We start from the raw sequence: 57,671 nt of genomic DNA, 5'->3' as shown, positions 1-57,671 counted from the left end.
TTTCATAGTAAGCGTCGAGCGCGTCATCGAGTTTGTCGTACCATATGGCTTTGCCTTCATGCAGAAAAATGCCCGACTGACATAAGTCGCGTAAAATTTTCACCTGATGCGATACCATAATAAGGCTGGAACGGCCAACGCGATCCTGAAAGGCCTGGGTTGCCTTGTTTTTAAAAGTAACATCGCCTACGGCGGTCGCTTCGTCCGACAAGTACACGTCAAAGTCAAAGGCCAGAGACAACCCAAACGCCAGGCGTGCCTTCATACCGCTAGAGTACGTGGCTATGGGTTTATCAAAGGCTTTGCCTATTTCAGCAAAGGCTTGTACTTCTTCAATAATGTCGTCGACGTATTTATTACCACCCTGTATGCGGCTAACAAACTTGACGTTCTGACGGCCTGTCATAGATGGCTGAAAGCCGCCACTTAAGCCTATTGGCCAGGAAATACGGCAGCGTTCAATAATTTCCCCTTTGTCGGGCGCGTCCATGCCGCCTATCATTCGCAGTAGTGTAGACTTACCCGCGCCGTTTTTGCCGACAATACCCACCGATATGCCCCGGGGTATGGTAAAGTTAAGCCCTTTTAACACCCAGTCACCGCCAAAGGGGCCGTGGTAACGCTTCCACACGTTGCGGGCTTCTATTACTGGCTCTGTCGACATTAGCTTGAGACCATTCGCATTTTATAGCGAACCTGTAACGCCAGCCCAAGTAACAGTGTGCACACGCCCCACTCGTAGACGTAGCTGAGCTCTACGTCCCGCACCATGTGGTAAGTTGAGAAGAAGCTACCGCGAATAAGCTCTATGGCGTGTAACATGGGGTTATAAAGCAAGTATTCTTGTATGCCGTGCGGCATTAGCTGTATGGGGATCATAACACCGGACAGCAGGTACAGCGGTAATGACACTAGCGCGACAATTTTCGCCGCCTCCGGGAAAAAGGTGACCAATACAGAAAAGCTCATAGCCATACCCAGCCCCAACAATATAACGGCTAGCCAGACTTCTATTGCACCGAGTGGGTCGGCGGGCACCATGTCAAAGCCCAGCATCACAAATACGGTTATCATAATTAATGTGACAACGCTGTGCAGTTTGGCTTCCATGGCGCAGCGAATGATCACAGTATCGGTTGGATGCACTTGCCGGTAACAAAACAGCGCTTTATTGCCGTTAATGGCGGTCATGCCGCGGTTCCAAAGTGAACGGAATAAAAAATAAGTGAGTAGGCCAATAACCAGCCAGGGAATAAACTCTGCGCCTGGTACTATGCGGCCTCGGCCAATTAAGTCACGCACCGCAACAAGAAGGACCACATGCAGTATCGGCTCTAAAAACAGCCAAACCGGCGCAAAACGGTCCTGCGTTAACCGCGCTATGAACTCCCGCATAAACAATGCGGTGTAAACATGCCATGTGACAAGCCACGGCGAGCGCGGTTTTGCCTTGGGGATACTCACGTTATCTCTCGCTTACCGCTTATAAGTCCAGCGCCACTTTGGTCGCTACCGCAATTTGATACAGAATTTGTGTAATAGACTGCGCTAGCTGAACGTTTTTGCTGCTAACCGCTGGTAAAACCAGTATTTCATCGCCCGGGCGCAGTTGAGCGTTGTCAGCATTCACAACTTCGCCATTTTGACGAACAATGAGTATACGGTCATCGTCGGCTCGGTTAGTGAAACCGCCGGCGCCTTCTATGTACTGGTAAACGTCTTTGTTGTCGACATACACCGCTGACTGAGGCACATAGACTTCACCGCTGACTAATACCGAGTCGGTACGTGCTGGCAGTGTTATGACGTCGCCATGCTGTAAGCGGACGTCGACAAGTTGGTCGTTATTACTGACCACAAGGCGGCCTGAGGGTTTTACGTCGCGCGCTTTTTCCACAAACTGGCTTATGAGTTGCGCTTCCTGCGCTCGTATACTGGCCTCTTCCGCGGTTGACGACGGCGCACCTAAGTAGGTTTGCTCAAGACGATCTAAGCTTTCTTCCAGGGCTTTCTTTTGACGCTCGGCAACGCTTTGACGTCTTATGGATATGTTTTTGTAGTCGGTTTCTTTAGGGTCAATAGAAACCGTGTTTAAAAACTCCATTAAGCGAGCGTTTTTCGGTAAGACAAAATACGATTGTCCGAGGTACTTACCTTCCAGCTGCACCACAATTTGCTCGGGGCGTTTGTCAGCAAAAAAGGCAATTTCGTCGCCGTCTTTTACCGGTACATTTTCAAACTGAGACAAAGTGACATAATCTGCCACGGGGCCGTTGTTGCGAGTACCCACTAACAACGCGTGTGAAACGCCGGCTTTAAGTTGAGACAAGTTTTCAATGTCTTTACCGGTGGCTACTTTTTCTTCCAGTTCGTAATGATACGAGCGCCCGACGTCACCATAAACCGTTACTTTAGAACCTCGCTCATGAACTAATAGCGTGTCGCCCTCTTCAAGCTGCGGCTGCTTGAGGGTGCCTTTTGTCAAAAAGCTATAAAGGTCGAACTGTTTAATGACTTTGCCGTCTCTTATCAGGTCAATTTGGCGATAAGAACCCAGTTCGTTATCTATGCCCGCGGCCTGGTCCAGAAAATATAAAACTGAGTCGCTTGGAACCCCTGCGTAACGCCCTGGTTTATTGACATACCCCGTAACCATAACGGCAACCGGCTGTATGCCCTGCACGTTGGTGTACACTTTTACGTCACTGGAATACACCGAACGAATAGCGCCTTCAATAACGCTTTTTAATTGCCCGGCTGTGGTGCCTTGCACTTTGACTGGCCCCACTGACGGAATAAAAACATACCCTTGAGCGTCTACCGGCAGTACACTTTCCACTTCGGTGGCACCCCAGACTTTTAGGGTAATTTGATCACCCGGCATGATTTTGTAGCCTGGGTTTAGGCCGTCGCTGCGCAAACCTCTAAAGCCACCGGTAAATAACTCAGCACCAAAGGGTTGAATGGCCTGGCGATCTTCTTCTGACAACATTTCTTCCATAACCGGGCCGTAGGTGCCGGTGCGCCAATTGGTGCGGCTTTGTGTTGGAAGTTGTTGACCCGAGGCTAAGGGAGATTGGTTTGCCTGACTGAACACTTGAGGGTTAGCTGCAGACGTGTTGGCAGCCGAGCCTTGTTGACTCATGCGCTGCTCTAGCTGCTCGCGCTGTTGTGGAGAGAGGTCAGAAAGACTTTGTGCTGTTGTTGTGAAGCTGAATGTTAGTAACGCTACGGTAGCCAGTAACTGTTTCATTGTAGCGCTCCCTGGTTATCAAACTGGTTAAAGCTGCGGCTAATACCCCAGCGTTTTTTACCGTATTCGCAAATAATGAGAGCGTTCTGTGTTGTCTGTGCTTTTACGCAGTCCTTGCCGCTTGCAGAGAAGTAGCGCTCCTTTACCTGCAGTTCGTATTCGTGGCTGCTTGTATCGACAACATTAAGTACTTCACCCGTTTCGGCAAATTTTACTTTTTCTGTGCTTTGCGGAGTTAAATAGTTAATGTTTTCAGTGCTATGCCAGCCAGTGTTACTGCCAGGGTTTGTGCTACAAGCTGTCGCACCGAGTAGAACCAGTACACTCGCCACTGCGTATTTTAGTGTTTTTATTTTCATAACTTGTTTTGCCTGCCAGTAAGTTGTCAGCGTTTAGGCACGCTACCGCCCTTGAGATGCTGCTCCCAATAGGCAGATAAAGTCCTTTTATTTTTAGCCTGTCGTCATTCTACCTAGCAGACACAGTCTTATCTAGGAAAAGTCATAAAAAAGCCGCGCTAATTGCTTAGCGCGGCCAAAGTTTCAACAACCAAGTATTAATTAATGACTAAGGTCGTCAGGGCTTGTCTCATAGTTATGTCCTTTTCTATGGGTTTAAAGTTCCTATATAAAACCCGTTTTAGGCAACAAAAAGTCAATGAAAATTTTACATATTATTTACATAATAATGCGCTGTTTGGTGATACCTACATGGTAGGGCGCATCAGGCTACGGGTCGGTAGCCTGATGCGTTTTCGGTTACTAGGTACTACTGTTAGTGTTTGGGTGCCGGGTTATTATTGAGACGCGGCAAGAAGCCTATGCGTTCAATTTCGCCAGCGGCACGTGCCGAAGCAGCTTTACTAGCCGAGGCTTGACCCATATTGGGGTTGCTCAAGTCGCCCGGTAGATCGCGAAGCTCCATCATGTTAACGCGGGGCTTAACCCAGGTGCGTGACACATCGACCGTGCCATTACCCAGCTGGAGGTCCTCGAATTCAAACTCGAGAACATACACCCAGCCGTCTTCCGTTTCATGCAGCAGGTGCCAGCGACGTACCATACAGTCTTCAGACAGTTCCCAAGAAACACATCGCGCAGCTCTTTCAATGTCCAGAGTCTGGCCATTGTCAGAGAGGTACCAGTTGGTGTCGGTATAAGTTGCTGTCAATATAGCCGGGTCGTTGATACACCAGCCTTCGTCATCGACTTCGTTGCACCAAGTGCTCACGTTGTAACCGGTGGTTCCTTGCTCAAACTGCCATCCAAAGTAGTAGTCCAGTAAAGGCCTGCCCGACTCCTGATCCCAGGTTTCTTTTGGCCAACTATTAATATGACCAAACCACAGCTCATTTGCGTCGGTTAGAATATCGTCCGCAACCGCTGCTATTTCCGGATCTTGTTTAACGACACGATTATAGCTTGCGACAATGTTGCCATCAGAGGTCTCGGCCGCCATTAGCGCCCCATAAAGACCACCAATTTGGTTAAATACCTCGACGGTTTGTTCGACGTCACCATAGAACATTTCGACGGTGCCGTCAGAGAGCTCCCAGGTACCCTCAACACCGGTATACAGAGCACTGAAGGTTCCATCTTCGTTAAAAGCAACCATGTCGGAGGCGAACTGTAGGGAGCCGTCTTCGCTCGCAAACTCACCCAGCACGTTAACGGCCCATGTGCCCACTACGTCTTCCGGTGTTACCGGAATAAGCTCTAAACTATCGCCATTTAAATAAACGGTACTAGGAGTGTATGTATTTTCACCAGGAGGAATTTGGTAAGTTTCACCATCCCACTCAAGAGGCTCATACGTAACCGTTTGGGTGTACTCTTCGCGAATACTGTCTTGACGGTTACCCTTGGTAATAACTTTAAAGCGCTTACCGTTTTCAGTATAAGTGGCTTGAACCTGGTCTCTGTCCGCCGCTTCATAGGCTGCTCTAATATCCGGGTCGTCAGTGACATTATGGACAGACAAATAGCTCGTATATTGAACAGGGTTTTCGTACGTCAAGACATAGTACCCGCCCTCATCAATCTCCCAGGTAAATGCGGAGTTGCTTTGATCGGAATAAACGGGCGAAACCACCATGCCACTGCCGTCGCTCTCAAATACCAGCACTTCATAAGAACGACTGACAAAACCCGGCTGAGTTGGCGATGTTGCCATGTAAAATGACGGCGGCGTTGGGTTTTCTTCCTGCTCGACAAGCTCTGGGTCATTAATAATTTCGTCAACTACAGCGTCAAGTGCTTCGGGGTCTGTTGCTTCAACGTCTTCAACATAGGCGTTGTATGACTCTTTATTTTGCACCAGATCTAACACACTTTCTGTGCCCTCAGGCAACGAGAATTTTTCGTTGTCAACAATCAGCTTAATAACTGCCGATACTTCTAACAGTTCGTTCGGGTCGACCGCTTCTTGAGCAACACTGAGGCCTTCTTCGTCTGCTGGTGCTTCACCACCATTGGCTTCTCTCATGAGTGTGTAGCTCGCGGTTGTAACGTTAGTGACGTTAGTGCCTGACGCTTCTGAGCGCTCTAGAACACCATCGTCGCCCGCAGCCTGGGCAAGCGTTGCCATTGACTGAAGAGCACTGACAAGCTCGACATGATCCTGATTATTCTCTGCTGAGCCTTGTGCCATTATGGTCAACAGCTCAGCACCTTCTGAAAAGGTTACGTCTAATGAGTAAACGCCGTCTTCGTCGGCTTCGGCAGTGTATGTTTCTCCGCCTAAAGTGACTGTGACTGTTGCGTTAGCAATGGGTGAGTCAACAACCTTACCGGAGATGCTAACGGTTTGTTGAACCGTGATGCTGACTTCAGCCGTGGCTTCGTCTTCGCCGTCACTAATCGTGTAGGTAAATGAGTCTGAGCCTGTGTAGTCGTCATTTGAGGTGTAGAGTATTACGGAGCCGTCGGTTGTTGCGGTGCCGTTATCAGGGGTGGAAACATCGGTTATTTCCAATGTGTCACCATCGGCGTCGGTGTCGTTTTCGAGAACATCAATGCTTAGCTCTGTTGCAGTTTCTGCAGTTACTTCGTCGTTGACTGCTTCCGGAGCGGTGTTGCTGGTATCGCCGCCTCCGTCGCCACCACCAGAGCCTGTGTCATTATCGCTGTCACTACCGCACGCAGCGAGCGTAAGCGCTGCGCCGAATAATAATAAATACGAGTATTTCATGGCTTGTTCCTAGTTATTGTCCATTTTTATTACCCGCACCACCGCTAAAAGCAGTGGCCCGAATAATAGAAACTAGGAAAGAACGTAAAGAAGATCAACAAAACCTTTACAAAATATTTACAAAACTTTTACACCCGACGTCAATTGACGTGGAGGTTACACCGTCATCCGTTTTATAACCGCATCGGTACTTTGGTCAAATGATTCTTTACTGTCACCGTCTAATACTCGCAATACATCGACGGCAATTTTCTTACCTTTTTCGACGCCCGGTTGGTCAAAGCTATTTAAGCCCCAGATAATGCCTTGCGTAAACACCTTGTGCTCGTACGCAGCTAACAAGGCACCGAAACTTTCTGGTGTCAGCTCATCCATTATGAGCAAATTCGACGGGTGCCCACCTGGGTAGTGGTCGCGTGGTGATTCGGTATTTTCACTGCCTTCCCACAGTAGCCTGCGATGCGCCAGACAGTTCGCAACGGCTAAACGTTGTTGCTCTGCTAAGCCTTCCTGAACGGCTGGTTCAAAGCCTGGTGCTTCGCGCTTCAATACGGTAACAAAGTCGGCGGTAAATTGATCGTAGCCCTGGTGCAAATGTTGGAAAAACGCATGTTGTCCGTTAGGTCCAAAACCGCCCCAAATAATAGGGCCAGTTGGGTAATCTATCGCTTTATTGTCTGCCGTTGACTGTTTACCGTTACTTTCCATGTCCAGCTGTTGCAGGTAGTTGGGCAACATACGCAAGCGACCGTCGTACGGCAAAATCGCCAAGTTATTAATGCCCAGCTCTTCACGGTTATACACACCATAAAGCGCCAGCAACATAGGCAAGTTGTCTTCGGCCGGCGCTGTGAAAAAGTGCTCGTCCATAGCTTTGGCGCCTTCCAGCATTCGCTCAAATGGTCGCACACCAGTGGTCAGCGCTATGCTCAAGCCAATAGCCGACCACAACGAAAAGCGGCCGCCAACTCCTTCACCAAAAGTAAACTGCTGCGCAGGTGGAATACCGTAGTCGGTCATAGCCTGGGCGTTCGCCGACACACCTATTACGTGTTTGTCCAACCACTGCTCCTGGCTTAACGCAGGTTCTATCCAGCGTCGCACCGTATCGACATTGGCAAAGGTATCGATAGTGCTAAATGACTTAGAGGAAATAATGAATAAGGTGGTTTCCGGGTCGACAATGGGCAGTACCGCGTACAGCTGGCCACCATCCATGGATGAGACAAAATGCACTTGTAAGTCGTGCAAAGCTGCATCATCGGCAAACTCTTTTAATGCGAAAGAGCCCATTTGAGGGCCCAAGTCTGAACCACCAACGCCAATGTTGACTACGTCCGTAATGGGTTTACCGGTAGAGCCTAGCCAACGCCCCGAGCGTAGTTTTTGTACTACATCCACAAACCGCGTTTTTCGGTTAGACTGCTTTGCTACTGCATGAATAGAACGGCTTAGCACGTGAGTAACTGGACGATCTTCACTTACGTTTTTATATTCGCCGCGGCTAAGTTGCTGGCGGACGTCATAAAATGACTCAGGCAAGCGCTTGCTTGCCTGTTTTCTAAGTTCGTTGGCTGTTAACTTTTGGTAGCTGGTGTCCAGCGCTAAGTAAGGTCCGTTTTTAATCATTTATATTTCCGTTTTATATCAAATCAGGCTACGTCGGTGTCGTTATCTTCACAAGTGCGATGTTTGTTCCAAATGACATCGCAGATTCTATTGTCCGTTGGCTGGTAACCAGCGGGGGCACTCAATAGAACTTCGCGTAACTCATCGATTGCAAAGCGCTGGCAGCTGTCGTCCAGTTTAGTCAGCAACTTTTCCATTTCTTCCCATGCCAACGCATTTTCGTTAGCACGCAAAATACGTGGGTGGTCGCTGGCTTCAACATTGTCACCAATGAGCAGCTCTTCGTACAACTTTTCACCTGGGCGTAAACCGGTAAACTCAATGGCAATGTCGCCATGCGGATTCTTCTCAGTTTGTTCTTCAAGCCCTGACAGGCGAATCATCTTACGGGCTAGATCAACAATTCTTACCGATTCACCCATGTCTAATACAAATACCGAACCGGAATGCCCCATAGTACCGGCCTGAATAACCAGCTGGGCGGCTTCGGGAATGGTCATAAAGAACCGGGTAATATCCGGGTGAGTTACGGTTACCGGCCCACCATGCTCAATTTGTTCTTTAAACAACGGTACCACCGAGCCCGAAGAGCCCAGCACGTTACCAAAGCGCACCATAGAAAACCGCGTTGTATGCTGGCGTAACGCCAGTGCCTGCAGAACCAGCTCGGACAAACGCTTAGTGGCCCCCATAACATTCGTTGGGCGCACAGCTTTGTCTGTAGAAATAAGCACAAATTGTTTTACACCGGCCGCAATAGCTGCTTCCGCAGTATGCCAGGTGCCGAATACGTTGTTGCGCACGCCCTCAACCATATTGTATTCAACTAATGGAACGTGCTTATAGGCGGCGGCGTGGTAAACGGTATCGACCGAGAACGTCTTAAGTACTGTTTCAATACGGTTACGCCGCTGCACGGTACCAATAACAGGAATGATCTCGGCGCCAATGCCCTGATGCCGACAAATTTGCATGAGCTCGCGTTCAATAGCGTAGAGTGCAAACTCGGACAGTTCGTAAAGCACCAGAGCCTGAGGGCGCTGCTCAAGTATTTGCCGGCAAAGTTCTGAGCCAATAGAGCCTCCGGCGCCGGTCACCAAAACGGTTTGTCCAGTAATGTGTTTTTCCATTAACTGCGGTGCAGGGGTTACCGGGTCACGGCCTAGTAAGTCTTCGACACGTACGTCCTGCAACTGATCAATGGCCATTTCGCCATTCACCATATCCGACATACCCGGAACGGTTTGCACCTTTACAGGGAGTCTTTCTAAGCTGTCCAGAATTTGGCGACGACGAGAACGTGGCGTGCTTGGCAGCGCCAACAATATGCGTTGAATGTCACATTCACTAATTAAGTTCGCTATGTTATTCGGCCCAGTTACTTTTAAGCCCAATAAAGACGTATTATGTAAGCTAGCATCGTCATCAACAAACATGACCGGATGAAATTCATCGCCGTTTGTCAGTGCTTGCGCCAACTGCCTACCCGCCGAACCGGCGCCATAAATCATGACGCGATCTTTGCGGCGACTAATGGCTCGTTGATACCCTTCGCGCACAATTAAACGACTGCCCCCGGTCAACATAAAGGCAATAAGCACATAATTAACGATAGCTGCAACGGGCAGCGCAATGCCCATCCAAAGAGCACCAATAAAGAGCAACACACCACTTAGCAGCGCCGTAATAAAGACTAAACTGAGTATTTTAAACCCAACGTAGCGCACAACCGCCCGATAAAGCCCCAAGCGGATATAGGCCAGCAAAGTAACACACAGTACGATTCCCGCTAGCAAGATCCACTCTGATGCCTGCAGTGGAAGAATGGCGTCAAAACTCAGTAAATACGCAGACACCATGGCAATGGCAATCGAGAAAATATCGACTGTCAGGCCAATGCCGCGCTTCAAGTTACGCGGCAATTGCATAAGTACTTTAAACGGTTTCAACGATATATCCTTATATTCTTATTAGCGGTTATAAAACGGCGATCTTTCGTCCGTTATACCATACAACGTTGACTGCCTTCTTAGCTGCTGCCCACCGTTTCGCATTAACGGGGTCCATGAAATACCGACACGCTCACGTGACGGTCGCACGCTCATTAGGTCAAACGGAATATTCACGAAAAAGCCTTTCGTAAAGCTACCTTCACCATATTCTTCTGAAGAGACATCTGTAAAGGCTGCGAAGGCACCAACAGTAACACCGCTGTCAAAACGTTTTTGCATGGTCACATTAACACCTTTGTCACCTGCCAAAAACTGCCCTACGTCAAGCTGCAGCATTGTATCGGACAACCAAGGCATTTGATAATACACGCTAGCAAACCCAGTTGTAACTTCATAGTCTAAGAAGCCGCTGCCACCGGTAAAGTTTCTTTGGCGAACTCGGTTCACATTCATTCCAAAGGACCATGGGCTGTCTATTGGGCGATACAAGACTTCCGCACCGGCACCACCAAACATACGTTCCAGGTAACCCGCATAAGCCATAGAGAACCAGTCTTGTCCCAGGCGTTTGAAGTAAGTGAGCTGCGCTCTTTCCAGCCAAACATCATTACGTACATAACGGCGTATGTTGGTACGTACCTCCGGCAACTGCGCCGGACCACCGTCCAGGAAGTTAAACTCGTCGTAGTTGGTTGCCAGGTTAAAGCCGGCCTCGCCAAATAATTCCAGATTGTCCGTTAGCCAACGGCGGCCAAACGCATAAACGCCAAGCTGGTAGGTATAAAAGTTTTCAGGGCTACCGAAGTCCTGCTGTAAAAACGGTTTTAAACCATACCCAGTGTCAAAACTGTAGTCAGGGTTTAGCATCCATTTACCATCTGCGTCTGATGGCATATCGGGAGAGTCGAGTCGAGTAAACAGCTCTGCTGTTTCATCTACCGACTTACCCGGGTCAGCATTATTAATGCGCCGCTTAAAAGCGTCGGCATCGACCCGCGAATTAACGTTAGGGTCAAACAATGTCATATCGACCAAGTTATAGGTTTTAACTGACTCGGGTAGTTCAGCCGCCATAATACGTGCAGCTCTGTCATTGGCTTCGTCACTGTCGCGATAACGACGGTGATGTGCAAACAAGGTGACTTCTTCGTCACTGTTTTTATAGAAATGAGCCGCACTAAACGCTCCCTGCTGGCGCATTTTTGAGCTCATACTTTGCCAGTTAACGTCAGCAAAAGACTCATTAGCCGGTTTTTGAGGCGGTGTTTTTTCTTCTTTGACTTTTATCTGGTCCAGCGTATTAAAGTTAGTCCGCAAGTTGATACTAAACATAAGCGTGTTGCCGCGCTCATAACTCACTTGCATGTCAAACCAGTCCGTTACCTGATAGTTGGCACCAAAGTTCCAGCGGCTTTCTGGTGTGATAGTTACACCAGGCCGATCGGTACTATAGTCGTTGCCTTCGTACTCGACTTTTAAGCTCAGAGGCTCCCATGGTGTTTGGTACTCAACACCACCGAAAAACGCTGCTTCACCGGTGAACCAACGGTCGGCGTCAACGGTTCCACCTTCGCCACCATAACCGCCTTTACGTTCGCAAAACTCGTCAGAAACCTCACAGAAAGGGTTAGAGACATCATCATATGTTCCAAGCCGGCCAAAGCCCAAACCCAGGCTCACATCTAAAGGCCCAAAGCGTTTGTTTGCCACGACAAATTCGGAGTCAAAAAAACCGGTACCCGAAAAGTCCCTGAAACCGGCGCTAACTTCTGGCAACCAGTAACCTTCCTTCCACAAGCGGAACTTAATATCAAAGCCCTTATCGGTGTATATTGTATCTCCGCTAAAGTCTGGTACGTCGCTGTATTTTTTATTGGGCATGCGGTTGTAGAATGCGGTTGCCTCTAACCAGGGTAAAACCTGCATATTGACCGTGTAGCGGTAATACTCCTGCATGTCTGAGTAAGAAAGCGCCACTTCACCTTCTTTCGCCATACGTGCAGTGGGGTTTTGCATTAACCCAACAGAGCCAAAGTTATTATAACTTGGCGAAAGGTCTTGCCGTGACCAATGCCAGTCTGAAGTTGGCTCGGCCGACACTTCATACAACGGTGTATTGGTAGCAGTTTGAACAGACTCGTCTGAAACAAAGTTACTCAGTAATGACTGAATGTCGCGGTTCAAGTTTTCATATTTAGACGGCAACTGATTGTCTTCAAAACCAAGCCACAGTATGTCTCCCGCAACCAACTCTGTGTCGTCTTGCTTAAAGTATGCCCAGTCTGCTTTTACTCTTTCGTCAACGTTAATTCGAGTTGCCGTTGTTTTATCATAAGCGGTCAGTAACCCGCCTTCATCTTCTACGCTGTTTAGCCAGTTTGCGACTGTTTTCCCTGAGTGAAACTGGTACTTACCCGGCTTACTTACCAAGCCATAGATATACACAAAATTTGGACGCTCAGAAATGACCAGTTCGTATTCACCAGCCGGCAACAATGGGTTATTCGCTAACTTCTGTCTTGCCTGCTCTAGACTTAGCTCCCCCCAATATTGCTTACCGAGCTGCCAGGTTTTTATTTGGCTTTTTAGTTGTTGTGCGGCTTCGGCTTTGTCGTCTTTTCGGCGACTGCTCCAGTAGTTTGCTAGCTCATTCAGTTGCGCTATGACTTGACGTTTTTTCTGAAGCAATGCTTCTTGCTCGTCAACCTTCACCAGCCGCGCCGTTGGCCAGTAAGTGTTTTGCAGTAAGCCTTGATCTTCCATAGCTGACAAAGCTTGCTGTAAACGCACAGGGCCTTCAAATTTAATGTTTTTGTTTTCTTGGGCATTAGCTGGCAATGCAACTGCCGTGGCAACTGAAAGAAAAGCAGGCAATAACAACGTATTTTTCATAAACAGGCTCATTTAACGTTTTTTTCCGAAGCTTTGGCGCTGTAGTCACGACCAATCCACGTGACTTGCGTTAAAGTTAATTTAGGGGTTTGCGGAAGCACTTTCTGCTCACTTTTTAAAACATGACCGTCGTCTTCAATCCAGTACGTATTTATGAACGACTCATCAGTTAGTGAAAAGCGTCCTTCTTCGGTCACTACGGTTGCTTTTACTGCACCAAATGGCATTTCTACGGTTACACTTTTATCTTTAGAAAATGTTGACCGGACTTTTCGGCTAAATGTCTTGCCATTTACTTCGTAATCATAATAGCGCTGCCACACCCGATTACAGTTTTCTGGTGATGTTATGATGCATTGCAATGGGTCCTTACCCAGATTAGAAATACTGCGCAAGTTATCTTCCAACCCTTGAGTTCGAATAACACGACCGTTTCTTAGCACCAAGGTTTCTTTGTCGGCTGTAATGAAGTGCCAGTCATTGGGCTTATCAACATACCCCAGAATAATCAGTGCCCTGGCTTTACCTTGCCAACGTGCATACAAGGATGTATAGGGAAAATCTTCCATTTTTTCAGGGGGGAGTTCAGCGTCTTCGGCACTCTTAAAAGCATATTCTACTGTGGCGCGAACTTCTTCAGTTACCGCTGTGCAGGCAGAAAGCAAAATAGCGAAGAAAAAAACAAACCAATAACGATACATGAAAATCTCTTAAATTATTCAGGGAGCTGATAAAAAAATACCGCCAGAAGGCGGTATTTTATCACATGATATTTAAGAAGCTATTACGAAGCGCTTCGTAATAGCTTGCTTTATACTCTTATTACTGTACTGGAACAGTGATAGTGTATGTGTTAGTGCCAGTACCAGTCACTGTTACAGTGTGAGTAGGACCTTCTGGATCTTCTGGCTCGTCATCGTCGACAGCTGGGTTTGAAGAGCTGTCAGAAACAACTGCTACAGCCGCTGCTGCTGCAACGCCTGCAAACACCATTGCTTGGGTAGACATGCCACCGATGCCGCTACCAGACGCTTCTTCGCCTGCCGCACCTTGTTGTGCCATTGCTGGCGCGGTCGCTAAACCTAACGCAGCAATAATTGATAATGCTAATGTTTTCATAATGTTAACCTCACTCCAGAGATATAGATACATGTATCACTGCCACTAAATTCATTTTAGCTAACAGCAAACTCCATAGTATGTTGCTACGCAACAAATTGCAAATTAGTTTTCTCTCGTTTTTCAAGTAATTGTAGCTTTAACAAACTTTTACTGAATGTCATTAAATACTGGTAATAGCCGCTACTGCTACCGCCGAATTATAAATAATATTGGTAATTTGCGACCACAGTTCTAAGTTCTCACTATAGGTAGTATCCAGAGGTACCACAATGGCATCACCCGGCCCTAAGTCGGTGCTGCCACCAAAGCCAAACCAGCTGCTGCCACCTTTATAAGGTTCTATCGCGCCATTGGCTTTGACTACGTATATGCGGTCAGTATCGGCTTTCTCTTTTGTCCCGCCACTGCGGCTAATGTAGTCATCAACCGTTAGCTCTGGGTCAAACCGGTACGAGGTGGCCATTTGTACCTCACCCATAATGCTAATGGAATCACTACGTGAAGGCACATGCAATGTGTCGCCGTCTTTCAATTGCACGTCACGTGTGCCGTTCATTGACAACACTTTGGGTAAATCCATAATTAAACGGCCAACCGTCGGCGTTGACATTAAATCGGCCAGCAAGGTGCGCATTTGGTCGTAAGACTGGTTAGCGTCACCCGTGCCGGTAATCATATTACTGGCAATTTCACGCTGCAGCTCCTGTGCCAGCATTTCTTTGCGCTTTTTCTCCTGCTCCTGAAGTTCCTCGCGGGTAAACACCGCGCCTTCTAAAAACGCATGGTCGGTAAAGCCGCCGGCGCGCTGAATAACGTCTGTTAAGGTTTCACCACGCTTAATAGCGTACGTACCCGGAAAGCGAACTTCTCCCCTCAGAGTCACTTCATAGGTGTTTTGCCATTCCGGGATACTCAGTACATTTAAACGGTCACGTCCCTGCAACGGCACATCGACTTCACCGTTTAGTAAAGCCGCTAAATCTATTTTTAAATAGTCCGTGTTGGCGCCGTCTTTACCAATAGTCCAGCGAGTAATTTCGGCTTGGTCCATGTAAGCACCATTTTTCAGGCCACCCGCCGCGGCCAATAACTTCTCAGCCGTTGCGTTTTCAACCAGGGGGTAAATGCCCGGGTGCATAACCTCGCCAGCTACAGAAACAAAAGGCGCAGTACCTGTTGTTGTACGCTGACGCTGTAGGCGTTGCATAATGGGCTCAAGTAAGTTCTGGCGTGAATACATAGCCAGCTCATTTTTCACTGTGGGCTCATCTTCTTCCTTTTCAGTGAAAAGCTCACGCAAAGGCACAATTTTATCTTCGTTCTCGGCGTCAGGGCTTTCTGATGAGCCAGCTAGTTTTGTATTAACTACGTCATTTAAGTAGGCGTCGCGATAGGCATCTAACTGGCGCTGACGCTGCTGATATTCACGCTCTTGCTCCGACAAGGTATAACGTGACAAGTTATCGCGCTCTTCCGCTTTGGTTTCAAAGCGGCTGAAAACCACCAGCTGATCACGTTCGTTCAGGCGCAAATTTTCGCCCTCAACACCGTTAATAGCGTCTGCCACATCAAACTGCAGAATTTTCACGGCACGGCGTGGGCCTTCCTCACGCACAACCAGGCCATAGCCTAAGTCAGCCTGCTCTAACAAGTCATGGCGAACGTCACGTAATACATCGTTAATGCGCAGGCCTTTTTGCCATTCGTAATACCCCGGTCGGGTAACCGCACCAACCACCATTAAGCTGTTGTCCAGCTCCTCCGACACCTGACGAACCGTTATTGCGTCGCCACCATTAAGTTCACGGTTTAAGTCTTGTTCGGTGGTTAAATCTACCGTGCTGACCAGGCGCTTACCTTTTACAATTCGGAGCAGCTCCACAGAGCTTAAATAAGCAGAGTCAGTAGCGCCACCGGCAAACGCCAGGGCATCTTCTAATGTCTCATCGCCTTTTAATTCATACAGCGCCGGGCGCTTTACTTCACCTTTTACCGCCACCATGTCGCCGCGTGCCGGAATAAAAATCACATCGCCACTTTTTAGAATTTTGTCGGCAGACGCGTCGCCTTGTAACAGTAAGTCGTACAAGTCGAATTCGGACGCGACTTTACCGCCACGCATTAAACGCACCGAACGCAATGAGGCAATATCAGAAACGCCGCCCGCTACATACAAGGCCTGGCTTATGGTAGCCAGCGAGCTTACCGTGTAGGCACCCGGCTTGTAAGCCTCACCCACAATAAACACCTGAATAGAGCGCAGTTCACCCATGGTCACTGCAGCCTTATAACCAATTAAGCGTTCCTGCACTTCGTGGTGAATCATTTCCTGAACTAAGGAATAAGTCATACCGGCGACTTTCATTTCGCCTACGTCGGGCAAAACAATGCTGCCGTCACGGTTTACGGTTAGCTTAAAGCTCTCGTCCTGCTTGCCAAACATTTCAACGTGAATCACATCGCCCACGCTAATTATGTAGTTAGCGGGAATAGGTACATGTGCTACTGGTGCAAAAGTATTCGGTTCGCCAGCAAAAATATCGTAACCAAAAGGCTTCAGTTCTGAACGCCCACGACTGAACTCTTTTTGTAAGTCAGCAGGCATGAAGGACGAACCTGACTGACCGGCTTGCTCCTTGCTGGAGCGATCGCCAACCGGATCAATCTCTTGCCTTGCACTGGCATCGCCGTCACGCTGGGCTGCGTTAAACTCATCTATCATTGAAGGGTCTATGCCAAACTGCCGAGCCAATGCCTCTTGTTGTGCTTTAGGCAAACTCTTCAGTTGCTCTATTTGCTGTTGGCTTGGCATGGCCTGAGCCTTAACCTGTCCGGAAAATAAGATAGACAAGCAAGCAAGTACGAGAATAAAAGTAACGTTTTTCATGGTTGGCAAAACTAAACCCTCAATTTTGGTCATACGGCCAGAATAACACGGTAAGATACAGTAAATTTACAAATGAGAAAAGACAGAAACTATTACTGCCCGTAGAAGCTGCGATACCAGTCAACCGTGCGCTTCATACCTTCTTTAACAGGCGTCGCTGGTTTGTACCCCATATCGGCCTCCAGTTCAGAAACGTCAGCATAAGTAGCGACAACATCGCCAGGCTGAATGGGCTGAAAGTCTTTGGGTATTTCAACGCCTGCGGCACTTTCCACCGCTTCAATAAAGGTTAGAAGCTCAATGGGTTGGCTGTTGCCTATATTGTAAATTTTATAAGGCGCTGAAGAGCTGGACGGGTCCGGCTGTTTAGCACTCCATTCAGCGTTGGCTTTGCAGGGGTTTTCAATAACGCGAACCACACCTTCAACAATGTCGTCAATGTAGGTGAAGTCACGCTTCATTTTACCGTTATTAAAGACTTTAATGGTGTCGCCATTTAATGCCGCTTTGGTAAAAATAAAAGGCGCCATGTCGGGGCGGCCCCAGGGGCCATAAACAGTAAAAAAGCGCAGCCCTGTACACTGTATACCGTACAAGTGTGCGTAGGTATGCGCCATTAACTCATTCGACTTTTTGGTGGCTGCGTATAAGCTAACCGGGTGGTTCACTCCGTGCGAAGTTGAAAACGGCATCGCCTCATTCAAGCCGTACACCGATGAACTGGACGCGTAACTCAAGTTTTTCACTTTGTTATGACGGCAGGCCTCAAGCACATTCATAAAGCCGACAATGTTAGCGTCTATGTAGGCGTCGGGGTTTTCTAGCGAATAGCGCACCCCGGCCTGGGCAGCCAGGTTACAGACGGCGTCGAACTGCTCATTTTCAAACAGGCCGTTGAGTGCAGCTTTATCCTCAAGTTGTAACTTTATAAAACGGTAGTCAGAGTACTTTTTCGATTGAACTGCAGCCCCGTACTCAATGTCGTCTTTGTCGATACCGCTTTCTTTCAGTCGGCCATATTTTAAGTTTACATCGTAGTAGTCGTTAATGCTGTCCAGCCCGACTACCTGGTGGCCTTGTTTAAGCAGTTTTAAGGCGGTGTAAAAACCAATGAAGCCCGCGGTACCTGTTACTAACATCTTCATTTTACTCTGTCCCCTGAGCCTTTGCCGGTAACGGTCATAAGAATGTACTGAAAGTAGCTTTTTATGTTCAGTGTTTGAATCATTTTTGCGTCAGTTTCTGCCAGTAACTGGGGTGTGGACATATCTATTTCATTTACCTGCGCTAACCCGGTTATACCCGGGCGAACCTTAAACACGCCTTTAGCTTCGCGCGCCTGAGTGAGCTCTTCCTGGTTAAAAAGCCCCGGGCGTGGGCCAACTAGACTCATTTCGCCCTTTAGAACATTCCAAAGCTGCGGAAGTTCATCCAGCTTGGTGCGGCGTAGAAAATGACCGAACTTAGTAATAGACGCGCTACTCGCTAAATGGCTGGCTACAGAGGCCGTATCTTTTTTCATGGTTCTGAATTTGACTAAAACAAACGGCTTCTTGTTTTTGCCGACTCGCTCTTGTCGGAATATGGGCGAGCCCGTGTCGAATAAGCCGATAAGGGTTAACAGAATGAGTATGGGCAACCCGACAACTAAGCCGAGCAATGAAAATATAAAATCAAGACATCGAAGCATTGAATGAATTACCACTATTGGTTTTCTGAGTTAACGCAGTTTTGTATTGCTTTTTTGAAGGAAACAGGAGGTTTCCAGCTTAATGTTTTCTTAGTATGACTAATGTCGAGCTGCAAATTACCAAACAGCCTGTCAGCAATGGCTTTTTTACCCAGCATTTTTGCGCCAAGCTTCATTAGACTTACTGGAAATGGCCAAAGTTTGGGGTCTTTACCGTAAGCCCGGGTTAGAGTTTCAAAAAGCTCTTTGGTTGAAACGTCGTGCTCGTCACTGACCAGAAAGGTGTCATTTAACGGTTTGGGGTGCTGAACACAAGTCACAATTAAGCTGACAAGGTTGTCGAGCGAAACCAAACTTCTTTTATTTGCTACTGAACCAAACGGAAGCGGCAGGTTCTTTTTTGCCAGCCCCATTAATGCTTTAAAGTTGCCTTTCACGCCAGGCCCGTACACTAAAGGAGGACGAATAATAACAAGTTCGGTATCTGAACCATCCAGCTCTTTTTTTAAAGCAAGTTCGGCATCACGCTTTGACTTGCCGTATAAGTCTTCTGGTGAGTATTCGCTGTTGTTTCTGTAAGGTGAATTGGGCGGTGTTGACTCACCCATAGCCTTTACTGAGCTTAGAAATATAAAGCGCTTTACGCCGTGCTCTTTTGCTTGCCTGGCTAGGGTTGCTGGCGCTTCTACATTCAATGCACGAACCTGGGCTTTGAAAGATTCGTCTTTTGACTCTGGAACATGGGCTAATGCAGCGCAATGTATGACTGTGTCGATATTTTTTAGAACTGGGACCCAGTCTTGTGAGTCTAAAGGCATTGCAACAATCGACTCGTGATAGGAGCTTCTTGCCGTCCCTGTAACGCTAAGCCCTTGACAACTAAGTTCCTTGAATAATTCAGTTCCAACAAAACCACTTGCACCGGTAAGGAGTATTTGGGAGGGGTTAGTCATTATTTAGCAATTCTTGATATATGTCTAAGTGATGTTTAACAACAACGTTAATATCAAAGTGTTTTTCAGCGAAAGCTCTACCCGCTTTACCCATCTGTTGTCGCTTCTCGGTATTTTTCACAAGTTCCTCTATTACATCAGCCAACGCAACATAATCTTTAGGAGGAATCAAAACGCCTGTTATGCCGTTTTCAATAGCGTAATTACAGCCGGGGGAATCCGTTGTGATAATAGCTCTTCCACAGGCAGCTGCTTCAATTAAGGATTTCGGCAGTCCTTCTCCGTAGTAGGAAGGCAAACACACTATATTAGCGTTTGCATACTGCTCTGCAATGTCGCTACGAAAACCTAATATTTCTATAAAAGATTTTTCTTTCCAAGATTCAAACTCAAGCTCAGACAAGCTCTTAGGGTTTCCAGGGTCAGGTGTGCCAATAAGCTTCATTTCAACTGAAACATCACGCGATTCTAATAGCTCAGCCGCTTTATAAAACTCGTAAACTCCTTTTTCTACAAGTAATCGAGCAGCCATAACAACCTGGACTCTCTTACCTTCGGGTTCCGGCAATGCGCCGTACTCCTCCAGATCAACGCCAGAGCCGCGTATCATAGATGTATTTTCTTCGCTAACTACGCCACTGTTTAATAAAGCTGACTTGTCGTCGGGGTTCTGAAAAATTACTTTTACTGAGCGACAGCCCAAGGCGAATGAATATAGCTTTTTAATTAGAAAGCGTCTCAGTCGACCGAATACGGAAGAAGATGTAAATACTGTCCCTAAGCCAGATACAGCAGCCACAAGAGGGATGTTATTACTTAGGCGATTCACCAAACCACCGTATAGAACGGGCTTTATAGTGACTAGATGAATTAAATTTGGCTTTACTTTCCTTAATAAGCTGAATAAATGATACAGAGTCTTAAGTTCGGTTACCGGGTTTTGACCGCTTCTACTAAAGGGAACTTCATGGTGTGTGAAGCCATTTCTAACTATTTTTTCTACACCTTTACCTTTGCCTGTCGCAACATGAACCGAGTACCCATTTAACTTCGCTGCTTCAGCAAGCGGAGCTCGATGAGATAGGAAGAAATCGGGACAGTTAACAATAAAAAGTAGCTTTTTTTTCATTTACTCTTTTTACTCTAGGAAAAGAACAAACTTTTGAATTCATAGTGATCGATGTAAGAACTTCCAATGTGCCAAACTACAAAAGCTGTTATCGAGGTAACAAACATTATGGGCGACGCGTAGGTCATCAGATCATAAGGTCTTCGCTTAGCGTGAGTGACCTGCTCCATAACTAACAAAGCTGCCAGCGGTATGAAGTAGTACGAAAATCTATCAGCTAATGTGGAGGACAATAACGATGCGGCTAGTAGCATTGGGCCAATTAAAACTGTCACTAAGCAAAGTCTAAAACGAATTTTGTCGAGTTTCAGCCACTTTTTCTTGTGTGCCAAAATAAGAAAGGCGACTGGAAATAAGAAACCGATTCTAAGAATTACCCCAGCATTTTCCATTCCCGACTCAAAATAATATCCATAAAAGTGAAAAGCAGCGGCCATTAGAGGAACAAAAATGATAACAACGGGTGGTATTATGAACCTTTTTTTGAAGTCTATAAAAAGAAAAGAAAGCAATAATATTACCGACAAATGGAACAATGCCGCAAAAATAATTAGCAATGAATAAATACCTTTTCTTCCTTGTACTAAATACGTAGTTGCGAAGATAAAAATCGATATTGCGATTGCTTGACTCGTTAGGTTTACGCCTGATACTACTAGATGATAAGGAGCAATTAGAGCTAAGAAGTAAAACGGATTAACGCCCAGCCTAATTGGAGCGGCTAAAGAAAAAGCCAGTAAAAATAGCGTAGAACAAAATATGACACCTTGAATTCCGAATCCTAAAGTATGCGATAGAACGTTTAAATATTTATAACCAAACTCGGGAGTTGTAAATACAAATGCATTCGCTACATCTCTCTCAAAAACGCGTATATAACTAAACCAATCAACTCCTACTTCGTATCTAAAACCATATATAACCTGCAATAGAATAAACACGCACATTACTACTAGAATTTTGGCGTCCTTAGTCAATTGTAGCCGCTCATAAAAGAAGCCATTAATGAACAAGAAAAAGAAAGTTACGTAGTAAAGAGTCATTTAAAAACAGCTTGTATCACTCGGTATAAGCTCAGAGTTTGGAAGAGTCTGAATAATGTATAGTGGACGTTCGATATAGGTTTCAACTTAACAGCTAACGACGGTGCTAAGTCTACGCCGAATCTTGCGCTAGAAAAATACTCGAGTAATGAGCTCCGAAGAAGAATATATCGAACATCTCGTATACATTGCTTTGGAATAATATCTTTCTTCCTTGGTAAATGTTTTATATGCGCCGGGATTTCTTTAGCTCTTCGCTGTGATGCCTCAAAATCTTTAGTTTTGACAGAGGTTTTATTAATGCAGCGAATAGCCTCATACTTGAAGCCAAGAGATAACCATAGCAAGATATCCTGACTTCTTTTTTCCCCAACTTCGAAGTTTAAGTCAGTCGTCAACACAGACTTACGGAACATTACAGCTGAAGTATGAATCAAATTTCTATTTTTTCTGTATTCATTTACCAAAAACGGTTTATTTATAAGTTCAACTTGTCCTTCTTTATGCTTAGAAAATTGCTCGTCTACTCTTCCTTTGAAGTGATCAGCGAAAAAAAAGCCGACATTAGGATGTTTGCTTGCGGCGTTTACCAAATTTTCACAATGGGTAGGGAGCCAATAATCATCTGCATCTAGTAGCAGAACGAGATCATTTTTTGCCTTTTCGATACCGTTATTTCTGGCAACGGAGACACCTCGATTACTTTGCTTTTCTAAATAAACCTCTAATGTTTCACTAACAAAATCATCAACAACCTTCGTGCTACCGTCAGTCGAGCCATCATCAATTATTATAACTTCGCTGGGTAATAAAGTCTGCTCCTCTATTGAAGCGAGAGCTCGTAGTATCGAATTTTTTTTATTAAACAGAGGAATTACGACTGAAAATTTTTTATTCATTTGTATTTTTTTCATTATAATAATCTAGTAACAGCCTAAAACAAGGCTCTTTGTAACACATCAAGTTTCCTTGTCATCCTCGAACTTTTGTTAGAATAAGCGTTAATGCTTCAATCCTCAAAACTAATGAAGTTATAAGAAAAGTAAAGCCGCCTAGAAGTACACCGCTCATTAGCAAATAAACATCTGATAACGGCGCAGTTTCAACAACAAAGAAAACAATTAGACTAGACGCACCAGCTGCAACAACAGGCTTAAAAATATCCAGCATTTGCTCTTTTAATCCATAGCCTATCAAACGAACTGTAAAATAAGTATTAGGAATCAGCGATATCAACGAATTAACTAGCTGACTTACTACTATCCAAAAAACACCGTATGGCAGTGCAATAAACAATAGTATTAAGCTACTGGTATTCTTCAACAAACCAATTTTTAACACTAGATCTGACCGACCTTTAACCTTCAAAACATTAATATTCATAGCGTGTATAGGATAAAGTATTGCTACCATACAAAGTAGCTGAAGATAAACCACCGCTTCCATCCACTCGCTACCTAGGATGAGTGAAAACAAAGGTTTAGATAGCGCCGCTAGTAGCAGCATAATGGGTGCAATTATGAAAAGCATTACTTGTATTATTTGACGATATTTTTTCCGTAGAAGAGTATTATCATCTTGCAAGGTCGCCATAGCCGGGTATGTTGCTTTCTGAACTGCTCCACTAAGTTGTTGTGATATTAACTGGCTTACTTTTTTTGCTAAAAAGTACAGCCCTGTAACTTCAGCACTGAAAAATCGACCAATAACCATAACGTAAGAGTTTTGCACCAATATACGAATAGTACCGATAATTAGTAAATTCATACCAAAAGCAAAATGTCGCTGAAACGAGGCTAAGCAAAACGATAGTTTAGGCTTCCAGGAAGTAACATATAATAATAATCCGGCAGATATACAGGCTGTTGTTATTGACTGACCAACTAAACTCCATACGCCAAAATCGTTAGAAGCTAAACTAATGGCAATGACCCCAGATACGAGAACCGCAAATGTTTCAACCAGCATCTGGGAACGAAAATTCATGCGTCTACTTAGTATTGCTATTGGAACAACTTTTAACGCATTAAAGAAAATTACAATCCCTATAACTCTCAATAAATTGGTTAATTCTGGCTGCTCATAAAATTCTGACAACCAAGGCGCCCCAATATACAATAAAAAATAGGCTAAAACACTTATACTCAAATTAGTAACGAAAACTGTGGAAAGGTCTACATCCGATACCTCTTTACTGCGAATTAATGCTTGTCCTAGGCCAGACTGAACAAAATGATGTGCCAACTCCAGCACTATCATCATCATTGCAATTAAGCCAAAGCTCTCAGGAGCGAGGAGCCTTGCTAAAATTAATGTAAATATGGTTGACGAACCCCGACTTAACAACATGCTTGCTAAGTTCCAAAGTACACCCACACTAATTTTTCGGTTCATCTGATGCATATCGTTAAATTTCAATTGAGCTCATTTATAAAGCGGTCCTAAATTCATCTAATAACTGAGACAATCTTTAATACTCTGTCGCAATCGATTTTTAAAAAGTAACTCTAATAAATCAAATTAATCTTTTAAGACGAACATCAAGTTTTATTTTCCCAAGGAAAGTCATTATAAGAGGATTTAACTCCAAGGAAATCAGTAAACTTTTTATACGCCCCCGGCTTTGATAAGTTAATTACCAAAAGGTCATCTGGACGATCTTTAAAATACTCGAGAACTGCTTCATTATGCCTTTTATAATGATTAACCATTATTTCAAAATTATAGGGGTCGTTATCTGGAGTGCCGTGGAGTTTAACTGTATTGTATGGGGAACCTTTTCTAACGTAAGTAGCTGAAAGCAGATCGTCAACAGTCGGTATCCTACCATTTTTCCCATACTTTTTTGCATGAAATCTAGTAATCGAATTATACCACTGCTCAGGGCTATCCCGAACAGTCAAAATAAACTTACTACCAGGAAACGCTTTATCAATATACTTAAAAGTATCTGGACAACTGAACGGTGAGTCCTGAAAAACTTGGGCTGATTTACAGTATTTTATTATAGGATCAAAGTTACCTTCAAAATAATATTTATCATGAAGAATTTCGGCTTTTCTTTGATAACCAACAGGGTAACCAAGTTGTTCGAAAGCTTTTTTTATTGAAGTAGTACCTGTTTTATTACGACCAATGCAAAAATATTTAACTTTCCCAATAGACCTAACCCTATTACGTCTTATTTTTATTTCATTTTTAACCCTTTTTAACGCCCTTCTAATAAAATTCATATATTCACCATTACTTTAAAAACCTTATTAGCTTTCTAAAGAATGTAATCCTGATAGTCAGCTCCCTGAAAACCTCTTTGACCGGAATTACTTTTAAAACATCTCTTTGATACTTATTTCTAAAAACCGATGCCGCTTCATTATTATTCTTTCTCTTATAATATCGGTATAAACTAAACCAAGTATTAAAGTGTTCCTCAGATTTCTCTAAGTAACTTTTCTCTGACCATACTCCATTTGAATGAACTCGATAGACTGCCGGCGAGATATCTGATTGGTAGTGAGCTTTTCCATATGCTCCAAGCATTGAAGCTGTAAATCTGTCGCCATTCCTGACCCCCTTCCTTTCTAAAGGATCGTCTGGAAGCACATTTCTATATACTAATGTTAGAGTGAGTAGTAACCCTTCTGCCGTCTGTAACTCGAACTTAGAAAAATCTCTCTTTGCGGAATTTGGAAGCTTGGACTTTTTCAAAAGCTTTCCGTCAGAATCAACAACTATCGCATCATGGCATGAGACGACATAATCAGGTTTTTTTTCTAAAAAACAGACCTGCTTTTGTAATTTCTCGGAGTCAAGCCAAAAGTCATCGCCTTCACATACCGCAATATATTTTCCTTTTGCTTGTTTCTTAATAAAGTTTGCCGGCCTTAAACCTTTTGAATATACATTATTTTTTTGATAAATCGGTTTTATAATCTTTGGATATCTTTCTCTATATTCTTCAATGATGTCTCTAGTATTATCAACAGAGGCATCATCGTGGATAATAACCTCAAATGGAAAGTTCGTTTGCTGTATTAAGAATCCTTTTATCGTATCCTCAATAAACTTTCCATGATTGAACGCCGTACATGAGATTGTTACCAGAGGATTAATTTCATCTTTATTACCAACCCATTGATTAATTAACTCATCTTGGGTCAGTAAATTAATATCCTTCAATGAATAATTGCTCATCACTAAACAGTACCTATTGGCGTAGTGGGCGAACCTACAGCACCCGTTAAACGCAAAGGAGGTGCTGTTAGTAGAAAGCGCTTACGATTGTGTACTTCAAGCCACTCTGCTAGCTCAGACAAGTGCCACAATTCACCTAAATGAATACCAAGTTTAAACAAGCAAAGCTCATGAATTGGTAAGATAGTGTTACTACAATCCGGCGTTTCTTTACCAACAGCTTCTACAGCTAAGTTATCGGACGCTATAGCCGCTACACCACTCGCGGCTATCCACTCCAAGAGTTTTTCATCCCGACCATTGAGCACGGCACAAGCATTATGCAATGAACGATCAGGTTCACCGTTCATCTCAATAATTAACTTATCAAGCCCTGTCCATAAGCAGAGTATGTCTCCGGGCTCTACAACAATTTGGTCAGCTTCAAAAACTTTCATTAAGTCATCGTAACCAACTTCTTTTCTTGGGAAGTTACCAAAATGCTTGTGTAAGTTTACGAGTACAGCTCGGCCCTGAACACCATGTTCAGCCATGTTTTCAATACCTAGCTTTTTGGCACTAACTGTGTGCCCATTTTCCATAACGACATCCCTGCCCGCGCGAAAGCCGTTATAATATAAAGGTTCAAGTTCACCATCGTTATTCGCATCGAAAAGTGAACCTCGATGAGCCAAACTATCCCATTGAGTTGAATACTGAGTATGTAGCAGCACCGTGTCATCAGCAGCTATGTCAGTAAATCTCGGATCCTTTTTCCGCCACTCATAGTTATAATACGGCTCGTCGTTTCGAATAACAGGGCGTAACTGCGGTGGAAAACGGACTGGGCTAAGTACATTCCCGCCAGGTAAATCGAGTGGCAAACTAAGGCAAAACGTCTTACCAACCTTTACTTCAGCCACCCCTTGCAGAACCTTGGCTTCATCTATAAGATTCAAGCGTCCTTGTTGATCACCATCACCGAAGTCTCCCCAGTTTGAGCCTTCAGGACGATTCTGCCAACGCTTACTCATAACTTACTCCGATTATTCTTAAGTTTACCAAGTACCGCATCAACCATTGCGGTTGCCGAGCCAGTATAGTTCGCCGGATCGAGCAGTTCATCCAGCTTCTCGACGGACAGGTGTTGCATAATCTGATTGTCCTTCAAGAGTTCTTCACGAAATTCAATACCGGCATCGTTTGCTCGTCCTGCTGCGCCAAAGACAACATCATGCGCTTGATTTCTACCGATAATAGGAGCTATCCCCATCATGACGGCTTCAGCCATCAATAGGCCACCGTTCAAGTTGAGATTAGCGCGCATCTGATCTGCATCGACATCTAGCTCTTTAAGAATTGAGAGGCTTTGCGAAATACTGCCGGAGGCCAACATAAAGGCTTCGGGAATAATCATCCACTCAATTGGCATCGCACCCACTGCCCGCTCGTGCTCCTGAATCATTGCTGAAAACTGTGAACCTGAGAATTCTCGCATACGATGCGCAATAGAAATGATTCGTGGGCAGGCAATTGGATTCCGCTTCTGAGGAAGTGTACTACTCGCGCCGCGACCTTTTTCGTATGGTTCACGCACTTCATTGACTTCTGTGCGCATCAGTGTAGCGATTTCGGTTGCAACTTTACCAAGAGTACTGGTTACCAATACTAACCAGTTAACTAATTCAGCCCAACCATCACGAGCCGTATGCCAAGTAACGTCAGGACACCCTAAGCCGAGCTCTTTCATCATCGCTTGCTGTACGGCAACCCCATTTTCTCCAAGTGTTGCAAGAGTACCAATAGCACCTGCACATTGACCTACCAAAACCCTTGGTTTCAGCTCTTCTAAACGCTTCTTATGTCGTAACATTTCATCTAGCCAAACTGCAACCTTATAGCCAAAGGTAATAGGCGCAGCTTGCTGTTGAAACGTTCGCCCTGCCATAACCGTATTTCTATGATCGCCAGCCAACGTTGCCATTGCATCAATAATCTCGTCGAGGTCGTGCTCCAGCAATCTCAACGCTTCGCGCATTTGCAACACCAACCCCGTATCAATAATGTCTTGCGTAGTTGAGCCCCAATGCACGAACCGAGCGGCTTCAGGGTCGCAAGCCTTGGCCAACTGATGTACCAAGGGCATTATCGGGAAACCAACCTTATCGAATTCTTCCTTCATGGCTTCTAAATCAAGGTTCTCAAGTCTGGCTGATGCTTCAATATTTTCTGCTGCAGAAACTGGGATAATTCCAAGTGATGCCTCTGCAACGGCTAGTGCAACTTCCGTCTTCAGCCAAGACTCTAACCTAGATTTCTCAGAGAATACCCCTGCCATTTTCTGATCCGAGAACATGCCAGAGTAGTAAAACGAATCGCTTAAAGTCGTAGCGGTTAAGCTTGTTTCTAACATCTTCTTCTATTTCCTTAATTAAACTTGTAAAGATCTCGGCGAAGTATATTGACCGCATTGGAGTCAACAATCTCTATGCGGCTCAGGATAAGTCTCCTTAATTCAGCAAGCTCTTTTAACGACTTACTTTTACAAACAAAAACGCCAAGTCTATCGCTACTGGATAAGCCCCCAGACATTAAAGTGTTACCTTCCTTGTACAGATTGTAATACTCTAATAGGCCATCAATCTTAGCTTCTTCCAACCCGTTAATTTCACTGATAACCCCAGCCGAAGTATAGAGGAATGTATCACTGTAGTATGCATCGCTTTCAGAAATCTCAATAGCGCACTTTTCACCCAGCCAGGTAGCTATTGATAGTTCCAAATAATCAACCCCACTAAGCTGATTAACTAATCTAAAGCTTTCACCTCCGCCCAAACGAGCACCAAATTCTATGACGTAAAAGTCATTATCTCGGATGATTCCTTGCAACATGAGAGGCGTATTCAATAATTCAAACTCATCTGCAATGCGTTGCGCAGCATCAACTACTTTCGCCTTTACCCCTTCTAAACTTGGTGAAGGCCAAATACACCCAGAAATCTGCTCTACGGCAACTCCGGATCTCGCAATTTTCAAGCGCTCTTTACTGGTTAGATAGTGAACCTTACCGTCCAATACAATAAAATCAGCACCGACCTCTGTTCCTTCAATAAACTCTTCAACTACAATTTTTCCATTCCTACTGATCTCCCTCGCCGCTGAAGCTGCGTTCTCTAATTCCTCATTATCAAGAACTTTTCGTACGCCCTTGGAACTATTACTATCAGCGGGTTTAACAATCTTCGGGAACGGTACTTCAATCGATTGAGTTGTATCGGCAAGATCTAAAATTTGATACTTAGCGGAAGGAATTCCACCAGCTACAAACTTTTTTTTCATCAGTGACTTATCAGTAGCAGACAGGGCTATCTCATAACTATAGGCATGAGGAAGACCTAGTTTTTCCGACACCAAAGCAGCTGTAACATTTGCTTGATCCACGCAAGAAGAAATTACCAGTTTAGCAGAATATTCAACTGCAATTCTAAGTACAACCTCAGGATCTAAAGTGCTCGCTTGTATATGCATATCAGCATAAGGTTTAGCTGGCGGAGTAAGCAAATAATCTACTAGTACGACGAAATATCCACGGTATTTTAACTTATCAATAAGCGCTACATGGGGGAGTGTGCCACCCAGTACTACTGCAACATCTTTCATGAATAATGACGCTTAAATATGATTTTTCTTGGGACGAATACTCTCAGTTAACTTATTTTTCAATTCTTTATGGTCAACCTTTAATGGTGGCATATCTGCTCTCATCCCCTTTTTAATATGAATATCAATAAAACTAGGAGCGCTTAGCGAGTTATTATTCAAAATACTTTTCAATACCCGCTCAATTTCATCTTTTGAAACAATACTTGACTGCTGTGTATTGAAGCCTGATGCGTTTGCTATTGATGTAAAATCGACTTTAAATCCTACTGATGGTTGCCCTCCGACAGATTCATGCACTCCGTTATTAAGCACAATATGAATGAGATTCGAAACAGCACTATTTCCACTAATCGCCATTCCACCCATGTGCATTAACAATGCCGCATCACCATCAAGGCAGATTACCTTACGTTTTGGTGAAGCTATAGCTAACCCAAGAGCAATCTGTGATGTATGCCCCATGGCACCAACGTTTAGAAAGTCATTTTCATGAGAGTCTCCTAAAGCTTCACGAACCTCATACAACTCACGCGATGCACGACCAGTAGTGGCAACAACAATCGCATCTGATGGAATAGACTGGACAACCGCAGTAATAGCCTGCTCTCTACTCAGTTCTAACACATCTGACTCTTCAATCCGGTTCTTCTTCCCTTGTTCGAATTGTCCTTTACTAGCAAAAATCGCAACAGGCGAATTCAATCGTTGCGCAGTTTTATAAGCCCAGTCTAATTCATCAACACCATCGTTAGCAGAGCTAATAGTTCTATGCGGAATATTCATATTCTCCATTAAAATAGGAGTTAATATTCCTTGCTGTTTATGCTGTGCCCAATCACCTTCATCGGGGTTACCTCGCCATCCAATAAGCAGTACCATTGGTATTGAATAGACCTCCTTATTAGTTAGCGAAAGCAGCGGATTCATTGAATTCCCAATACCGGAGTTTTGCATGTATACCAAGGGTATTTCACCACTCGCTAGATTGTAGCCTGACGCGATTGCAACTGCGTTACCTTCATTTGCTGCAATGATATGCTCGTGAGAAGAATATTTTGTTTGAGCATATAGGCAAAATTCATTTAGTAATGAATCTGGAACTCCTGTGAGGAAATTAATACCTAATTCTCTCATCTTATTAAAAAAAGTTTTCTGCTGAATCATGATTAATTTCCGCTAATTAGTAATTACAATAACTGCTCTAATTTTGCGTTTACCGAACTCCACTGGTCCCAATAGCCGTTCAAGAAGTTCTCAATTTTCTCATTGGCTATTCCTGAGTAAGTACTAAGTTCAGTAAACTTATTTTCGGCCTCGAGATGTGTCATAGCACTCTCAGGCTCTCCCTTCGGAAGATCAACTCGCTGCTCAACCCGAATTCCATTTTTTTGTATAACTGTGACTACTGCAGGACGAACCACAGGAACTAATTTTGAAAGGTCACTGTCGCCAATCACTTCTACAATCTTGCACAACCTTAATAAGGTCTGATTGCAAATTGATTCAGATTGAAAGTCTCGAATACTTGCCGAACCCCGAAGCAATGCCAACGCAACAGAAAATGGGATACTCATTTTTGCTGAGTTAACACCGACTATATTCGTATCGTCGTGCTTTCCGATAACTGATTCATATATTCTAACTTCCACTTTTTCAATTAGTGAACTATCAAAGCTAGGATTTGTTCGAATTTCTAATGCAGCTTCAATAGAGGCATGAGCATGACGGCAGGCAGCATACGGTTTGAAGTACACATTCATAATTCCATAATGTTTAGATTCAACTCGCATTAACTCGTCTAAGTTTGGTTTTGTCGACATGACAGAGAAAAATCCAGTGTCGCCACTAAAACCATCCTCAGGTACTTTAAAACCTGACATAGCCAAATATGCTGCATTAATCCCCACACTTACTGCGTTTGCGATATTATGAGGTTTTAAATCCGACTTACCCTCTATCGCTTTCAAAGAGCCACCGGAACAAGTTGCGGCGGCTACAATAGCATTATGCAATTCTTCTTCAGAGGCTTCCAGATATGTAGCAACTGACGCCGCCACACCAACTGCACCGCATGTTGCCGTTGGGTGATATCCTTTTGCATAATGACTAGGCTGCATAGCAGCAGACAATCGAGTTACAACTTCATAACCTACAATTACAGCTTTATAGAATAACTGTATATCAGCAGGTCTAGACTGCACAATTGGCAACAAGGCGGAAAAAATTGGCGCTCCAGGATGAGACATACCAAAACGATATCCATCGTCCATTTCTGCAGAATGAGAAGACAGACCGTTCACAAATGCTGCGGAACTAATGGATAAACGTTCCTTAAAACCGATCGGGCTGACACCAGATTCGATTGTCTGACAGTACTTCAAAAACTTAGTAATTCTTTCTCTACTAATACGAGTTCCTGCATTCGTCGCACCTAAATAATCTAGCAAGCACAATTTAACCTGCTCAACCAAAGAGGGCTCTATGACACCCTCTATCACCCCATATATTACCCTTGTAAATCGCTTACTAAGTGAATAACTCAATCTAACCTAATCCTATCAACTTAAGCTTTGTAACTCTGAAAGTAGCTTGGGCTGTTTGGCTCAGCTATCCGGTGAGCATCATCAAATGCAACAATCAAATCTTCAGGTAGGCTACCACCAGAAGCAGCTTTAATGTTCTGTTCCAACTGAGACACTTTGGAGGCCCCAATAATCACCGAGGAGCTTGATAAAGTTGTCATCTTCGAATGATTTATCAACCATCTTATAGCTGCCTCAGCAAGTGGAAGACCAAGACTTTCCGATAAAGACTTCACTCTTTCCACTGCCTTGAAGTAATCATCACTCCAGTATCGCTTTCTATAGCTTGCTCTCAATGAAAAACGTCCTGCAGCGGGTGTCTTCCTGACATCACTATATTTACCAGCCAACAAACCTCCCGCAAGAGGGTTAAATGCCTGGAACTCAATATTGTTGTCTTCTAAAAATGGAAGCAATTCGGTTTCAACATCTCGACTGACAGCGTTATAAAGACCTTGATAAACAGTTGGCTTAATCCATCCATTCTGGTCACAAATTTTATTTATTGCTGAAAAAGCTTCTACAGAATAATTACTAAGTCCAAGTCGCTTGAATAATCCTTTCTTATAAAGTTCATGACATGCTTTCAATGTCTCTTCAATAGGACTATTTGGCTCCGGTAAATGAAGGTACAAAATATCAACTGACGCAACAGCCAACCGATTAAGAGATTCTTCAAACTGTTTGATCACCGAGTCATAGTTAAGGTTTCCAAATATTCTTGGATGTACCTTGGTGGCTAGCGAAAAACCAGAGAAATCAGCTTCACTCAGCAGTTCTCCTAACATCAACTCAGTTCGACCGTTATTATATACGTAAGCGCTATCAAGCAACTCTATCCCATTTGATTTGGCTAATGTCAGAAATTCAATTGCTTCCTTTTTCTCAACCTGCTCACCAAATGTCATAGTGCCTAAAACTAGTTTTGGTAAATTTGTCTGCTGTTTAATCTGCATAACTTATAAAATTGATCCCTTTGGTGATGCTATTGCTTCAGGATAATAAGCATCTATCATTCGCTGAACTAAAGTTACTTGCTTAGCCCGAGCTTTCGCATCAGCTACAGAGGTATCCCAACTGTGGCTTTTTGCTACAGAGCCACCAGTCTTAAGATAGATAGGTGAAGCTATTCTAATCATTTCCGGTACTTCATAATGTCGGATAAAACCACCAGACGAGGCAGGATTTTCGGTATGAACATCGAGCGGGATCGATATCGTCATTCGAAGAGCTGTTAGCATCTGTAATTGAATATCGCGGACTGGATTTAGCGAATCCGCGCCTGACAACTCAAGCATTCTAGCTGAGCAAGGATTACCATGACCGCAATGTGCTGAAATTTTAAACTTCGATGAAGGAGAAATAAATCCAGCATCTCGCGCCTGATTCAACAACCAAAGCAAGCCCTCATCGTAAAGTAAAAATGAATTACAACCCAGTGCATTGGCTCGTTTTACTTCCTCCACCGCTCTCACAATCTGTTCTTGTCCTCGAAGCCTATATCCCATGCGCTGTCCTTCGTTCGTTAAAACAGATGCACTAGTATCATATGTCGCCCGAGGACCAATAGAGAGCACCAACTCAACCTGCGCATCCAAAGCCATCTTAACCATAGACGATATCTCTGCGTCAGTTAACAGCATAATACCTTTCGTTTGAGTTACACGATGAATATTGATATCCAGGTTTGAAACGGTTTCAAGTAGCGACTCCATAGCTGCTGGCCCTTGGATCCCTGGCACTTCAAAGCGATATTGCCCACCATCACTAAAACGCTTTCCCGATGACTCTAATTCATAAGCATCACCAGACGGCAAACCTATCGATGACAAATATTCGCGCGTATCTTTCATGAAAACCTCTATCAAAAATATTCCTGCGTAAGTCCTATGACTCTAGGAAAAGTTGAATATATTGCTGCTCATTCTTAATTACTCCAAATGCTTGTGCTCTCAAAGTAATTCTATTTGCCCAACTTTGATGCGGGCCAATCTCATTCATTTTATTTTGACTCGAACTCTTTATTACACCACCGGAAGCTCCAGTGATTTGCAGAGCATCGTCATACTCTTCAAGAGTAACGGCCTGCATTGCATTCACATACTTTAAATGAGATGGGTGAATAACTGTTTTTCCAACCATTCCGTTTGCCTTATCCTGAACCACCTCACGAAGTAGACCGTCAACAGCGTCATTGAGAATTGGTTCTTTAGTTAGTATTGAGCGATGAATGTTTTCATAAAGATAGTCGTGGATGTTGTCTTCTTTTGACGCCAAGAAATATTCCCAGACGGGTCCTGAAACCGTATAACCGTCTTGAGCTCGATTGAATACGTTCAGAATATCCGAAATAGTATCTCTAACTGGTAAAATGTCATAGATTGACGAGTTTATCCCTCGACGAACTCCGAATAGCGAAGAAAAATCAGTACCACCAACCCTAATGTTAAGAACTAGATCTTGATATTTATCAAGGCAGCATTTTAGTTTAAACAATTCCTCAGAGCGAGTCTCACGATATGCAATTTCACTACTCTCTAATATCGGCATTCCATATAGATTAACGCGATTCTTTTCATTTATATTTTGTAAGACATCAAAGTAAGCATCAGCATTTTCAGAACAAAGCTTTGGAAAAACAAATCCTGTTAGTACACTGAGTTGCTTTTTGCTCAGTTGATTAGAAAAGCTTACGAACTGCTCAATACTTCGGACTCTAAAAAATATCAACGGTATATCGTTAACGGAGATACTAGAATCCAAATTTGTACTGATAACTTCTAAATGTTGAATAGCATTAGCTTCTGCTCTTTCTAAATCATGGTACGCAATCGCATCTTCAAAGCACATCACCATAGATTTAATATGTGGTATTTCAAGATTAATAATCTTATTCGTTATCTCTTTTGTCGCGGGCATATATAGAGTTGCCCCTAGACAAACCTGTAACAGTGACTTTTCTGTAAACTTATTAAACTCTAGTGGCTCATACTCGAAAGTGAATGAACTGTTATGCTTATTGTGCTTCATGCTTTCAACTAATACCTTTCTCTATTCTTATTACTTAGGAACTCTTAGCCAAATCAATAAGTTCTGAAATAACTCTATCTTGCTCTTTTTCTGTCAACGATGCGTATACTGGTAAACACAGCACTCGTTTTGAAATGCTGTTGGATATGCTGCACATTTCACTGCTTTCAAATTCCGGAACAGTATCTAAACTAGGATAAAAATATCGCCGTAGCTGAGTATTTTTTCTCTGCATTCCATTGAGGACGTCTAAGACTTTACGTTCACTTTTTAAGACTACTGGAAAGTAAGCTGCATTATTTGAAGTCTCATTATGATAACTCTGCAACTGAACTTCAGAGCTTAAGGAAACCATAACCGCTTCTTTATAACGCCTACAGACTTCACTTCTAGCCGAAAGATTTGACTTCAATTCATCCATAACACAGAGCCCCATAGCAGCTTGAAACTCATTCATTTTTGCGTTTATTCCAAGCTCTTCTATAGCATCTGGCCCGGTTATACCGAAATTGATCATTTTCTTCGCTGTTTCTAAGTCTTCTTTTCGCTTAAAAACAATGGCCCCACCCTCAATAGTATGGAACAGCTTAGTTGCGTGAAAACTTAAAATGGACGCATCGCCATACTTCAATAGGCTTTCACCTTTATAATTCACTCCAAAGGCGTGAGCCGCATCGTAAATGACTTTTAAATTGTTCTCTTTCGCTATCTCATCAATGGCTTCTACGTCACACGCATTACCAAACACGTGCACAGGTACAATAGCTTTAGTTTGAGGCGTTATTGCTTTTTCAATATTTTTAGGGTCCAAACACCATGTATCGGGGTGAATGTCGGCAAATACCGGTTCTACGCCTTCCCACTTAAGCGAGCTTGCTGTTGCTATAAAGGTAAAAGGAGTAGTTATAGCCTCAGGCTTCTCATCGCGGTTTGTGGTGCTAACCCCAAGAGCGCGATACGCAATTTGTAATGCCAGTGTTCCGTTAGAAACTAGTAGTAAGTTTTCAACACCAAGGTATTCTTCTAAACGCTTGGTGAGCTCTTGTACTAAAGGACCATTATTTGTAAGCCATTCACGCTCATAAATACCGTCTATGTATTTGTCGAGCTTTTCGCGGCTTGGTAGGTAGGGTTTGGTTACAGGTATCATAGTTATTACTTTTTAGGCTTAAGGCTGAGTAAATACTCGCCATAGCCATTTTTGCGCAAATCGTGGCCGGCTTGCTGCACGTGTTCCCAGCTCAGCCAGTTTTGTAGGTAGCCAATTTCTTCCAGGCAGGCAATTTTATAGCCCTGACGCTTTTCTATGGTTTCTACAAACTGAGCAGCCTCAAGTAAACTTTCATGTGTACCGGTATCAAGCCAAGCAAAGCCGCGGCCTAATAATTCAACATTTAAATCACCGCGCTCTAAATAGGCCTGGTTAATGCTGGTAATTTCAAGTTCGCCCCGGTCAGAGGGTTCTACTTGTTTAGCTATTTCGACAACGTCGTTGTCGTAAAAATACAGCCCAGTAACGGCATAGTTTGACTTTGGTTGTTCAGGCTTTTCTTCAATTGAAATGGCGCGTTTATTGTCGTCGAATTCAACCACCCCAAAACGTTCAGGGTCTTTCACCTGGTAGCCAAATACTGTTGCACCGGAAGTTTGGCTTGCTGAATGTTTAAGCTTAGGGCTGAATCCTTGACCATAAAAAATATTGTCGCCAAGCACCAAACACACGCTGTCATCACCAATAAATTCTTCACCAATAATAAAGGCCTGGGCTAGTCCATCGGGGCTTGGTTGTTCTTTGTAGCTAAGCTCTATGCCGAACTGTGAGCCGTCGCCTAGTAATTTCTCAAAATTAGGTAGGTCTTCTGGTGTGGAAATAATGAGTATTTCGCGAATACCTGCCAGCATTAGTACAGACAATGGGTAATAGATCATCGGTTTGTCATAAATTGGCAGTAACTGCTTCGACACACCTTTTGTTATTGGGTATAGCCGCGTGCCCGAGCCGCCCGCTAATACTATTCCTTTCATGCGCTTTCTCCTGCCTGAGAGTTTCCTAAACGCTCACGCTGATAGCTGCCGTCCTGCACTCGCTGACACCACTTTTGGTTGTCCAGGTACCATTGCACGGTCTTGCGTATACCTGACTCGAATGTTTCTTCTGGTACCCAGCCTAAATCATTCTTTATTTTAGTTGCATCAATGGCGTAGCGCATGTCATGCCCAGGGCGGTCTTCAACGTAGCTTATCAGCTCTTTGTATGAGCTATTACTTGGCACTAATTCATCGAGTATTTTGCAAATGATGGTCACTACGTCAATATTCTGCTTTTCGTTGTGGCCACCAATATTGTAGGTTTCACCCACTTTGCCTTGTGTTGCAACCTTTACGAGTGCCCGCGCATGGTCTTCTACGTACAGCCAGTCGCGTATTTGGTTTCCTTTACCGTAAACGGGTAAGGGTTTACCGTCTAGGGCATTTAAAATCATTAACGGAATCAATTTTTCAGGGAAGTGGTACGGACCGTAATTGTTTGAACAGTTGGTAATAACCGTTGGTAAACCGTAAGTTCGCTGCCAGGCTCTGACTAAGTGGTCGCTGCTGGCTTTTGATGCACTGTAGGGAGAGCTAGGCGCATAAGCCGTTGTTTCGGTAAAGAGTGGCAATTCACCTGTGTGAGAATCGGGGTGGGGTAAGTCACCGTATACTTCGTCGGTCGAAATATGGTGGAACTTAAATGTCTGCCGTTTAACTTCCGTTAGGCTTTTCCAGTATGCCTTTGCCTGCTCTAATAGCGTGTAAGTGCCAATAATGTTGGTTTGCATGAACTCGCCGGGGCCGTCAATGGAGCGGTCAACATGTGACTCCGCCGCTAAGTGCATGACGACATCGGGCTGGTGCTGTTCGAATACTCGCTTTATTTCGTTTGCGTCGCAAATATCGACTTGCTCGAAGGCATATCGATAACTGCTACTGACAGAAGCTAAGCTTTCTAAATTGCCTGCGTACGTCAGCTTATCGACGTTTACTACGCTGTGGTTTGTATCATTTATTAAATGTCGGATAACGGCTGAGCCTATAAAGCCGGCGCCGCCTGTTACTAATATTTTCATTGAGTTCATTTGAATATTTTGGCATCTCACCTGACGTGAAACGTCAGGTTACGTGTTGGGGGAATAAGCGTCAGGTTGCGTCTTTTTTGCTGTTACGCACTAAGTGGCGGATAAAAACAACTAATAACGACAAAAAGCCACCTAAGAAGGTGCCAATAATGCAGATTAACGCGCGTGAGGGCGCGTCTTTTTGTTCAGGAACTACGGCAGGGTCTAATACTTGAAAAATATACTCAGGCCGAACATTAGCCAGCATGACTGTTTGTATTTGTTTTTCAATAAGCTGATAAAACACCTGTTGCATGCTGCTTAAATTGGTTTCACCCAGCTCATTTTGCAGGTATTCCATGCTGCTTTGAGCTTCTTTAATGTCGCGCTGACGCATGTGGTTGTTAATGTCCTCAATAAGCCAGTCAGTCCAGCGATGAGCAATAACGGGGGACTGGTGATTTACAGCAACAATAATCAACCCTGGCGTTTCTTCATCTTTTTCAACTAATAGTATACTGTCTTGAAATACTTTGACGTACTCCCAACTGCTCGGCTTTGGCTGTTTGGGAGGCTCTACTTCTCTGACCCACTTATTAGTGTCAGCATTATATATTTCATCATCAAAAACGAGTTCACCACTTGGCTGGTGCCACTCCTTAACAGCCATAACCTCAGGCAAAATGTTATGCTTTTCCACAAAGTTTTTAATAAACTGGCGCGACTGCAGTATTTCCATAGCCATGGTTACTTTATCAACTTGCTGCTTACCCACGCTAATGCCCGCTAAGCTCGCCAAACCACCTATTTCTTCACCAAACCCTTGCCCTTGAGCCTCTTCCGTCGGCGCCAAAGTCGCTTCGGCTTTATAAATATTCGGCAAGCTTAATGAATAAATAACCGATGCCACGGCAAACACAAAGGTAATGGCAATAATCCACCATTTGCCGTCCCAGATAATGCCAAACAGCTCACGCAGATCGATTTCGTCGTCCTGCGGGTAAGGCTGTGCGTAAAAATTTGGCGGGTATTGGCCCGGGCCATAAGGTGCAGGATGGTTCTGTTTGTTATTCTCGTCAGTCATTGCGTTGTCTTATAGGTTAGTCGTTGTTATGGCTAATCGTTATTAAAAAGGTCGCGCGTATACACCTTAGCTTGCACGTCTTTTAAGTCGTCTGCCAGCCGGTTACTCAATATTAACTCCGACACGGCTTTAAATTCATTTAAGTCGTTTATTACTCTGGAGTTATAAAAGCGTTCGTCTTTTAGCTCTGGTTCATACACTACCACTTCTATGCCTTTGGCTTTAATGCGCTTCATAATGCCCTGAATGGCCGACGCCCGAAAGTTATCTGAGCCCGACTTCATAACCAAACGATACACGCCAACTACGCTGGGTTGTTTGGCAATAATTTGGTCGGCAATAAAGTCTTTGCGGGTACGGTTGGCGTCCACAATCGATTTAATCATGGTTTGCGGTACGTCGTCGTAATTGGCGAGAAGCTGCTTGGTGTCTTTTGGCAGGCAATAGCCGCCGTAACCAAAGCTGGGGTTGTTGTAATGCGAACCTATGCGAGGGTCTAAGCACACGCCTTCAATAATTTGTTTGGTGTCTAAACCGTGCACTTCTGCGTAGGTGTCTAGCTCATTAAAGTAGGCGACACGCATGGCTAAATAGGTATTGGCAAACAGCTTAATGGCTTCGGCTTCGGTGCTGTCGGTAAACAGAATTTCAATGTCTTGTTTTTCTGCGCCTTGCTTGAGCAGGTTAGCAAAGGTTTCAGCGCGCTCTGAACGTTCGCCGACAATAATGCGCGACGGATGCAGGTTGTCGTACAGGGCTTTGCCTTCGCGCAGGAACTCTGGCGAAAATAGAATGTTGTTGGTGCCGAACTTTTCTTTCAGTAACTGTGTATAACCCACCGGAATGGTCGACTTAATAACCATAACCGCATTAGGGTTCGCTGCCATTACCTGGCTTATAACGCTTTCAACGGTTTTGGTATTGAAGTAATTGGTTTGCGGGTCGTAGTCGGTGGGGGTGGCAATAACCACAAAGTCGGCGCTTTTGTATGCCGCGTGCGCGTCGGTGGTGGCGCTGAGGTCCAGGGGCTTTTCCTGTAAAAAAAGCTGGATTTCTTTGTCGACTATAGGTGACTGTTTTTTATTAATTTTTTCTACTTTTTCTTCGTCTATATCGACTGCGATAACCTGATTATTTTGCGCAAAGAGAACCGCATTCGATAAACCTACGTATCCTGTACCTGCTACTGCAATTTTCATTCGTTTTTAACCCTGACTGCAACGGTTGGGCACGCTACCGCCCATAGGCTGCGGTTCCCATAGACCGATGGTGCTGTTATTTTGTTGTTGTAATTGTGTTTCATTAAATTTAGATCAAGCGCGTATGATACCGCATGCAGCCCTTGCCCTACAAAGGCTTTGTTGCACCTTTTTGACGATATTTTGAGCGGTTGGTTCCTTTGGTTGGCTACGAGGCTGGCGGGGTAAACCGGTATTGACGAATCTGCCGGTTAAAGTCAGCGATGCCTTCATCCGGTAACAAGTGGGCTTTATGCGCTTCCAGCGTGTCTCTTGCTTCACCATAGTCCGCCCAGTCTATAGATGCGGTATAGCGTTGCAGTTGGTAAAACACTTTTACCAGGGTTTTAAAGTTTCCATCACGAGTGGCTTTTCTAAGCCCATTCAAATAACTGTCTCGATGCACTGTCGGTACTATCAGTTTGTATTCGCCTGCTGCGTGCAGCTCAGCATTCATCATTATACGTGACAGCCGGCCGTTACCGTCGTCAAATGGATGACATTCTGACACTAAAAATTGCAAGAATATGGCTCTGGCGAGCCCCTCAGGCACCGACTTATAAATGGCAAACGCCTGCGTTAGTGTGCCTACGACATCATCTGGGCTTACAAAAGTGCTGCTACCAGCTTTGTTTACTTTCGATTTAAATCGCCCGGGGTTTTTGTCTGGGCGCTCAAACAAAAATTCGAAGTGACGGCGCTGCAGGCTTTCAATTAGTTCGTCAGGTGTTTCGGGTGTAATGCTCATGCCTTGGTAGTCGACCACCTGGTCGTAGATAGATAAAACGTCATGACTGTCTGCATGTCGATTATTAATTTCACTGCGTTGGAAGACGATTTGTTCCGCCTCGTCAATCTCGAACTCTGTGCCTTCTATGTAATTTGAAAAATAACTTTCGAAAAAAGCGAGGTGATTCCAACCAGACTTATTGTATTCATAAGGTAATTTGGGTAACTGACAGCGCTTAAGGTAATTGGCCAGGTCTTTAAACAGTGCAATGCGATGCACGTCAAACGGTTCTTGCTTAGCACTAGCCAGGCCCACTTCGGTTTTTAATATCGATTCACCTGAATGGGTTGTCAACAAAGCGCTTATAATAGCATTTAATTTTTCAAACTCAGTTTCAAACCCCTGTTTATTGGCAAAAACTCGTGCTTGGTCGCGTATCTGATTCAAACTGCCTTCATTATTGGTTCGTTTAAGTTCAATACACAGGCGCTCCTCCACCCAACTTTGGCCCAGGCTCTTTTTTACTTTAGAGCGACTCACCGTTAAGTTTTCTAAATACTGACGAGCTGGTGCGGAGCGCTTCATTTCGGGCAAAAACGGTTCGACAAGGTCGCTGGTTGAGCCCGGCCAAATATAAATAGTTAAAATGGACGCAATATCGATGGTTCTGCGCGCCGCCACGGCATCAGCGACAAACACGGTGTTTTCTACTGGACGTAGCTCATGAGCCGTTCTATAAGCCGCTATAGCGTTAGGTAGCAAATAATTAACTATTTTGGCCCAGTCTCTTAGAACAAGATTCGTTAATTCTTCGTAACTAGCATCAGTATAAACTCCCCGATACAGGCGCTTTAGCTCGCCCTTTTTCTCCCGGCGAGTCAATTCGCGGCTTTGTTCTGTTGTTGTTGAGAAATACAATTCAGTCATAAAGCACCCGCTGCTTTTTAGTAGTAGACATAACTATAGCGCAAAATGATAAAAATTACATAACTATCACGTTAAAATGATTTTTTCACATAACTATAACGCTAAAAGTTGTAGACTGACGTTATTACGTCAGGAGCGATGCCAGAAACGACGGCGGCGTTGTATTATTACCCCGTTATGTTTTCTAGGTTTTAATGTTTTATCATTTATAGGTTTTAGTGCTCTTTTAGTTGCGGCTAATTAAAAATTGGTGCTGAATGGCACTTACACCAGAATTTTTAAAATTTGTGGGAAGAAGGAATAATGACTGCAACAGCATTTAAAAATACTGTTTTCTCTGTTCAGCAACTTGAGAATGTGCGCTCTGCCAATGATTTTCTTGAAAAATGCACGGGCAAACCTGTTGCCGACCTGGAACTTCCTATTGATGTCGATTCCTTAGTCAAATCAATCGCTGGTGTTCGCTTTAGCAACGAGCTCGATTTTGAGAATTTGACAAAGTCTGGCTTTGTCAAAGTTGAAAGAGATGACTTCGGGCAGGTTCATTCTATTCATATTTGGGTAAACCCGACTGAGCCACCAGTAAGACAACGTTTTACTCTTGCTCATGAGCTTGGACACCTTGTGTACGATGTATACCCACATATTGATGATAGTAATTACGACGAAGTTATAACCGACAGTATTGTCACGCTTAACCGTGATGAAACAAGTACTTACCGAGAAATGCGCGCTAACCGCTTCGCAGCTCAACTGTTAATGCCTGCTGTATTAATTAAGCAGGAAGTTGATAGGTTACGTGAAGTTTTAAAAAAAGAAGAACGCAAAATTACAACTGAACAACTACTCGATCTGTTCAGTAGTAAGTTTGATGTATCTCGCGATGCTATGAAGTACCGCCTGCAAAACCTCGGGTATTTGAAGTAATCCAATACACCTTTTGTCCGATATGGATGTTATTCAGCACGGCACGTTTGGCGGTGGTTGAACTGGGTATATCGCACCTGACACAAGTGTCAGGCTACGCTTACTCACATCTTAAATTTTGGCGAACCACTACTTTGCGCTCGTAATAGCTGGTCGCCCATTCGGATCACGGTATCGGCAAGATAGTCGACAAAGCCATCCTGCTCAATACTATTAGCGACCGTTGATGAGTGTAGAAAGCGTCGCATTTCCTGCTCAAAATCACCTGAAGCCATATAAGATGGTAGTTCTTTTAGCCGCCCGGAAAGCGCTTCAAAACCGGTAGTTTGATGATAGTCCTGAAACTTGGTTCGAACTAACTCCGCATCTACCTGTACATTACGCTGATTTAACCAAGCGATGTCCCAAACGTCGCGTGCTTTAATAGCGCGGCGCAGGGCTAGCGCAACAAATTTATCAGCGGCAATTTCTTCTAGAGTTTCACAATTGAGAAGAATACTTACGTAGGCATCCGGAACACTAGGATAGGTTTTTACAAGCGGCCTTAGAACTTGCGTATGGGCAACAACTGTTGCAATTTCTAATTTAACTTTCTGCCATGGCAGGCTTTTCTTTTCAGGTTCGGTTTCAATAGATATTTTCCAACGGCCCACCTGAATAGCTTCTCTATCCGATAGTTTATCGTAATTGGGTTCAGTAACATTGACTCTTAGGTTGTGCCTTTGCGACAGGTCTTCATGTAAGCAATCGCGAAGATGGGCTAGCTGATCAAAGTCGAAATTCGCGCCACCCACAAAGTCCAAATCTTCCGATAGTCTATTCGAGCCATACATCATTCGCAGACAGGTACCACCTTGAAAGGTCAATTGTTTAAGAAAACCGTGCTTTGCCATTGAAGCTAATACTTCATAATGGAGAAGCTCTTTTTCAACTGTTGTCGTAAGGCCCGCTAACTCAGGCGAATCAGCACAAATTTTTTGCGCCAGAGATTTAATATTCATCATCACTCCCTTGTGCGCACTGCATTGTAACCGCCTCGTTTAAGGCATCCTGGTCAACCAATTCAAGGTTCCGTCCTACATTTTTCAAATCTAAGTACGCTCTCCTTATCGTCGCTTCTCTCAATGGATAATCATCTAATGGATACGTTTCATTAGTGATAGCCATTGGGTCACGCTTAGTGTGTGTAAGCTCAAGCGTTCCAAGGGGAGTTTTGAATGTTCCATTCCGCCCCGTTGTCATTACCGTGGCGTAATCAAACATCTGCTGACTAATAACGCTATATTTACTGAGTACAGATTCCAAACTGAGGTAATTAAGGCTTGATGGTCGCACCAAATGCGGTAGGTGTAAAATACTCGTCGAGTGGTAATAGTGGCTTTCAGGAAAAGCCCATACTCCCCGACAAACCTTTTGAAGCACGCCCTTTTTTACAAGGTAATTTAGACGTACTTTTAACGCATCGTTTGAGTATTCCGGCATTAACATCCTGAATTGTGGCATTGATACAAGCGCGTGGCGTGTATGTTTCTGCAACGCATGTAACTTACTTTTCAACTGATGTGTGCTCATAGGTGCGCATTAGGTTAACAAATTTGATAACCTAATGTATATTAAATAAAAGGGTGGGTCTACCGTTAGTTATCAAAAAAGATAACCAACTGTAAACTTAAAAACCTCGGTTATTTGAAGTAGTCCAATATCACCCATTTATCCGATAGCGCTTTTCCGTCTGTTTGTGTAATCTTGTTGTTTTAAGCAAGACAGAACCAACACATGGACGTTATACACCACGGCGCGTTTGAAGGGGTTACGGGCTCTTGCCACGAGCTATTTTTAGACAGTGACCACTCACTGTTAGTTGACTGCGGGCTGTTTCAGGGCGCTGAAACCTCAGGCACGGGTGCGGACGCCGGCTCACAGGAAATTGATTTTGGTATAAGCCAGGTACAGGCATTGGTGGTCACTCACTGCCATATTGATCATGTTGGTCGTTTACCCTGGTTATTAATTGCGGGCTTCACCGGCCCCATATTCTGCACCAAAGCCACCGCGCTGTTGCTACCGCTGGTCATTGAGGACGCCTTAAAGGTCGGCTTAACCCGTAACGCAAAGATTATTGATGCGGTTATTGCCCGCCTGCGGCGCCAGCTGAGTCCTTTTGCTTATGATAACTGGTTTGAATTACCCGCCGAGTTTGCTGCCGAGCATTTTAAACTCCGCTTTCGTCAGGCCGGACATATACTTGGGTCGTCTTATGTTGAAATTGAAAATGTGAACACTCACTACCGCGTGGTGTTCTCGGGTGACTTAGGTTGTAAAAACACACCACTGCTGCCCGACCCAACGCCGTTAGAACGCGCCGACTTTCTGTTGCTGGAAAGTACCTATGGCGACAAAAACCATGAGTCCCGCGCTGATCGCTCTCAGCGGTTAAAGGCGGTGGTTGAGCGTTGTGTGGAGAACAAAGGTGTTATTTTAATTCCGGCTTTTAGTATTGGCCGTACTCAGGAACTGCTATACGAACTGGAAGACATTATTCACCAGGCGCGTGAGCTGGAGGCTGAAACCGGAGTAGCTGACCCGGTATGGCATAAAATGACGGTTATTCTGGACTCACCGCTTGCTGCACAGTTCACAAAACAATACCGGGCTATGAAAAACTTATGGGACGAGGACGCTCACAAACGTTTGGATGACGGCCGCCACCCGCTGAATTTTGACCGCCTGCTGACGGTTGATGAGCACAGCGAACACGAACGCATTCTGAACCTTCTGCAGAGCAGCGGTGACCCTTGCATTGTTATAGCTGCCAGCGGTATGTGTACCGGCGGGCGCATGTTTAACTACTTAAAAGCCTTGTTGCCCGACCCACGCACTGATGTGTTGTTTGTCGGGTATCAGGCGGCGGGTACGCCGGGGCGTGATATTCAGCAGTATGGTCCGGGCGGCGGTTATGTTGAGCTTGACCACGAACGTGTCTGGATTAAAGCGGGCATTTATACCCTAGGCGGCTACTCCGCCCACGCCGACCAGCAAGAGCTGCTGGACTTTATTGACGCCACCGAAGAGCCGGTTAAGCGCATACGCTTAATTCATGGCGAAACCGATGCGCGACAGGCGCTGGCAGCCAAAATCCGCGAGCGTTATGGATTGAATGTACATGACGTGGTGGACATATCAGTCCACAAAATAGTCCACGGGTAGGTTAAAAAATGTGGATAAGCCTTTGGCTTGCTTTAAATTAACGTTACGTTTTCCGTTTAAAATTTCGCTGATAACGCTTTGTGGAGCCACGTTCTTAAGGTCTTTCTGCTTCACGGACTTTGAGTCCATAAGCAAACGCAAACGCTCCGCCACAGAAACTTTGGGCATATCCATTTGCTTTTCAAACTCTTCAATGCGATCAGCTATAGAGTTAGCAAAGACTAAAACAAGGTCATTATCGTGCGTGGCGAGATCCGTTAAATAGTCCATAACCTCAGCACGTTCGAGGACTTCGCCTTCTGACTCTATTGGCATAGAAGTATAACGAAAAAGCTCGTCTGCACTACCTGCAAATTTCATTGCTGTTGCACTCAGTGCGGAAGCAACTTGCCCAAGCGCTAAAATATCATCCTGTTGAGCATTCATAACAGCTACCTCTTTAATTTGCCCTGGTGTACATTTTGTTTACACCATTTATCGTATTTCGCGTGCGAAAAAACGCCTCTGATAAACAATATGTCATGACCCAGTTTTGCAAGTATCCGGCAATCAGTACCGTGAACATCGAAAACATACAAATCAAACACTGAACCATAATCGCCATGCTCGTTCTTAAGCCGTTTCCCGGCAATACGATCTGTGTTCCAACCTGAAGCATCTAACCATGCTTTTTTAATCTCTTGATAAGAATTAGCGTTAAGCTGCTTCTGGTCAAAAACCTGACACCATAAATCTAAGCCTATCTGCCATTGCGGGTAGGCGAGCATGGCATCTTTTATTCGCTTTTTAGTAATAATTCGCAATGTGTATCCTTACACTTAAAATAATATCGCATTTTGCGATATTTGGCAATATCCGTTATTTGAGGCGAAATAGGTATATTAGTTTTGATTCCGTTTGTGTCAAATTAAGGGGTTTGAGTAGCCTTTTGCTCATAAACCATTTTGCTCGCGCAACTCGCCGACAATATCATCGTTGATATAAACGACAAGACGGCGCTCTTCGATTATGAGTTCACTCATTGCCGGTTAGCTCTTGTAGCTTTTGTTGTTGCCGCACCACTTTCGCTACTTTTCCAATGACCTTTGTGTTTTTCGCCTCTAACAACATAACAGCTCCTAATTCACGCAATAGAGTGAATTTAAAGCTACAGCCGTTCGGCAAGATCAGCGGGCGCAATGTAACGCATGGCTTTGCCTTTGCTGGCTTTACCCACCAATAGCAAGTCTCGCTTGGCGAGGTCGTTTAAATAGGTCCGTGCGGTATTCTCATTACATCCAAGGTTGTTTGCCACGGTTTTCACGGTGAATACCCGCCCCGGGTTCTTCACCGCTTCTTTTAATATGTCCAGTTGCCCCCTTTTTAGAGCTTTGGCAACAGAGCTTTTTTCAACCCAATTCATGAACTCGAATATTTCTTTTTGTTTACGCTCTATGTAGTCGCGCAAGGCGTCAACAGCTTTCACCACAATGCCGACCTGATGATACAGAAAGTACGTTAGGTCATTATCGTCAGTTTCGGTGTATAAAAACGCCTGATCATAGTCGGTACGTTTTTCCTGAATCAGTTTACTAATGGACACATACTCGAACAGCCAATAGCCCGACTTCAGCATAAACCAATAAAACAAAGCTCTTGCAGTACGTCCGTTGCCATCGCCAAACGGGTGAATATAGGCCACCATAAAGTGCAGAATGATAGCTTTGACTAAAGGATGAATGAAGTTATCCGAGTTAAGTTGTCCGTGCTCTTCATTGGCAAACTGACACAGCTTTTCCATACGTTCCTGTAGGCTACTCGCTTTCGGCGGCACATGCGCTACGTCGTTATATTGGTCGCGTATATCAATATCGTCACTCGTTCTGAACTCACCCGGAACCGCGTCATTATCGATAGCATTATGGGTCGCTATCTCATGTAACTCCAAAATGAGAGGAATGTTTAATTCATCACTCTTCAGACTGACCGCCCGCTTCATTAAACGGTAGTTATTGGCGATCATTTGTTCGGATTTGTTCTGTGGCTGACGCTCCGATTCAAGCATCTCTTTCGCAACTTTGCGCGTTGTCGACGCTCCTTCCAGTTGCGAAGACGTAATAGCCTCTTCCATCAATAAACTTTGGACTAAATAGGCATTCTTTTCCTGCTTTCCGAAGAAAGGATGATCGGAAACGCTTTGCGAACCTCCGGTCAGCTTATCAATATAATGGAGTTTTGCCTGTAAAGAGTCGGGGATACAGGCTTTAAAGCAAGATGCGTCATTGATAATGCATAACTCTGACAAATTGCGACTCACATTGGTTCTGGCAATTTTGGTTGCTAACCATGCGAGCTCTGCGTTATCGCTTTTTTTAACCCGCCACTTGAATTTGTCCCACGGTAAGTACTCACCTTTCGAGTTGGTGATACTATAAGTTTTCATTGCTTTAAAAACCGCCTCAGGTGGAAATTCCGAAAATAGTTTTTCCATAGAAAGTGGTACTCTAACCCTTGCCATTATTGTTATCCAAAGCAAACAATTGAATTTAAATATAGTAAAAAAACAAAGAAAACACAAATTTTAAAATTTACGTTTTAATATACTCCATAGATAAGTCGCATTAGTGATAGGATCGACATATCAGGCTACTACCACTCAACAACAACGGGTTGTTCAAGGTAGGGGTTGTGGTGGGTGCGCAGGCTTTCTTTGGCGGCTTCTTCGGAGTTCAGCCCGTGGTCGATGCTGCCGTCGTTGTAGCGCAGGGCGAAGGGCTGGTTAAACGGCCGCGAGCGCACGCAGTCATAAAAGGCTTTCAGGGTACGGCAGGTTGTCGCTGTCATTTTGCTGTTACTGGTGTTGTCACTGGACATAGTTCACCTCGCGCGTTCAGTCGATGCAGATTGATCCACTGTTGTTCAAAGAGTTCGTTAAAAGCGACAGCCCTGGCCAGCGCCCGCTGAATGGTGGCTTCGTCGGCTTCGACAATAACCTGCAGCCGCATGGGCCTGTGCACAAAGTCGCTACCGTTATGCACTGACTGCCAGGCCAGCCCCTGTCGCAAGTCTCCGCCGTTGCCTTCAAAAACACCGATGTCGTTGGCTACCCGGTTATGTAGCAGCTTGTTGCCGCTACCCAGCTGTTTTGGCTCGGTTACTGAGCAGTAGTACTGCCAGTTTATCCAGTTAGCAACCAAGCCCGGCGCACTCATGAGCTGAGCCAGAAGTTCGCCATTGGGGTCGTTTTTACTGTTGTAGTCGTGCAGAAAGTTACTGCCGATGGTTTCAGCAGAGGTTAGCCGCTCAGCCTGTCCGAAAAATAAAACGTTATTGTCAGCCAGCCCCCATTCCGGACGTAGTTCTGCCCAGTGGCCGGAGCGTGTTTTGCGGTCTTTTGCTGACTCGCCGCTGGTCTGGGTTAGCTTCTCAGTTGCTGCGCGGAACACCTGTTTGACGCTGTCCGGCACGGTATTAGATAGCCAGATAACCTCGTCGGTGACGGTTTCGTGCATCGCAGAATGGAACTGGGTAGCATCGGGAATAGCGACGCCCCGCTCGCGCAAATGCTCACGAATATCCTGATTGTTAAGCAGCCGCACTAACACCCGCGCGCTTAACGCACCGGTTTGCCCGCCGCAGGCGCCGCAGTTAAGACCGGCGCGCTGGGCGTTGTTGCTGTGATGCGAGCCATGCCCGACCAGCACAATATGCTTCGCAAATTGAGTAAACTGCATTCCCGCCAGTGCCTGCTGGCATATATTTACCAGCGACTCCATTGACGCCTCGCCGTTGTGCTCACAAATGCTGCCGTCGGCAATGTACGCATTGTTAGCCGTAGCCAGTTGTCCGGGCACACCAGTGAGTAAGGACTTCAGTTTACTTAAGCCCAGCGCCTCAACACCGCTGAACATGGAGACCGGCGCATTGAACATATTGCTTAATAAGGAACCAACCGATTGCTTACGCGTTGGTGCTTTAATGTAGTACGCCGGTTGCAGTAACCCCGGTACATGAGGAACATCGCGACCTTTGCGCTGAATGGCCAGCGGCACGCCAAAGAATCCGGCAAAGCCTTTGCTTTGTACTACGCTGCCCAGGCTTTTTCCGGCCTGTTCAAGCGCGCGACGATAACGCTCTGAGCGCACATCGATACAGAACACCGCTTGTAAATGTGGCGTGTCGTTCTCTTCGGCCGTGTCGGGGTTAAACTGCAACCTGTTTAGCTGCGAGCGTTCGTAAGCCGCCTGCCACTGCCACAATAAGCTGTTGTGCTGCTCAATATGAGCCACCTGCCCTTCACAATTTTCAATTTGTGCGCTTAAGGCTTGTTGCAGTTGCTGGTAAACCTTAGTATTGGTGCGCTCGGCCAGTTGCCACAGAATATATTCCCAGGCCAGCCGAATGCACAGCAACTCGAATACCCACTGGCTGTCCTGGCGGGCGTCCTGATAGGCAAAAGCGGCGGCCCAGCCCCATAAGTCACTGATAAGCGCCTGGCTGTAACAGCGCAGAGCGTAATCTGACGCGTTACTTAAAAAGTTGTCATGGCACACCTGAATAAGCGTGTTCGGGTCGTCCGGCAATTGCGCGAATAACTCGGTGAGTTCGGCCTCGTCCATTAAGGTTTCAATACCGCGATCGGCACGCGAAATAGCCAGCCAATGCTGATACAACGAACTGTCTTTACCGGCCTGCTGAAAACGGGTTGGAAACTGCATAAATAAGCCACAGGTTTGGCTAATTTGCAGCACCACTTCGTCGTTCCAGCGCATTTTGCGGCGACGGCGCGTGTATTTGTCCACCAACTGACTGAGGTTACGCCATTGCGGCAACTGCGCTTTTAGCAGGGAGCGCTGCTCCAGCTCGTTTACCATGTTATTGGTGACCAGCGCGGCGTCTATTCGGTTTTGCTGCCATTGCTGCCAGTAAAATTCCGGGCTCATGAGCAAACGTGTACCGGCGCTGTAACGCCAATGCGCGGCAACTCCGGCTACCGGCTGCCGGCGGTAATGCCAGAAGGGGTTAACCGCTATCCACTGAGACAACGGCCATTGTGGCGCAATGGCTTTACTCACCTGCTCGGCAATAGTCGCTAAACGATTCGCTGTGCTCATGAGTGTTTCTCCTGCTGAATGCGACCCTGCCGCTGGTAATAGTGAATGGGGTGACTGGGCCAGAGCCACAGCACTAGCCGCGTTAACCATTCGTCGAGATACAGCCCGGCGTTCAAGGTAATAAACCAGCGCTGGCTAAGCCGGTGCGACGGCGTGTGATGCACCAGCCAGTAAGTAAAGGCGAAGGCGTTGAACATAAGGGTTACGGCAGGCTCCAGCCAGACACTACTGAACGGTGGTTGCGGCTCAATAACCTGATGCGCCAACGCACCCAGAAAAAGGTAAACTACGACAGTTAATGCCGACACCGCTATTCGCAGCAGCTTCTGATGCAGGTTCATCCATAAGGTGGTGAGCGCCATAGCCAGTAACGCCGACGGAAGCCATTTGGGGTTGCCCAGAAACCACCAGCAGGCGGCGGCAATAATGCCCTGAAACGCGATAAAGACAATGCCAATACGCCAAAGTGACCGGGCCTTAGGCTGCTTTATTATTGCCACCTCGCTTACCGACAAAAACGCATGGGCTTTATACACCGAGTGCGCCACCAAGTGCAGTAGGGCTAAGTCGTAATAACCCAGACCAATTTCCAGCAGCATAAGCCCCATTTGCGCGCTGGTGGACCAGGCTAAGCGCACTTTTATGCTAATGCGGGTGGCCATAATAAGCGCGGCAAAGCAGCACGACGCCGCCGACACCAGACACAACAGCCACACTGCCGGCGCGCTGTTGCTCCATAGCGGTACGGTTGCCAGCAACAAAAAGCCGCCCAGGTTGATAATGCCGGCATGCAACAAAGCAGAAACCGGGGTCGGCGCTTCAACCACCTGAATGAGCCAGCCATGCAAGGGTAGCTGGGCGCATTTAATGAGCGCCGCCATAACCAGGCACAGCGCGGCAATGTGCTGAGAAAGGTGCGTGGGGGTAGTGCCGAACTGCTGCAAAGCCGTGTCCAGCTGCAGACTGCCGGTTGCTAAATACATAATGATAAACGCCGTGCCCAGAAAGGTTTCGGAGCAGCGTGCCAGAATGAATTTTTTGTGGGCTGCCAGTACGGCGCGGTCGCGTTCGGGGTAGAACATAAGCAAGCTGTGCAACTGCAGGCTTATTGCCATCCAGGCGGCGAAAAACACAATAAGGTTATTGCTGACAATAAGAATGAAGACCGCCAGCAGGCAGCCAACCAGCTTGGTGACGAATGCGCGGCGGCGCGGGTCCAGCCGGAAGTTTCTGAAGGCGTAGCGCGTAACAACCCACGCTAATACTGCAACCAGCACCAGTAAAACCGGTCGTATACCCGATATTGTCAACCATTCCGCCATGAATGCGCCTCGCGTGTCTTGTTTGGAGCAATTATGGGTGCTGGCTTGATGTTAAGTAAAATAGATATAAACTATAAGTTCATTCGTTTTAAGTGAACGGTTAGTGAGCCCTATGAATTATAAACACCTTTATTACTTTTGGCACGTGGCAGAAAACGGGCATTTAACCCAAACCGCACAGAAGCTTCATGTGTCGCAGTCGGCGTTGTCGGCGCAAATAAAGCAATTGGAAGAGTGGCTGGGTACGCCACTGTTTGAGCGCACAGGCCGTAAGTTAGTACTGACTCAGGCCGGGTACATTGCGCGCCAGTATGCAGACCGAATTTTTCACGAAGGTGAGAACCTAGTTAACCAGCTAAAACAAGGCATGGACGGCAGTGATTTGGTTGTGCGTATTGGTCATGCCTCGACCATGTCGCGTAACTTTGTGGAAGCCTTTATTCATGAGTTGATACACCAGCAGGATGTTCAGTACCGGCTGCATTCAATGACACCAGACCAGTTATTTAATGAGCTGGCGGATCATCAAATTGATATTGCGCTGGCCAATACCAGTGTGCGCGGCAGCGACAAGCAATTATGGCAGAGCCGTTTACTGGCGCGGCAGCCGGTGTCTGTTATTGGCCCGCCCGGGCGTGACATTGAGCAGTTAACCGATGTGGCTTTACGTAATAATAACTGGGTGTTACCGCCGGAGAATATGCCGTTGCGGGCGGCATTCGATATGCTCAGTGCGGAATACAACTGGCAACCGCGGGTGCTGGCCGAAGCCGACGATATGGCGATGCTGCGGCTGTTAGCCAGGGATACCGGCGCGCTGGCGGTGATTCCGGACGTTGTGGTACGGGACGAGCTGACCAGCGGGCAGTTGAAACGCTATTTAACCCTGCCCAATGTGTTCGAACATTTTTACGCCATAACCCTGAAGCGCCCGTTCGAACACCCCATGGTCGCCAAGCTGCTGCAGCGGTTTGTGTAATGTTACGTGAGCTATACCCACCGAATGGGCTGGCGGCCGTGTTGCTGCAAATAATCGTTGGTTTTGCGGAAATGGTTGGCGTCGAAAAATCCGCGATGTGCTGATAGCGGCGATGGGTGCGGTGCGGTCAGTATGCAGTGTTTATTGCCGTCAATAAGCGGTATTTTCTTTTGTGCGTGCGCCCCCCAGAGCAAAAACACCACATGATCGGTTGCCGCTGACACCTTACTTATAACGGTATCGGTAAAGGTTTCCCAGCCCCAGCTGGCATGACTGTGCGCATTGCCCTGTTCTACCGTAAGTACCGTATTCAGCAACAACACACCCTGCTCCGCCCAGCTGGTTAAATCGCCATGCTGCGGTAAGACGGTGTCGGGGTAGTCTATAGCTATGGCTTTAAACATATTGCGCAGCGACGGCGGAAACTTTACGCCTTCGGGTACCGAAAAACTTAAACCATGCGCCTGACCGGGGCCGTGGTATGGGTCCTGCCCCAGAATAACCACTTTAATATTTTCCGGGTCGGTCAGCTTAAGCGCGTTGAAGACGTCTTCTTTGGGCGGGTACACCACGGTTTCCTGCCGCGCCTGCTCTACGCGCTGCCACAGCTGCTGAAAATAAGGCTTCTGCTTTTCTTCGGCTAAAAGAGAGCTCCAGGGCATGGTCTTATTCCTTTGTTTTGTGTCAGGCTACAATTCCTGATAACTCATCTGTTTTACGTCGACTTCGCTTAATAATTTAGCCAGTGGTGCTGAAAAATGTTCGGGTGTTTTTTGCTCTAGCTTCACGGCCATAACATTCTGTTTGTTGCTCAACCAACGGATAGTAAACAAGGTTGAGCTAACGTCACCAACATAAGTACAGGACTCGGGAAACTGCGGCAGCAGCAACTCAAACCCTACCCGGTTGTCAATATGCACCAACTCCGGATGCTTCTGCTTAAAGTGTTCAATATAATTTGAGCGCGGATGAGCTTTTAACGCAATACGGCTTTTCTCGGTTTTGCGGCTGAAAATATCCACCATTCTGTCGAGGTGTTCATTTACGTCTTTATAGAAGGAATCACCCGTTAATATAATAACGTAATCGACATTCTTTAACGGCTCTATGTCGATATCTGCCAACGCCAGCAAGCTCTTGTTAAACTCATCGAACTCGGGCAGCTTAAACGCCGCTTTTGAAATAGGCTCAACGTTCTTGTTCCGCAAAACTGGGTGTATCAGCTCCGGGAAGGTAGCGTGAATGGTTGATATCCACTTAGACGTACCTATTATTTGCGGGCTGCTCCACCACATGCCGTAAGCCAGCTTCTTCAATAAAGGGTCGACGTAGTTGTGCACGAAGCTGTGCATGTGCCGGTGGCCCAGATAGGTTTGGGTTCCTTCATCCAGATAATGGCCTTCAGCACTGTTTTTACCCCGGTTCGCCAGATGCATGGTGTATTGAAACTCGACACTACGATCGGAGCCGGTATAAACCCGTGACGGAGGCATTTCTTCAACCAGATCGGCCAGCCTTTTCAGCCGTGCTTTACGCTTACTGAGCTTACTTTTTATGTGCGCATCGCTAAAGCTAATAACCGTCTCAAAAATAGAGCTGTTTTCCAGCGCCTGGGTAAATAGCAGACGATTGCTTTCAAGGTAATAATCAATAACCGCAACGTTAATGTCGTCTTTATGACTCAAAGCCGTGGTGACACTGAACAGCAGGTGCAGCGGCGATGAAATAAAATAGTAATTAACTTTTTTCACGTTTGTCCCAGTCTACAAAAACTTTTTGCTTAGAGATTGCCCAGAACGCTTCCGAGCGCAAAGTACTGATAAAACCCTCGGCGCTATTGCCCTCACCAAATTCTGACGATGGCTCAAAGCGTTTGGTTTTAAAGGTTTTTATGGCCTCTAAAATGGCCGGCGTCTGTTCTTCCACATTTAAGATAGACCCGGCTGTAGCCCGGCTTTGCTGTCTGCTGCCCAGGTTAATGGTGGGTATGCCGTAAAACGGCGCTTCGCGAACACCCGCGCTTGAATTACCGATGATCATATTGGCGTTTTTCAGCAGCACCAAAAAGTACTCGAACCGAATACTGGGGTAAATGCGAAAGCGAGGATGGTTCTCGCAGCGCTTTAACTCCGCCAGAATGGTGTCGGTGCCGTGGTCGTTATTGGGGTAGACCACCACAAAGTTTTCATCACTTTCCAGCATGGCATCAACGGTCGACTTGATGTTCGACTCCAGCGACTCAAGCTCGGTGGTCACAGGATGGTACATAAACACCGAATAGTCTTTAAACGCAATGTCGTACTTTTCTTTTACCGTGTCCAACGACGGCAAATTCGGTGAATTCATCACATCGAGATCTGGCGAGCCAATGGTAAAAATGGACGACTTAGCCTCGCCCAACTGCACCAGTCGCTCCTGCGCTTCGCTGTTGGACACGAAGTGCGTGTGCGCCATTTTGGATATGGAATGACGGATAAGCTCGTCAATGGTGCCCGACACCTCGCCGCCTTCAATATGGGCAACCAGAATGTTGTTCAGGCTGCCCACAATAGCGCCAGCCATGGCCTCTACCCGGTCGCCGTGAACCACAATAACGTCCGGGTTATTCTCGTGAACGTAGTCCGACAAACCAGTAATGGTTTTCGCCAGAACCACGTCCATGGTGTCGTTTTTGGTCTGGTTAATGTACTTATAGCTGGAGGCTATTTTCAGGCGCTCGACTTCTATGGAAGTCATGCCGTAGCGGGACATCATGTGCATGCCAGTAATAAACAGCTGAACTTCAAATTCATCCGCTTTATCGGTGACTTCAATTAAACTTTTCAGTTTGCCAAAGTCGGCACGGGTACCGGTTACGAAAAGCACCTTTTTTTTCATTACTGAACATCCTCAGAGCGCAGCTGAACATCGTTTTCAATTTCTTGAGCGGCGGTTTTACCCATTAAGTTTTCGTAGTCGTCCGCCAGGAACTGGCCGGTTCCCGGACGCTTAACCCATAAATTGTCCTGGCTAAAGGTTTCGCCTTTTTTAATGGGCTTAATGGTGACTACACTGGCGTAGGCAAAGTCGATGGTCACCTGCTCTTCAGCTACCGCGCCTTTCTGGCCGCCACGCATGGCTTTCATGCGCTTTGACTCCTGAATGAGCGAACGGCACTCTTCGGTGTCCATAGAGCAGTTAATGTCGGGCCCAGTACGCTGTTTGTGGTCGGTAAAGTGACGCTCCAGAATAGAGGCACCAACGGCTACCGCACCCAGGCAGGCGAGGTTATCGATGCTGTGGTCAGACAAACCGACAACGGCGTCGTCAAAGGCGTCCTGCAACTGGTTCATGGCGCCTAAACGGATCAGGTTGTCCGGCGTTGGGTATACGTTAGTGCAATGCAACAGCGCATACTGCACGCCGTGCTTACGGAAAATATCAACGGCTTTAGCAATAGACGGAATGTCGTTCATGCCGGTGCTGAGAATAATGGGCTTTTTGTACGACGCCACAAGCTCCAGTAACGGATAGTTGTTACATTCGCCAGAGCCAATTTTATAGCCTTCAACACCCATGCGCTCTAGACGCTCAGCGGCGGCGCGGGAAAACGGGGTGCTAATAAATATTGCGCCTTTGCTTTCGACGTATTCTTTCAGCTTGGTTTCGTCTTCTTCGTTCAGCGCGCAACGTTCCATAATTTCGTAGATAGACACATCGGCATTACCCGGAATGACTTTTTTCGCGTCGGCACTCATTTCGTCTTCAACCACATGAGTCTGGTGCTTAATAATTTCAGCGCCCGCAGAGACTGCCGCGTCGACCATTTCATAAGCGGTTTCCAGGCTGCCTTCGTGGTTAATGCCTATTTCAGCGACCACAACCGGGTCGTGGTCGTAACCA

At 45.5% G+C, this 57,671-nt stretch carries 49 protein-coding genes (2 of these 49 only partly in view); 3 read left to right on the top strand and 46 right to left on the bottom strand.

Annotated features, from left to right (window positions below; translation table 11 throughout):
- The 34 genes from Q5L94_RS08365 to Q5L94_RS08200 form a co-directional block, all read right to left on the bottom strand.
- Positions 1-664, bottom strand: partial view of an ABC transporter ATP-binding protein gene (locus tag Q5L94_RS08365; RefSeq protein WP_317497979.1) — the 5' portion only. It extends 86 nt beyond the left edge of the window; only the first 664 of its 750 coding nucleotides appear in the window; its start codon is at positions 662-664; the stop codon falls past the left edge of the window.
- A complete protein-coding gene (locus Q5L94_RS08360) occupies positions 664-1,464 on the bottom strand; it encodes an ABC transporter permease (RefSeq protein ID WP_241968879.1) in 801 nt (266 codons plus the stop codon). Before Q5L94_RS08360 ends, Q5L94_RS08365 begins: the two co-directional genes overlap by 1 nt.
- 19 nt (positions 1,465-1,483) lie before the next feature.
- Complete coding sequence (locus Q5L94_RS08355; protein WP_317497978.1) at positions 1,484-3,253, bottom strand: polysaccharide biosynthesis/export family protein; 1,770 nt, start codon at positions 3,251-3,253, stop codon at positions 1,484-1,486.
- Entirely contained in the window at positions 3,250-3,612 is a 363-nt protein-coding gene (locus tag Q5L94_RS08350; protein ID WP_317497977.1) for a hypothetical protein, read from the bottom strand. Before Q5L94_RS08350 ends, Q5L94_RS08355 begins: the two co-directional genes overlap by 4 nt.
- A 415-nt stretch (positions 3,613-4,027) precedes the next feature.
- Positions 4,028-6,442, bottom strand: a complete 2,415-nt coding sequence (locus tag Q5L94_RS08345) for an Ig-like domain-containing protein (RefSeq protein WP_317497976.1) — start codon at positions 6,440-6,442, stop codon at positions 4,028-4,030.
- Between the two features lie 156 nt (positions 6,443-6,598).
- On the bottom strand, positions 6,599-8,071 hold the full coding sequence (gene pgi / locus Q5L94_RS08340; RefSeq protein ID WP_317497975.1) for a glucose-6-phosphate isomerase: 1,473 nt from the start codon (positions 8,069-8,071) through the stop codon (positions 6,599-6,601).
- Between the two features lie 23 nt (positions 8,072-8,094).
- Entirely contained in the window at positions 8,095-9,999 is a 1,905-nt protein-coding gene (locus Q5L94_RS08335) for a polysaccharide biosynthesis protein (protein ID WP_411161934.1), read from the bottom strand.
- 42 nt (positions 10,000-10,041) lie between these two features.
- Entirely contained in the window at positions 10,042-12,915 is a 2,874-nt protein-coding gene (locus Q5L94_RS08330) for a YjbH domain-containing protein (protein ID WP_317497973.1), read from the bottom strand.
- 8 nt (positions 12,916-12,923) lie between these two features.
- Positions 12,924-13,616: a YjbF family lipoprotein gene (locus Q5L94_RS08325; protein WP_317497972.1), complete on the bottom strand. Its 693-nt coding sequence runs from the start codon at positions 13,614-13,616 to the stop codon at positions 12,924-12,926.
- A gap of 121 nt (positions 13,617-13,737) precedes the next feature.
- Positions 13,738-14,034 (bottom strand): hypothetical protein, encoded by a 297-nt coding sequence (locus Q5L94_RS08320; RefSeq protein ID WP_317497971.1) that lies wholly within the window; start codon positions 14,032-14,034, stop codon positions 13,738-13,740.
- Between the two features lie 163 nt (positions 14,035-14,197).
- Positions 14,198-16,924 (bottom strand): SLBB domain-containing protein, encoded by a 2,727-nt coding sequence (locus Q5L94_RS08315; RefSeq protein WP_317497970.1) that lies wholly within the window; start codon positions 16,922-16,924, stop codon positions 14,198-14,200.
- Between the two features lie 92 nt (positions 16,925-17,016).
- On the bottom strand, positions 17,017-18,069 hold the full coding sequence (locus Q5L94_RS08310) for an NAD-dependent epimerase (RefSeq protein WP_317497969.1): 1,053 nt from the start codon (positions 18,067-18,069) through the stop codon (positions 17,017-17,019).
- Positions 18,066-18,614: a sugar transferase gene (locus Q5L94_RS08305; protein ID WP_317497968.1), complete on the bottom strand. Its 549-nt coding sequence runs from the start codon at positions 18,612-18,614 to the stop codon at positions 18,066-18,068. Before Q5L94_RS08305 ends, Q5L94_RS08310 begins: the two co-directional genes overlap by 4 nt.
- A gap of 14 nt (positions 18,615-18,628) precedes the next feature.
- Positions 18,629-19,567: an SDR family oxidoreductase gene (locus tag Q5L94_RS08300; protein WP_317497967.1), complete on the bottom strand. Its 939-nt coding sequence runs from the start codon at positions 19,565-19,567 to the stop codon at positions 18,629-18,631.
- Entirely contained in the window at positions 19,560-20,696 is a 1,137-nt protein-coding gene (locus Q5L94_RS08295; protein ID WP_317497966.1) for a glycosyltransferase family 4 protein, read from the bottom strand. The genes Q5L94_RS08300 and Q5L94_RS08295 overlap by 8 nt, the downstream gene beginning before the upstream one ends.
- Positions 20,697-20,710: 14 nt before the next feature.
- A complete protein-coding gene (locus Q5L94_RS08290; RefSeq protein WP_317497965.1) occupies positions 20,711-21,739 on the bottom strand; it encodes an EpsG family protein in 1,029 nt (342 codons plus the stop codon).
- Complete coding sequence (locus Q5L94_RS08285; RefSeq protein WP_317497964.1) at positions 21,736-22,653, bottom strand: glycosyltransferase family 2 protein; 918 nt, start codon at positions 22,651-22,653, stop codon at positions 21,736-21,738. The genes Q5L94_RS08290 and Q5L94_RS08285 overlap by 4 nt, the downstream gene beginning before the upstream one ends.
- Before the next feature lie 58 nt (positions 22,654-22,711).
- Positions 22,712-24,157, bottom strand: coding sequence for a lipopolysaccharide biosynthesis protein (locus Q5L94_RS08280; RefSeq protein WP_317497963.1), 1,446 nt, complete (start codon positions 24,155-24,157; stop codon positions 22,712-22,714).
- A 122-nt stretch (positions 24,158-24,279) separates the two neighbouring features.
- Positions 24,280-24,972, bottom strand: a complete 693-nt coding sequence (locus Q5L94_RS08275; protein ID WP_317497962.1) for a sulfotransferase — start codon at positions 24,970-24,972, stop codon at positions 24,280-24,282.
- Between the two features lie 10 nt (positions 24,973-24,982).
- A complete protein-coding gene (locus Q5L94_RS08270) occupies positions 24,983-25,933 on the bottom strand; it encodes a glycosyltransferase family 2 protein (RefSeq protein ID WP_317497961.1) in 951 nt (316 codons plus the stop codon).
- A gap of 2 nt (positions 25,934-25,935) precedes the next feature.
- Entirely contained in the window at positions 25,936-26,946 is a 1,011-nt protein-coding gene (locus tag Q5L94_RS08265; RefSeq protein WP_317497960.1) for a cyclase family protein, read from the bottom strand.
- Positions 26,943-28,325, bottom strand: coding sequence for an adenylosuccinate lyase family protein (locus tag Q5L94_RS08260; protein ID WP_317497959.1), 1,383 nt, complete (start codon positions 28,323-28,325; stop codon positions 26,943-26,945). Before Q5L94_RS08260 ends, Q5L94_RS08265 begins: the two co-directional genes overlap by 4 nt.
- Before the next feature lie 14 nt (positions 28,326-28,339).
- Positions 28,340-29,572 (bottom strand): ATP-grasp domain-containing protein, encoded by a 1,233-nt coding sequence (locus tag Q5L94_RS08255; protein ID WP_317497958.1) that lies wholly within the window; start codon positions 29,570-29,572, stop codon positions 28,340-28,342.
- Positions 29,573-29,584: 12 nt separating this feature from the next.
- Positions 29,585-30,739 carry a phosphonopyruvate decarboxylase gene (aepY, locus tag Q5L94_RS08250; RefSeq protein ID WP_317497957.1) on the bottom strand — a complete coding sequence of 385 codons (1,155 nt, stop codon included), beginning with the start codon at positions 30,737-30,739 and terminating at the stop codon, positions 29,585-29,587.
- 23 nt (positions 30,740-30,762) lie between these two features.
- Positions 30,763-32,046 carry an MmgE/PrpD family protein gene (locus tag Q5L94_RS08245; protein ID WP_411161933.1) on the bottom strand — a complete coding sequence of 428 codons (1,284 nt, stop codon included), beginning with the start codon at positions 32,044-32,046 and terminating at the stop codon, positions 30,763-30,765.
- 92 nt (positions 32,047-32,138) lie between these two features.
- Positions 32,139-33,113: an aldo/keto reductase gene (locus Q5L94_RS08240; protein ID WP_317497956.1), complete on the bottom strand. Its 975-nt coding sequence runs from the start codon at positions 33,111-33,113 to the stop codon at positions 32,139-32,141.
- Positions 33,114-33,116: 3 nt separating this feature from the next.
- The gene (locus Q5L94_RS08235; RefSeq protein WP_317497955.1) at positions 33,117-34,010 is read right to left on the bottom strand and encodes a hypothetical protein; all 894 of its coding nucleotides are present in this window, start codon (positions 34,008-34,010) and stop codon (positions 33,117-33,119) included.
- A 34-nt stretch (positions 34,011-34,044) separates the two neighbouring features.
- Positions 34,045-35,187 (bottom strand): HpcH/HpaI aldolase/citrate lyase family protein, encoded by a 1,143-nt coding sequence (locus tag Q5L94_RS08230; protein WP_317497954.1) that lies wholly within the window; start codon positions 35,185-35,187, stop codon positions 34,045-34,047.
- Between the two features lie 34 nt (positions 35,188-35,221).
- Positions 35,222-36,337 carry a DegT/DnrJ/EryC1/StrS family aminotransferase gene (locus Q5L94_RS08225; RefSeq protein WP_317497953.1) on the bottom strand — a complete coding sequence of 372 codons (1,116 nt, stop codon included), beginning with the start codon at positions 36,335-36,337 and terminating at the stop codon, positions 35,222-35,224.
- Between the two features lie 5 nt (positions 36,338-36,342).
- Positions 36,343-37,212 (bottom strand): glucose-1-phosphate thymidylyltransferase RfbA, encoded by an 870-nt coding sequence (rfbA, locus tag Q5L94_RS08220; RefSeq protein ID WP_317497952.1) that lies wholly within the window; start codon positions 37,210-37,212, stop codon positions 36,343-36,345.
- Positions 37,209-38,294 carry a dTDP-glucose 4,6-dehydratase gene (rfbB, locus tag Q5L94_RS08215; RefSeq protein ID WP_317497951.1) on the bottom strand — a complete coding sequence of 362 codons (1,086 nt, stop codon included), beginning with the start codon at positions 38,292-38,294 and terminating at the stop codon, positions 37,209-37,211. Before rfbB ends, rfbA begins: the two co-directional genes overlap by 4 nt.
- A gap of 70 nt (positions 38,295-38,364) precedes the next feature.
- Positions 38,365-39,366, bottom strand: a complete 1,002-nt coding sequence (locus Q5L94_RS08210) for a Wzz/FepE/Etk N-terminal domain-containing protein (protein WP_317497950.1) — start codon at positions 39,364-39,366, stop codon at positions 38,365-38,367.
- 32 nt (positions 39,367-39,398) lie between these two features.
- Complete coding sequence (locus Q5L94_RS08205) at positions 39,399-40,565, bottom strand: nucleotide sugar dehydrogenase (protein ID WP_317497949.1); 1,167 nt, start codon at positions 40,563-40,565, stop codon at positions 39,399-39,401.
- A gap of 208 nt (positions 40,566-40,773) precedes the next feature.
- On the bottom strand, positions 40,774-42,261 hold the full coding sequence (locus Q5L94_RS08200) for a Fic family protein (protein ID WP_317497948.1): 1,488 nt from the start codon (positions 42,259-42,261) through the stop codon (positions 40,774-40,776).
- Between the two features lie 303 nt (positions 42,262-42,564).
- Here Q5L94_RS08200 and Q5L94_RS08195 point away from each other — a divergent pair, with 303 nt between their 5' ends.
- The gene (locus tag Q5L94_RS08195; protein WP_317497947.1) at positions 42,565-43,188 is read left to right on the top strand and encodes an ImmA/IrrE family metallo-endopeptidase; all 624 of its coding nucleotides are present in this window, start codon (positions 42,565-42,567) and stop codon (positions 43,186-43,188) included.
- A gap of 104 nt (positions 43,189-43,292) precedes the next feature.
- Here the strand turns inward: Q5L94_RS08195 and Q5L94_RS08190 are convergent, their stop codons facing one another.
- Together Q5L94_RS08190 and abiEi are read right to left on the bottom strand one after the other, a co-directional pair.
- Complete coding sequence (locus tag Q5L94_RS08190) at positions 43,293-44,192, bottom strand: nucleotidyl transferase AbiEii/AbiGii toxin family protein (protein WP_317497946.1); 900 nt, start codon at positions 44,190-44,192, stop codon at positions 43,293-43,295.
- Positions 44,179-44,760 (bottom strand): type IV toxin-antitoxin system AbiEi family antitoxin, encoded by a 582-nt coding sequence (abiEi, locus tag Q5L94_RS08185; protein WP_317497945.1) that lies wholly within the window; start codon positions 44,758-44,760, stop codon positions 44,179-44,181. Before abiEi ends, Q5L94_RS08190 begins: the two co-directional genes overlap by 14 nt.
- A 204-nt stretch (positions 44,761-44,964) precedes the next feature.
- On the opposite strand from abiEi, the gene Q5L94_RS08180 reads away from it, so the two are divergent.
- Positions 44,965-46,395: an MBL fold metallo-hydrolase gene (locus tag Q5L94_RS08180; RefSeq protein WP_317497944.1), complete on the top strand. Its 1,431-nt coding sequence runs from the start codon at positions 44,965-44,967 to the stop codon at positions 46,393-46,395.
- On the opposite strand, the gene Q5L94_RS08175 is transcribed toward Q5L94_RS08180, so the two are convergent.
- The 6 genes from Q5L94_RS08175 to Q5L94_RS08150 form a co-directional block, all read right to left on the bottom strand.
- Positions 46,369-46,821, bottom strand: a complete 453-nt coding sequence (locus Q5L94_RS08175) for a hypothetical protein (protein WP_317497943.1) — start codon at positions 46,819-46,821, stop codon at positions 46,369-46,371. The genes Q5L94_RS08180 and Q5L94_RS08175 overlap by 27 nt on opposite strands.
- Positions 46,822-46,826: 5 nt before the next feature.
- Positions 46,827-47,198: a type II toxin-antitoxin system HigB family toxin gene (locus Q5L94_RS08170; RefSeq protein WP_114981877.1), complete on the bottom strand. Its 372-nt coding sequence runs from the start codon at positions 47,196-47,198 to the stop codon at positions 46,827-46,829.
- Between the two features lie 344 nt (positions 47,199-47,542).
- Entirely contained in the window at positions 47,543-48,817 is a 1,275-nt protein-coding gene (locus Q5L94_RS08165; protein WP_317497942.1) for a Fic family protein, read from the bottom strand.
- 206 nt (positions 48,818-49,023) lie between these two features.
- A complete protein-coding gene (locus Q5L94_RS08160) occupies positions 49,024-49,248 on the bottom strand; it encodes a hypothetical protein (RefSeq protein WP_243734908.1) in 225 nt (74 codons plus the stop codon).
- On the bottom strand, positions 49,215-51,488 hold the full coding sequence (locus Q5L94_RS08155; protein WP_317497941.1) for a putative inorganic carbon transporter subunit DabA: 2,274 nt from the start codon (positions 51,486-51,488) through the stop codon (positions 49,215-49,217). Before Q5L94_RS08155 ends, Q5L94_RS08160 begins: the two co-directional genes overlap by 34 nt.
- Positions 51,485-52,810: an NADH-quinone oxidoreductase subunit L gene (locus tag Q5L94_RS08150; RefSeq protein WP_317497940.1), complete on the bottom strand. Its 1,326-nt coding sequence runs from the start codon at positions 52,808-52,810 to the stop codon at positions 51,485-51,487. Before Q5L94_RS08150 ends, Q5L94_RS08155 begins: the two co-directional genes overlap by 4 nt.
- A gap of 112 nt (positions 52,811-52,922) precedes the next feature.
- Between Q5L94_RS08150 and Q5L94_RS08145 the strand changes: the two genes are divergently transcribed.
- Positions 52,923-53,789 carry a LysR family transcriptional regulator gene (locus Q5L94_RS08145; RefSeq protein ID WP_153849870.1) on the top strand — a complete coding sequence of 289 codons (867 nt, stop codon included), beginning with the start codon at positions 52,923-52,925 and terminating at the stop codon, positions 53,787-53,789.
- Between the two features lie 11 nt (positions 53,790-53,800).
- On the opposite strand, the gene ung is transcribed toward Q5L94_RS08145, so the two are convergent.
- The 4 genes in view from ung to neuB are tightly spaced (at most 27 nt apart) and all read right to left on the bottom strand, a layout consistent with a single transcriptional unit that may run on beyond the window.
- Positions 53,801-54,451, bottom strand: coding sequence for a uracil-DNA glycosylase (gene ung, locus Q5L94_RS08140; RefSeq protein WP_317497939.1), 651 nt, complete (start codon positions 54,449-54,451; stop codon positions 53,801-53,803).
- A gap of 27 nt (positions 54,452-54,478) precedes the next feature.
- Positions 54,479-55,540 carry a polysialyltransferase family glycosyltransferase gene (locus Q5L94_RS08135; protein ID WP_317497938.1) on the bottom strand — a complete coding sequence of 354 codons (1,062 nt, stop codon included), beginning with the start codon at positions 55,538-55,540 and terminating at the stop codon, positions 54,479-54,481.
- Positions 55,527-56,666: a UDP-N-acetylglucosamine 2-epimerase gene (neuC, locus tag Q5L94_RS08130; protein ID WP_317497937.1), complete on the bottom strand. Its 1,140-nt coding sequence runs from the start codon at positions 56,664-56,666 to the stop codon at positions 55,527-55,529. The genes Q5L94_RS08135 and neuC overlap by 14 nt, the downstream gene beginning before the upstream one ends.
- A protein-coding gene (gene neuB, locus Q5L94_RS08125; RefSeq protein ID WP_317497936.1) for an N-acetylneuraminate synthase crosses the window boundary here: on the bottom strand, positions 56,666-57,671 show its 3' portion. It continues 53 nt past the right edge of the window; the window shows 1,006 of its 1,059 coding nt (coding positions 54-1,059); its start codon lies beyond the right edge, outside the window; it ends in the stop codon at positions 56,666-56,668. Before neuB ends, neuC begins: the two co-directional genes overlap by 1 nt.

Source organism: Idiomarina sp. Sol25 (assembly GCF_033052775.1).
Taxonomy (GTDB): domain Bacteria; phylum Pseudomonadota; class Gammaproteobacteria; order Enterobacterales; family Alteromonadaceae; genus Idiomarina.
Note: the sequence above shows the minus strand (reverse complement) of the source record. Positions and strands in the feature narration are given on the sequence as shown.

Bases quoted from the DNA above. Each gene is read 5' to 3' on its own strand.
- Q5L94_RS08335 (WP_411161934.1), bottom strand. From the start codon at position 9,999: ATGCAATTGCCGCGTAACTTGAAGCGCGGCATTGGCCTGACAGTCGAT.
- aepY (WP_317497957.1), bottom strand. From the start codon at position 30,739: ATGATTCAGCAGAAAACTTTTTTTAATAAGATGAGAGAATTAGGTATT.
- Q5L94_RS08330 (WP_317497973.1), bottom strand. From the start codon at position 12,915: ATGAAAAATACGTTGTTATTGCCTGCTTTTCTTTCAGTTGCCACGGCA.
- Q5L94_RS08300 (WP_317497967.1), bottom strand. From the start codon at position 19,567: ATGACTAACCCCTCCCAAATACTCCTTACCGGTGCAAGTGGTTTTGTT.
- Q5L94_RS08345 (WP_317497976.1), bottom strand. From the start codon at position 6,442: ATGAAATACTCGTATTTATTATTATTCGGCGCAGCGCTTACGCTCGCT.
- Q5L94_RS08195 (WP_317497947.1), top strand. From the start codon at position 42,565: ATGACTGCAACAGCATTTAAAAATACTGTTTTCTCTGTTCAGCAACTT.
- Q5L94_RS08240 (WP_317497956.1), bottom strand. From the start codon at position 33,113: ATGCAGATTAAACAGCAGACAAATTTACCAAAACTAGTTTTAGGCACT.
- Q5L94_RS08150 (WP_317497940.1), bottom strand. From the start codon at position 52,810: ATGGCGGAATGGTTGACAATATCGGGTATACGACCGGTTTTACTGGTG.
- rfbA (WP_317497952.1), bottom strand. From the start codon at position 37,212: ATGAAAGGAATAGTATTAGCGGGCGGCTCGGGCACGCGGCTATACCCA.
- abiEi (WP_317497945.1), bottom strand. From the start codon at position 44,760: ATGAGCACACATCAGTTGAAAAGTAAGTTACATGCGTTGCAGAAACAT.
- Q5L94_RS08350 (WP_317497977.1), bottom strand. From the start codon at position 3,612: ATGAAAATAAAAACACTAAAATACGCAGTGGCGAGTGTACTGGTTCTA.
- Q5L94_RS08200 (WP_317497948.1), bottom strand. From the start codon at position 42,261: ATGACTGAATTGTATTTCTCAACAACAACAGAACAAAGCCGCGAATTG.
- Q5L94_RS08275 (WP_317497962.1), bottom strand. From the start codon at position 24,972: ATGAATTTTATTAGAAGGGCGTTAAAAAGGGTTAAAAATGAAATAAAA.
- Q5L94_RS08290 (WP_317497965.1), bottom strand. From the start codon at position 21,739: ATGACTCTTTACTACGTAACTTTCTTTTTCTTGTTCATTAATGGCTTC.
- pgi (WP_317497975.1), bottom strand. From the start codon at position 8,071: ATGATTAAAAACGGACCTTACTTAGCGCTGGACACCAGCTACCAAAAG.
- Q5L94_RS08305 (WP_317497968.1), bottom strand. From the start codon at position 18,614: ATGCTTCGATGTCTTGATTTTATATTTTCATTGCTCGGCTTAGTTGTC.
- Q5L94_RS08255 (WP_317497958.1), bottom strand. From the start codon at position 29,572: ATGAAAGATGTTGCAGTAGTACTGGGTGGCACACTCCCCCATGTAGCG.
- Q5L94_RS08235 (WP_317497955.1), bottom strand. From the start codon at position 34,010: ATGAAAGATACGCGCGAATATTTGTCATCGATAGGTTTGCCGTCTGGT.
- Q5L94_RS08270 (WP_317497961.1), bottom strand. From the start codon at position 25,933: ATGAGCAATTATTCATTGAAGGATATTAATTTACTGACCCAAGATGAG.
- ung (WP_317497939.1), bottom strand. From the start codon at position 54,451: ATGCCCTGGAGCTCTCTTTTAGCCGAAGAAAAGCAGAAGCCTTATTTT.
- Q5L94_RS08260 (WP_317497959.1), bottom strand. From the start codon at position 28,325: ATGTTAGAAACAAGCTTAACCGCTACGACTTTAAGCGATTCGTTTTAC.
- Q5L94_RS08155 (WP_317497941.1), bottom strand. From the start codon at position 51,488: ATGAGCACAGCGAATCGTTTAGCGACTATTGCCGAGCAGGTGAGTAAA.
- Q5L94_RS08320 (WP_317497971.1), bottom strand. From the start codon at position 14,034: ATGAAAACATTAGCATTATCAATTATTGCTGCGTTAGGTTTAGCGACC.
- Q5L94_RS08165 (WP_317497942.1), bottom strand. From the start codon at position 48,817: ATGAAAACTTATAGTATCACCAACTCGAAAGGTGAGTACTTACCGTGG.
- Q5L94_RS08295 (WP_317497966.1), bottom strand. From the start codon at position 20,696: ATGAAAAAAAAGCTACTTTTTATTGTTAACTGTCCCGATTTCTTCCTA.
- Q5L94_RS08355 (WP_317497978.1), bottom strand. From the start codon at position 3,253: ATGAAACAGTTACTGGCTACCGTAGCGTTACTAACATTCAGCTTCACA.
- rfbB (WP_317497951.1), bottom strand. From the start codon at position 38,294: ATGAAAATATTAGTAACAGGCGGCGCCGGCTTTATAGGCTCAGCCGTT.
- Q5L94_RS08310 (WP_317497969.1), bottom strand. From the start codon at position 18,069: ATGAAGATGTTAGTAACAGGTACCGCGGGCTTCATTGGTTTTTACACC.
- Q5L94_RS08160 (WP_243734908.1), bottom strand. From the start codon at position 49,248: ATGTCCAGTGACAACACCAGTAACAGCAAAATGACAGCGACAACCTGC.
- Q5L94_RS08325 (WP_317497972.1), bottom strand. From the start codon at position 13,616: ATGTATCGTTATTGGTTTGTTTTTTTCTTCGCTATTTTGCTTTCTGCC.
- Q5L94_RS08265 (WP_317497960.1), bottom strand. From the start codon at position 26,946: ATGAGTAAGCGTTGGCAGAATCGTCCTGAAGGCTCAAACTGGGGAGAC.
- Q5L94_RS08205 (WP_317497949.1), bottom strand. From the start codon at position 40,565: ATGAAAATTGCAGTAGCAGGTACAGGATACGTAGGTTTATCGAATGCG.
- Q5L94_RS08175 (WP_317497943.1), bottom strand. From the start codon at position 46,821: ATGAATGCTCAACAGGATGATATTTTAGCGCTTGGGCAAGTTGCTTCC.
- Q5L94_RS08180 (WP_317497944.1), top strand. From the start codon at position 44,965: ATGGACGTTATACACCACGGCGCGTTTGAAGGGGTTACGGGCTCTTGC.
- Q5L94_RS08230 (WP_317497954.1), bottom strand. From the start codon at position 35,187: ATGAAGCACAATAAGCATAACAGTTCATTCACTTTCGAGTATGAGCCA.
- neuC (WP_317497937.1), bottom strand. From the start codon at position 56,666: ATGAAAAAAAAGGTGCTTTTCGTAACCGGTACCCGTGCCGACTTTGGC.
- Q5L94_RS08285 (WP_317497964.1), bottom strand. From the start codon at position 22,653: ATGAAAAAAATACAAATGAATAAAAAATTTTCAGTCGTAATTCCTCTG.
- Q5L94_RS08225 (WP_317497953.1), bottom strand. From the start codon at position 36,337: ATGATACCTGTAACCAAACCCTACCTACCAAGCCGCGAAAAGCTCGAC.
- Q5L94_RS08190 (WP_317497946.1), bottom strand. From the start codon at position 44,192: ATGATGAATATTAAATCTCTGGCGCAAAAAATTTGTGCTGATTCGCCT.
- Q5L94_RS08210 (WP_317497950.1), bottom strand. From the start codon at position 39,366: ATGACTGACGAGAATAACAAACAGAACCATCCTGCACCTTATGGCCCG.
- Q5L94_RS08315 (WP_317497970.1), bottom strand. From the start codon at position 16,924: ATGAAAAACGTTACTTTTATTCTCGTACTTGCTTGCTTGTCTATCTTA.
- Q5L94_RS08145 (WP_153849870.1), top strand. From the start codon at position 52,923: ATGAATTATAAACACCTTTATTACTTTTGGCACGTGGCAGAAAACGGG.